Raw genomic sequence first — 54,610 nt, forward strand, 5'->3', positions numbered from 1 at the left:
CGCGCCGGCATGCGGTAATCGCGGATGCCGACCATTTCGTCTCCCGTCCGGCAGGACCCCAAACGTCGATCAGGACATTTGTGTCAATCAATGTCGAGATCTTCACGTGGGCCCCTCAGCCATTCCATATATTCGTCCGTCGTCATGCCTCCCAGATCCAGCGTACCGGCCATACGATCGAGCATCTGGCTGAATCTGCGCGAGGCTTCCTCCTCCGACATGTTTTCGTCGACGGCTATGACACGAGCCCCGTCCTCGGTGGGGACGAACTCCACCTCCGAGCCCGGGCCGATACCCAGATGATCCCGTATTTCCTTCGGGATGGTCACTTGGCCCTTGGTGGTAACGCGCATGGTAATACCTCGTTGGTATTACTTATTGCCCACTGGAGAACAAGTCAAGAACATACTTATCCGGCCAGCGCCGCCATCCTGTAGGCGATGCTCTGCCGGTGATGCGCGTGACAGATGGCGATAGCCAGCGCGTCGGCGGCGTCGTCGCTGTCGAAAGTCGCCTTCGGCATCAGCACCTTGACCATCATGTGGATCTGCTTCTTGTCGCCATGGCCGACGCCGATCACCGCCTTTTTGACGGCGTTTGGCGCATATTCGGCAACGACAAGGCCGGCACGCGCCGGCACCAGCATGGCGATGCCGCGTGCCTGGCCGAGTTTCAGCGTCGCCGCCGCGTCCTTGTTGACGAAAGTTTGCTCGACCGCCGCCTCGTGCGGCATCGCGGCATGCAGGATCTCGGCGAGCCCGTCATGCAACTGGCAAAGACGCACCGCCAGCGCGGCCTTGTCGTCGGACCGCACCGTGCCGGAAGCGACGAAGCGAAGCGAATTGCCGAGGCTTTCGACTATGCCCCAGCCGGTGCGCCTCAGCCCTGGATCGATGCCGATGATGCGAATCGCTTCCCCCATCCGTCAACTTTAACCCCGGCGAGCAGCGATGCCAGCGAAATGTGAACAAACCAGAAACAGCAAGCCGAGTCTGGTTTAGAGAATGTTTGAGAATTCGCTCTGGCGAGACAGATAGCGTGGTTTTCGAGAACCGGAGCGGAGCGTACATAAGTACGCGAGCACCGGAAGCGCAGAAGGCTGCGCTAGTCTAGCCGTTTGAATAACTGTTGGCGCGAGCGACAGACGGTCCTCTGATCCTTTGGCGGATGTGACAGCCATCTCGGTTTCAACCGCGCAATGCTGCCGCAACGACGCTCTCCAGTGGCGTTGTCGGTCGACCGATCAGCCGGCTCATGGCGCCGCCGTCATCGAACAACGCTCCGCGTGAGGCTGCAATGTCGGCATCGGCCAGGATAGCGGCGAGATCGGCGGGCAGCCCGGCGCCTGTCAACACACCCTCATAGGCCGCCCCGGCAAGATCGTTGTAGGCGATCGCTTTGCCCGATTGCCGCGAGACCTTCGCCGCAAGCTCGGCGAGCGTGAAGGCTTGGTCCGCGGCGAGCTCGTAAGTCCTCCCTGCTTGATCCTCGCTCGTCAGCACCACGGCCGCGGCCTCGGCATAATCCTGCCGCGCCGCGGACGAGAAGCGCCCCTCATTTGCGGCGCCGATGAAGGCGCCGTGCTCCAGAGCCGCCGGGAGCGCCATCAGATGGTTCTCGGTGTACCAGCCGTTGCGCAGGATGACGGCGGGTAGGCCGGAGGCCGCGATGACCTCCTCCGTCTGCCGATGTTCGACCGCGAGCCTCGCGGGAGACGTGTCCGCATGCAGCATGCTCGTGTAAGCGATCAGCGAAACCCCACCCGTTGGGCGGCCTTGATCACTGACCGATGCTGCGGCAAGCGGCCGCTGACTTCGGTCGAGGAAATCAGCAGCAGTCTATCGACGCCGGCCAGCGCCATCGGGAGCGTGTCGGGACGATTATAGTCCGCCTCCCGCACGACTACGCCGCGTTGGACAAGATCGCTGGCCTTTGCCGGATCACGAACCGCCGCAACGATCCGGCTGGCCGGAACTGTCTTCAGCAGTGCGTCGATCACGAGACGGCCAAGCTGTCCTGTTGCTCCAGTTATTGCGTACATCGTTCTGTCCATTTCGTGGTTGGATGGATTGAGAGCCTCAGATAGCGGCTCTCGTTACCATCGGAAACCACGTATCTTGTAGTTACCATCATTTTCCGGTAACCAACTGGAAACTCCCATGGAAGATGCGCGATGGTCCTCAGGATGCGAACGAAGGTGAAGGCGCTTCCCGGCTGCCCAATGTCGAGGTGCATGGCGCTGCTTGGCGGGTGCTGGACACCCGAGGTGCTCTGGTCCTTGAGCGACGGCCCGCGCCGGTTCTCCGAATTGCGCCGCGATATCCCAGCCATTTCGGCGAAGGTGCTGACCGGCAGGTTGCGCGATCTCGAGGAGCGTGGCGTCCTCGCACGCCACGTGATGCCGACATCGCCGCCGACCGTGGAGTATGAGCTGACGTCATTGGGGCAGGAGCTGCTCCCAGCGATCAGGTCTATCGTGGAGGTCGGATCGCGCCTGCTGCTGCGTGATTCTCCCCGCCTGATGATCGCGAGCCCATCCCTTCGCGGTTAGTCTAGATGGTCGCCGGAGTAGAATTATGAAACGTTCTCTCAGCCGCGGGCGAAAGCCGTGTTTAGCAGCGTGATCTGGTCTGAGACCGGATTGACGCGACGGCTCGACGGCGGCACCTCGGCGAGGCCGCCATAGATCTCCTCGTCCATCCGGCGCACCAACGCCTGCAGCCGCAGCGAACGGTTGACGAGGTCGATGAAATCCTTCGGCAGCTCGGCCCAGCCGGGCGCCTCCTCATGCGCGGAGGCGGTGTCGAGACGCACCTTGGATTTTTCTGAGGCCACCTGATCGCGGGTCATCTCGCCGGAATTCGCCGCCCGCTGCAAAAGCAGCCACGAGGCGACCTGCATCAGCCTGGTAGTCAGCCGCATCGATTCGGCCGCATAAAGCGTCGCCGCCAGCCTCGACAGCTTCTTGGCCTCGGCGCGGCCCTTGCCGTCGAGATATTCGGCCGCCTGCTCGACCAGGCCCATGCCTTCCTGATAGAGCGGCTTGAAGGATTGGGAGAAAACCCGGCGCTCCGCCAGCTTGATGGTTTTCGCGCTCGCCTTCGAAGGCTCGTTCATCGCTACGCCCCTGCACTTGCCTGACAGCCGGCCGATTCGGCTCTTGGCCGCCATATCCGGCAGCCTAAACGACTGAAGCTTGAAAATGCGCTTCGCTGCCAGCGAAGGCAAGCACATGTTTAACAAACGGTTAACGGCCGCATTTAGCCGGAAGGACGCCCATGCCGGCGCACAAAAAAAGAGCCGCGGATAAGGCGGCTCTCAGGAGTTTAACAGGGAGGCGTCAAACAAAGTGGCTCCAACCACTCGGTAAGAATCCAGATCACTGGATGGACATAGTAAACGCCTGTAAAGCTTAACGAAGCCTTAACGCGGGGCATATTTTTCGATCAAGCGCCCAGCAACTGTGCCGTAACAGCACAGCTGACTGGCCACGGCGCCGTTCACACCACCGCCTGGAAAGTAGGGGCGACGCTTGCGCCATGGTTTCCTCCAAATGGTGACCGGCTTACCGAAACAAAACGGCACTGCGCGCGACATCGTTCCGAAACAGGCGCCGCGCTAAACGCCCGTTCCTCGCAACGAGGCGGAGCAAACCTTGCGCTCCGGCAATCATGACAATCTCTCAAGGAGCGAACAATGGACTGGTACTCGGCCGTTAAATTTCTGCACATCGTCTCGGCGTTCCTCTGGGTCGGCGGCGGCTTCACGCTGATGCTGCTCGCGGTACGCGCCGACCGCGCTGGCAACGTCGAAGGCATGCTGCAGGCGATGCGCGCCACCGGCGAGCTCGGCAACCGGTTCTTCGCGCCGATGTCGATGCTGACATTGCTTTTCGGCCTCATCATGTGCGGCTTCTGGGTCGGCTTTTCCGATCTGTGGGTGCTGATCGGCCTTGCCGGTTATGCGACGACCTTCTGCATCGGCATGTTCATCTTCAAGCCGACTGCCGACCGCATGGCAGGCATGATCGCCAAGGATGGCGTGACGCCGGCAGTGCTTGCCCAGGGCCAGCGCGTCCTCAGCGCCGCGCGCTTCGACTATTCGGTGATGCTGGTGATCATCGCGGACATGGTGCTGAAGCCGACGCTGCACGACATCACCATTCTGGGCTGCATGGCGCTCGTACTCGCAACCGGCATTGCCCTGGCGCTTGGCAGGACGCGGCAGCTGCTGCCGAGTGCCGCCTGAGGTGTAAGGAATCCGGCGGCGGCCGAATGGGGCCGCCGTCTTACAGGAGGCCGGCGATGCCGTCCCACAGAAGCTTGACCGCGACGACCGCCACGGTCGCATAGGTGAAGGGATAGAACAGCTCCGGCCGCATCCGCCGCACCAGCCAGGCGCCGGCGATGGTCGACAGCGGCGCCAGCGGCATCAGCACCGCCGATGCGGTCAAATTGGTGGTGTCGAACTGGCCGAGCGCGAAATAGGGGATGAGCTTCAGCGCATTGGTGACGGCGAAAAAGATCGCCGCGGTGCCCGACAGCACCTTCGGATCGAGCCTGATCGGCAGCGCATAGACCTGAAAAGGCGGGCCGCCGACATGGGCGACGAAGCTGGTGAACCCGGCAACAGTACCCCAGAAGCCCGCGGCGACGCGGTTGGGCTCCGCCGCGTGGCCGGCACCGTGGCGGAGCTGCAAATAGAGCCAGCGCAGCACGAAGATCAGGGCAACCGCGCCGACGATCAGCCGCACCATCTCTTCGGTTACAAGTGCCGCCGTCAGCCAGCCAAGGGCAATGCCGATCACGGCGCCCGGCATCATGTCGGCCAGCATCTTGCGGTCGAAGATACCCCACCACGTCCACACCGAGACAATGTCCATCAGGCACAGAATTGGTAGAAGAATTGCGGCAGCCTGAACCGGCGGCATGGTCAGCGCCATCAACGGCACGCCGACAAAACCGACGGCGCCGCCGAAGCCGCCTTTCGACAGGCCGACGAGGATGACGGCCGGAATGGCCGCGGCATAGAACCAGGGATCGACGAGCAGGCCTGACATGGGAAGGGACGCTGGAGGGAAAGTTGAACTCTGGAATAGACCAGAAATGGTCAGGCCGCGACCGCAAATATGTGGGCCACGCCACCGAAACCCGTCACATGTTTGGCATGTCGAGCGGCGGCGGGCGTCTCCGGATCGGCTGCGCCTTGATGATGGCGGTGCTGGTTTCGGCCTTGTCGGCGATGCGGTCGAGAATCCCGTCGAGCTCGCCGATCGAGCGGACGAACAGCCGGGCAACGAAGCAGTCATCGCCCGTCACCTTGTCGCATTCGCCGAATTCCGGGATTTCCTCGATCAGCTTCTGGACGATGTGCAGCTTGCCCGGCAATGGCCGGATGCGAACGATCGCCTGCAAGGCGTAGCCGAGCGCCTGCGGATCGATGTCGATGGTGAACGCGCGGATGACGCCGCGATCCTCTAGCCGCCGAAGCCGCTCCGAAATGCTTGGTGACGACAGCCCGACCTGCAGCGCCAGTTCCTTCAGCGAGGTCCGTGAATCCTTGACCAGGATATCGAGGAGCTTTCTATCGAGCTCGTCCAGCATTTTACAATTCCAAGAAAAAGCCGATGTTTACCTAATTTAATGAGGTTCGTCCTGCATATCACCGGCTAGAAGTCATGGAAAGACCCGATCCGCTGTGGGATTATAAAATCTCAACGGGTTTCAGGAGCATCCATGGACAACACGGTACGCGGCACGATCGAAATGACGGCGGCGATGGCGATCCTCGGCACGATCGGCTGGTTCGTCGTCCTTTCCGGCCAGCCCATCATGGACGTGGTGTTCTGGCGCTGTGCTTTCGGGGCGGTAACGCTGCTGATCATCTGCGCGGCGCTGGGACTGCTGCGTGGCAGGCTGTCGCTTCGCATCGTCGCGATCGCGGCTCTCGGCGGTGCTGCCATCGTTATCAACTGGCTGTTGCTGTTCAGCGCGTTTTCCCGCGCGTCGATCTCGATCGCCACGGCCGTTTACAACACGCAGCCCTTCATGCTGGTGGGTTTTGGCGCGCTCTTCTTCTCCGAACGGCTGACGGTGACCAAGCTGACCTGGCTCGGCATCGCCTTCGCCGGCATGCTGCTGATCGTGCAGGCCGCGCCCGATGGAGGCGATCATGGTACGGATTACTTTACCGGCATTGCGATGGCGCTGGCCGCGGCTTTCTTCTGGGCCGTTGCGGCTATCGTCACCAAGAAGCTCAAAGGCACGCCGCCGCACCTGATCGCCCTGATCCAGGTCTGCGTCGGCGTTCTCATGCTGGCACCCTTCGCCAATCTCACCCACCTTCCGGTCGATGCGCGGAGCTGGGTCATGCTGGCGACACTCGGCATCGTCCATACCGGCCTGATGTACATCCTCATGTACGGCGCCATCCAGAAGCTGCCGACGCATCTGCAGGGATCGCTGTCCTTCATCTATCCCGTCGTCGCCATCCTCGTCGATGTCGTCGCCTTCGGCCATCGGCTGCATCCGGCGCAGATCGTCGGCGCCGCCGCCATCCTGGTCGCCGCGGCTGGCATGAATCTCGGCTGGTCGCTGTGGAAATCGAAGGTGCCTGCGTAGGGCCGCAAGCGACCAGGCGAGGAGAATTTCGGCCAACGGCAGTCATGCGCCGAGCCCTATTGAATCATTGACGGCAATCGTGATCCCCCTGCCGCCTGTTCAATCCCCGCACTTTGCTCTATGCCGCAATGCAACCATCTTCGCCCGGCATAGGCGATAACCGGGACCGAACACCAATGAATGACGCAACGCCGCCCAACCGCTGCCGTATCGTGCTGATCGCGCCGCCGAACGTGCCGGCCGCGCGCATCGCCGCGGCCTTCGACGGCGGTGACGTCGCCTCGCTCATTCTGCCGGAAAACGGTATGGACGAGGCCTCTTTCCAAGCCTTTGCCGAGCAGATCGTGCCGGTGGCGCAAGCGGCCGGCATTGCCGTCATCATTGCCGGCGACACCCGCATCGCCGGCCGTGTCCAGGCCGACGGCATCCATGTCGAGGTCGGCAAGGACGAGCTCGCCGAAACGATCGAACACTTCCAGGCCAGGATGATGGTCGGCACCGGCGGCGCCAAGACCCGCGACGATGCGCTGGAACTCGGCGAGGTCAGGCCTGATTACATTTTCTTCGGCCGCTTCGGCTACGACAACAAGCCTGAGCCGCACCCGCGCAACCTGTCGCTCGGGCAATGGTGGGCGGACGTGATCCAGATCCCTTGCATCGTCATGGCCGGATCGGATCTTGCCTCGGTGGAAGCGGTCGCCGCCACCGGCGCTGAATTCGTGGCGCTGTCCAGCGCCGTCTTCGCCGAGGACGTCGATCCGAAGATGGCGGTCGCCGCCGCCAACGCGCTGCTCGACGAAACCGCGCCGCGCTTCGAGGACTGACGTGCTCTCGCGGAAAATCCTTTTCAGCGCCTTTCTCGCAACGGCCGTGACGCAGGCGATAGCGGCGGAACCCGTTCCGCTGCCGCAGCCCAGGCCGGATTCCAGCGAACCTGCCGACAAGCCGATCGCCGCACAATTGCCGCAGCCCGCCACTACCACCCCGTTGCCGTCGGCCGACACCATCAACCCCGACCGCTTCGGCGCAAAGCCGTCCGACGCTGCCTACGGCGCCTTTCAGCGCGGGCTCTACAAGACGGCCTACAACCTTGCGCTCTCCCGTGCTCAAAACGGCGATCCGGCGGCACAGACGCTGGTGGCCGAGATACTGTCGCGCGGCCTCGGCGTGCCGGTCGACGCGGCAGGGGCGGCGAAGTGGTATGCGCTTGCCGCCGAGCAGGGCGTGCCGGAATCGCAATTCCAGTATGCGCTGATGCTGCTCGACGGCCGCTACGTCAAAAAGGACGAGAAGGAGGCCTATGCGCTGATGCAGGCCGCCGCCGAGGCCGGCAACCGCCTGGCGCAGTTCAATTTTGCGCAGCTGATGGTCGAACAGGAGCCCGGCGATGCCGGTATTGCCAAAGCCGTATCCTATTACGAGCGCGCTGCCGCGACCGGGCTTGCCGACGCACAATATGCGATGGCACAGGTCTACGCCAATGGCGCCGGCGGCAAGCCGCGCGACGATGTCCGCGCCCGCGGCCTGCTGGCACAGGCCGCGCGGCAGAACTACGACACGGCACAGATCGATCTCGCCACCTGGATGATCGAGGGGCGCGGCGGCGCCCGCGACCTGAAATCCGGCTTCAACTGGATGAAGCAGGCCGCAGAAGGCGGCAATGTCGCCGCCCAGAACCGTCTCGCCAAGCTCTACATGAACGGCATAGGCACCGACCCGGATCTGATCCTCGCCGGCGCCTGGTATGTTGTCGCCCGCCGCGCCGGGCTGATCGACCAAGAGATGGACGATTTCCTGCAGGGCCTGACCGACGAGCAGACGCAGCAGGCGCTGCAACGGGCCAACCGCCTGCCCTGACCGCGATATCGCGATTCATTGCACCAAGCTCGTCAGGCGGGCTCATTGCGTATGATCGAGCACGACCTTGCCGAAGGGAGAGCCGTGTTCAAGGTACCGAAAGGCTTCGGCGGCCCGGCTCCATGGCACGACCCGGTCGATCACCGGTCTCAACCGGCTGACGACAATGGCGCGGTTCATCGCCTCGAAGGATTCGCGTGAGCCCACCGGTATGCCTCGCGCCCGGACCTGCCGGCGGAAGATGTCGAGCGGGTTGATGGCGCCGTCACTGCCGCCGAGATAGCCGATGACGTTGATCTGGGCGCCGCGCGCCGCTGCCCTCAGCGATTGTGCAAAACTCTGCGGTCCGCCAACCTCGATGATATGGTCGGCGCCGCGGCCATCCGTCAATCCCAGCACGGCCGATGCCCAATCGGGGACGCTGCGATAATTCACGCCATCCTGCGCGCCAAGTTGGCTTGCCCGTGCAAGCTTCTCGTCGCTGCTCGACGCCACGATGACGCGCGCCCCGGCAGCGGCGGCGAACTGCACCGCAAACAGCGAAACGCCGCCGGTGCCGAGGCAAAGCACGGTGTCGCCGGGTTTGACGCTGCCCTCCGTAAACAGCGCATGCCATGCCGTCACGCCGGCGCATGGCAGCGTCGCCGCCTCGAGGTCGCTCAGATTGGCCGGCGCCAGCACCGCCGCCTGTTCGTCGAGCCGGGCAAATTCGCTGAGCAGCCCGTCGATCGGGCCGCCACGTTGATCGGATGGCTCGGCCATGGCGAAACTGCCGCCGACCCAGCACTGCCAGAACGTGCCGCAGACCCGGTCGCCGATCTTGAACCGGCTGACCTCGGCGCCGATGGCAACGACTTCGCCGACGCCGTCCGACAGCGGCACCAGCGGCAATGCAAACTTCGTGTGATAGCTGCCGCGAACGATCTCGGCATCGCGGTAGTTCAGCGCCGTCGCCTTGACCTTCACAATCATCTCCTGGCGCCCCGGTTGAGGCATCGGCCGCTCGACCATTCTAAGGTTCTCGAGGCCGCCCGGGCTCTGCAATTCGATCGCCTTCATCGTCGTTCCTTTCCAGCTGGGTCCTGCCAGAGGAAAATCGCTTGCCATCCATCGGATTTCAAATTCATAATGTTCAGGATAATTATGCTTCTCTGACATGTTCGGGTGTGTCGTGCTTGAAGAACTGAAAACACTGGCCCTCTTTGCCGAGGAGGGTTCGATTCAGAAGGTGGCGCAACGCCTGCCATTGACGCAGCCGGCCGTCACCCGCCAGATCCAGCGGCTGGAGGAGATGCTCGGCACGGAATTGCTCGACCGCCGGCTAAAGCCGTCGCGACTGACCCCGGCCGGCGTAGAGGTGCTGGCACGCGGCAAGGAAATTCTCGCCGCCGTCGACGCGCTGAGATCATTCGCCAAGGGCAAGGAGCCGGAGGGCCTGCTGCGGCTCGGCCTCGCGCATGGACTTTGCGACAAAGCCGTGGCCGCCGCTATTGCTGATGCCGTGGCGCGGTTTCCGAAGGTTTCGCTGCGTCTGAAGAGCGGCTGGAGCCTTGAGCTGGCCGACCAGCACAAGCGCGGACAGCTCGACCTCGCCTTCATCCTGGACGGCAGCAATTCCAAAGCTGGCGACGGCGTTGTCGGAACCGAGCCCCTCGGCATCATCGCTGCCGAAAACACCAGCCGGCAAGCCGACGTCAAGACCATGCCCTGGGTCCTCAGCCCTGAACCCTGCGACGCGCGCCGGCGGCTGGCGGCTGCCCTGGCCGAGGGCGGCCACAGGTTGATGGTCGGCGCCGAGATTCAGGACGGCGCGCTGCAGATCGACTGGGTTCGTCGAGGCCAAGGCCTTGGCCTGCTGCCCCGGCGGCTGCTGCGGGAAAAGCTGCCGCAGGGCATTGCCCTGGTCGACGCTCCCGGCCTCGAGCTGTCGCTGCGAATTGTCGTGCTGCGTTCGCCCCACCTGCATCTTTTGAGAGAGGTCGCCGACGCAGTGACCGAGGCCGTCACCGCGACTGTCAGGGCGGACTGAGGCCGCCACGCCGCACTGCCGGGCCAGCTTCGTTCCCGCTTCATCGGAAGGCGCTCCTTGCCTCTGCTGGCGATTTGTGGTCTTGGAGGCGCCAAATTGCCCTTTGCGGCGATCATCTCATTTCCGGATCACCTCACCATGGCCAAGATCAATGGCAACGAAATCCGTCCCGGCAACGTCATCGAGCATGATGGCGGCCTTTGGGTGGCGGTCAGGACCAACACCGTCAAGCCCGGCAAGGGCGGCGCCTACAACCAGGTCGAACTCAAGAACCTGATCAACGGCACCAAGCTCAACGAGCGCTTCCGTTCGGCCGAGACGGTCGAGCAGATCCGGCTCGATCTGAAGGATTTTTCCTTCCTCTACGAGCAGGGCGACGCGCTGGTGTTCATGGACACCGAAAGCTACGAGCAGCTCGAATTGCAAAAGGAGTTCGTCGGCGATCGCGCCGCCTTCCTGCAGGACGGCATGATGGTGACGGTCCAGCTCTATGACGAAAGGCCGATCGGCATTTCGCTGCCCGACCAGGTGACGCTGACCATCACCGAGGCCGACCCGGTGGTGAGGGGCCAGACGGCAGCCTCGTCCTACAAGCCGGCGATACTCGAAAACGGCATCCGCGTGCTGGTGCCGCCGTTCATCGGCTCGGGCGAGCGCATCATCGTCGATACCAACGAAATCACTTACGTGCGCCGCGCCGACTAAGGCGTGATCCCAAAGAGTTGCAGACTTTTTGGATAAGATCATGCGTCAAGGCAAATAGGCGCAGCGACAGGAAGAACAGCAATGGCGCGTTCCGCGATCCTCAATGTCATGGTCCAGGCCGCAATGAAGGCCGGCCGCTCGCTGTCGCGTGACTTCGGCGAAGTGCAGAACCTGCAGGTCTCGATGAAGGGGCCGGGCGACTATGTCAGCCAGGCCGACCGCAAGGCCGAAGACATCGTCTTTGCCGAACTCTCCAAGGCGCGGCCCGGCTACGCCTTCCTGATGGAGGAACGCGGCGTGATCGAGGGCGACGACGGCCAGCACCGCTGGATCGTCGACCCGCTCGACGGCACCACCAATTTCCTGCACGGCATTCCGCTCTTTGCCGTTTCGATCGCGCTGGAGCGCCAGGGCCAGATCGTCGCCGGCGTCGTCTACAATCCGGCGATGGATGAGCTCTATACCGCCGAGCGCGGCGGCGGCGCTTTCATGAACGACCGCCGGCTGCGCGTCGCCGGCCGCACCAAGCTGGTCGATGCGGTGATCGGCTGCGGCATGCCGCATCTCGGGCGTGGCCAGCACGGCAATTTCCTCATCGAGTTGCGCAATGTCATGGCCGAGGTCTCTGGCGTCCGCCGTCTCGGCTCCGCCTCGCTCGATCTCGCCTACGTCGCCGCCGGCCGCATGGACGGGTTCTGGGAAACCGGCCTGTCGGCCTGGGATGTCGCCGCCGGCATTTTGCTGATCCGCGAGGCGGGCGGTTTCGTCTCCGATTTCGCCGGGGGACAGGATGTGCTGAACGCCGGTTCACTGGTCGCCGGCAACGAACTCATCCAGCGCGCGCTGTTGAAGACTATCAAAAGGCCACTCTCAGCCGGCTGATAGAGGCACGCCGCGCTGAACCGCCGCAGTCGCAAAACCGCAACCAAAGCTTGAAATACTGTCCCGCGGCCGCCCAGATAAGGTGGCGCAGGATCATCGATGACGAACAGCCGGCCCCAACCCCAGAGCGAACTCTCCCAGCTCGACATTCCCTTTATGGGGCGCTGGCATTACTCGCGCGCCGAGATCATCGCCGACGGCATTGTCCACGCCGTGGGCATCGTGCTAGCGATCGCTGCCGGCTCGACGCTGCTGGCACTGGCCGCCTATCGAACCGGCCCCGGCGAATACGTCGCCGCCGCCTTCTATGTAGTCTCGCTGCTCACCGTGCTGTCGGTTTCGCTGGCCTACAATGTCTGGCCGGTGTCGTCGCCGGCAAAATGGATATTGCGGCGCTTCGACCATGCCGCGATCTATCTGCTGATCGCTGCCACCTACACGCCTTTCCTGGCGCAGCTCGGCGGCTCGCCGCTGGCCGTTTCCATGATCGTCCTGGTCTGGACCGCCGCGGCGGTCGGCATCGCCATCAAGGTCTTTCTTCCCGGCCGTTTCGACCGGCTGGCGATCGTCTTCTACCTAGCCATCGGCTGGAGCGGTATCGTTCTGGTGGAGCCGCTCGTGCGGACGCTGCCGGCGACATCGATCGCGCTCATCGTTGCCGGCGGCATCGTCTACTCCTGTGGCGTGATCTTCTTCGCCTGGAAGGGCCTGCGCTTCCACAATGCGCTGTGGCATGGCTTTGTCGTCACCGGCGCCGGCCTGCATCTGGCCGCCATGGTCGACTGCCTGGTCATCAACCGGCTTTGACCTCCGGTCGCGGACAGTGGCAATATTGCCAAGCGCCATTCAATTTCGTCACAATTCCGTTTAGAGTCGCAAACACAAATTGATCGGCGGCGACGGCATCGGAAACGGGGCACGGATGACTCTTCTCAGATCCTTCGGCATGGGCAGGCGCTCCGACGTTCTGATCTACGATCCGCACAAATTGTCGAGCCCGCAGGTGTTTCTGCTGACCATGGTGATCTTTCTGTTCATCGTGGCCTTCATCGCCGCCATCCTGACCCGCCAGATCTCGACCGCCTTCGTCACCAATCCCGGCCTCAACGGCCTGATCATCGGCGTGCTGGCGGTCGGCATCCTGCTGGCCTTCGTCCAGGTCGGCCGGCTGTTCCGCGAGGTGCGCTGGGTCAACTCGTTCCGCGCCGGTTCCGAAACCACCGAACCGGTGTTGCTGGCGCCGATGAAGGCGATGATCGGCCGCTCCTCGACGATTGCTTTCTCGACCAGTTCGATGCGCACCATGCTGGATTCGATCGCCACCCGCCTCGACGAAAGCCGCGACACGTCGCGCTACCTTGTCGGACTGCTGGTGTTCCTCGGCCTGCTCGGCACCTTCTGGGGCCTGCTCAACACGATCGGCTCGATCCGCGAAACCATCGAGTCGCTCGATCCCGGCACCGGCGATGCCGCGGCCGTGCTCGAATCCCTGAAGCAGGGGCTTTCCGCTCCGTTGGCCGGCATGGGCACCGCCTTCTCGTCCTCGCTGTTCGGCCTCTCCGGCTCGCTGGTGCTCGGCTTCCTCGACCTGCAGGCCGGCCGCGCCCAGACGCGCTTCTATACCGAACTCGAAAACTGGCTGTCCTCGGTCACCGACCTGTCCTCCGACATCGTCGTTGCCGACGCGGCCAAGACCGAACCTTCCGAGGAAATCCGGCTGTTGTCGGAAAAGCTGCGCACCCTGCAGGAGAATGGCGGCGGCTCCAATCCGCGCGTCGCCACCGCCATGGCCAATCTCGCCGACGGCATTTCCGGCCTGGTCAAGAACATGCGCTCGGAGCAGCAGATCATGCGCGACTGGGTCGAGGCCCAGTCCGACGAGCAGAAGGCGATGCGCAACACCCTGGAGAAGATCGCCGACGCCTTGAAGAAGCCTGGGGTGCATTGACGTGGCGTTGGCACGAGGCCGGCGCTCCGACCGCCGCATCGATTACTGGCCGGGCTTCGTCGATGCGCTGTCGACGCTGCTGTTGGCGATCATGTTCCTGCTGACTGTTTTCGTGCTGGCGCAGTTCCTGCTCGGCCGCGAGATCTCCGGCAAGGACACGGTGCTCAACCGCCTCAACTCGCAGATCAACGAGTTGACCCAGCTTCTGGCGCTGGAGCGCTCGACGACGCAGGACAAGGAGGACACCCTTGCCAATTTGCAGGCGTCGCTGTCCGCGTCGGAGGCGGAAAAGAGCCGGCTCGAGCAATTGCTGGCGCAAGGCGCCGGTGCCGGCGATGCCGCCAACCAGCGCGCGACGGCACTTTCCGGCGAGCTCGACAGCCAGCGCCAGATCAGCCAGCAGGCGCTGAGCCAGGTCGAGATCCTCAACCAGCAGATTTCGGCGCTGCGCAGGCAGATCGCAGCGCTCGAACAAGCGCTCGACGTGTCCGAAACGCGCGACCGCGAATCCAACACCAAGATCGCCGATCTCGGCCGCCGCCTCAACGTCGCACTGGCGCAACGCGTGCAGGAGCTAAACCGCTACCGCTCCGATTTCTTCGGCCGCTTACGTGAAATTCTTGCCGACCGCGAGAACATCCGCATCGTCGGCGACCGCTTCGTCTTCCAGTCGGAAGTGCTTTTCCCGACCGGCTCCGAGGTGATCAACGATGCCGGCAAGGTCGAGATGAAGAAGCTCGCCGATGCCATCATCGAATTGCAAAAGGAAATCCCGCCGGAGATCAACTGGGTGCTGCGCGTCGACGGCCACACCGACAACAAGCCGCTCTCCGGCACCGGCCGCTACCGCGACAATTGGGAATTGTCGACGGCGCGCTCGACATCGGTAGTCAAGTTCCTGATCGAGAACGGCGTGCCGGCCAACCGGCTGGTCGCGGCCGGCTTCGGCGAATTCCAGCCGCTGGACCCCGCCGATACCGAAGAGGCGCGCAACAAGAACCGCCGCATCGAGTTGAAGCTGACCGAGCGGTGATCTGCAAGCCTTTGGCTTGTATCATGCGCCAGGTCGAGCCGGCTCAAGTCGGCGGCATTTAGGGCACTGGTGCGGCAGCGGCAAGAGCTGAAAAAATTACCTTTTTTTAATTACACTTTGCCGCCATGGCCTTTTAGCCTTGGTCATGGGCCGAGAACCGCCGGCGGTGGAACCGCTCATCGCGACGCGACGGAACCTGACGGCCCGCGGCCGGAAGGCAGGACCCTCCCAACCACCGCCTTCCCCAGTAAAGGAGACGCAACCATGCGCTTCTTCGCTCCCAGGAATCTGAGGACTGCTACGCTCGCCACACTGCTCCTCGCCGTTCCGTTTGCTGGCACTTACGCCGGCCCGCGTGCGACGGCCTTGATCAATCAGATCCAGAGTGTGGAGACGGGTATCCAGGGCGCCATCCGGGCGAACAAGCTCGAGCCGGGCGAGGCACGTGACTTGCGCACGCAGGTCGCTCAACTCGATCGGGCCGCCCAGAGGGCCGCACGCGATGGAACGATGCCGAGCACGCAATATCAGCAGTTGCTGGCGCAGCTCGACGATGTCAGCCAAAAGCTGCGCGCTGACACCGGCAGTGCCTTCCTCATCGGCAACGGCGCCGATGGCGGATACTATCCCAACGGCTACGGCCCAACTTATCCAGGCGGCTGAAATCGGCCGCAGTGCCCGGCACTGTGGCAATGGATTTTGCGCATGATCCTTTTCCAGCTTTCGGTTCGGGGATCATGCGCTAGCCCAACGCCAGCGCAATCAGCGCCAGCACTGCCGGCACTGTCTCGATGAACAGGATTTTACGGCCCGCCGTCGCTGCGCCGTAAAGACCGGCGACGGCGACGCAGAGCAGGAAGAAGACTTTGAACTGGAAACCGGCTTCGCCGAGGTAAAGCCCCCAGATCAGGCCGGCTGCGAGAAAGCCCCTGATTGGCCGCGAGCACTTTCGAGGCACTGGCAAATTCCGGCGTCAGCCTGAATACCATATGGCCGCGCGGCGTGTCCTACAGCACCATCTCAAGATAGACGATGCAGAGGTGGATCACGGCCACCAGCCCGACCAGCACATTGGCGATCATGTTTCGTCTCCGCATCGCGGTCTGCCGCCGCCGGACGACATTGATCACGCACGCCACCGCTTCCACAAGATGCTTTTCGGCCGTTGCAGCCGGCAGTCGATGCGTCGATCGCGGACGGCTTCGGGGTTGCCAACAGTTTTGCATTGGTATCTTTTCCCGCCGTCAAATCAGCGGAACCCACAATGTCCTTTCAAAAACTCGACGACCTCGGCCACAAGCTCGAAGCGCTGGAACACGCCCTCGCCATCCTCGGCGCCGACGAGGCGACCCATATGGCGGTCGGCGGCGGCGAGAAGCGCGCAGAGGCAATGTCGGCGCTTGCCGGCATGCACCATGCCCGGGCGACTGCGCCGGAGATTGCCGACTGGATCGCGGCGGCCGAGCAGGAGGCGCTGAACGAAGAGCAGCAGGCCGCGGTCAGGGAATTCCGCCGGCAATACACCAACCTGACCTGCCTGCCGGTCGAGTTCGTCGAGCGCCAGACGACCGCGCGCATGCGCTCCGAGCAGCTCTGGCGCGACCTGCGCGCCAAGAACGACTGGGCGGGTTTCCTACCGGCGCTCGAAGGCGTCGTGGCGCTGGTCCGCGAGGAGGCGGCCCTTCGCGCCGAGGTGCTCGGGCTCGAGCCTTACGACGCGCTGATGGAGCAATATGACCCGGGCAATCGCGCCGCCGACATCACGCCTGTGTTTGTCGAGTTGAAGACCTTCCTGAAAGGCTTCGTGCCGGAGGCACTGGCCGTGCAGGAAGAGCGGCTGGCGAAACATCCGCTGAAGCCGCTTTCCGGCAGATACCCCTTGGACAAGCAGCGCGAGCTTGGCCTCGCCATGATGGCGGCGGTCGGCTTCGACCTCACCCACGGCTCGCTGTCGGTTTCGCACCATCCCTTCTGCGGCGGCGTGCCGAGCGACGTGCGCATCACCACCCGCTACAAGACCTCGGATTTCCTGTCGGCGCTGATGGGCGTGCTGCACGAGACCGGCCATGCGCTGTACGAGCAGAACCTGCCGAAGGCGTGGGCGCACTGGCCTCTGGGCAGAGCGCGCGGCATGGCGGTGCATGAAAGCCAGAGCCTGTTCGTCGAAAAGCAGATCGGCCGCAATCCAGAATTCTGGCGCTGGGCGCTGCCGGTGGTCGAAAGACACCTCGGCGAGAGCTGGACGATCGACGACATCCTGCCGCATGTACACCGCGTCGAGCGCGGCCTGATCCGCGTCGATGCCGACGAGGTCACCTATCCGCTGCACGTCATCCTGCGCTACGAGCTGGAGCAGGAGCTTGTCTCGGGACGGCTGGAAGCAGCCGACCTGCCCGAAGCCTGGGATGCCAAGATGCGCGATTATCTCGGCCTGTCGACATCAGACAATCCGGCTGACGGTCCGATGCAGGACGTCCACTGGCCGGGTGCCGCCTTCGGCTATTTCCCTTCCTACACGCTGGGCGCCATGATGGCGGCGCAGCAATGGGCGGCGCTGACCAGGGATCATCCTTCAGCCGACGAAGACCTCGCCAAGGGAGATTTCGCCGCGATCAATGACTGGCGCCGCAAAAGGATCTGGTCGCAAGGCTCGCGCTGGTCGACACCGGAACTGCTCGAACGCGCTACCGGCGAAAAGCTCGATGCCGCACATTTCACTAACCATCTGAAGAAGCGGTACGGGAACTGAGCCGCTTCGTCTATTCCAGGTTCTTGCCGCGGTGACTGCAGAAATCCGCGAAACTGGCCTTTACTTTGGTGGAAAAGCCTCTGAAAAAGGAGTTCTTCCAAGTTGGGCGAGCGTAGATGTCTGTCTGTTACAGTTTTCATAGGATGAAGTCTTTCTGGCCCCGCTTGGTATTTTTCATCTTATTGATCGGCCTGAGTTCTCCGGCCATGTCCGACGACATGGTTCTCAAGGGTCCGGCAGAAAGCTGGGTAAAGCAGCTTGATATTCCGGCTGCCGATCCCACCCGATCGGATCAAATCAAGAATGGCGTTTCATGGCTGCTCTCGGACGACCAGATCAAGCATCGCGCCGGCGGCTATGTCGAGTACTCGCGCACCGTCTATAAAATTGTCGACCGTCCCGGCCTCGATCGTGGCGCGAGTATCGATCTGCAGTTCGATCCGTCCCGGCACAAGGTCACGCTCAACCATCTTCACATCATCCGCGATGGCGCCGTTCTGGACCGGCTGGAAGGCGTCAAATTCGACATCTTCCGCAGGGAAAGAGACGCCGAGAAGGGCGTCTTCGACGGCTGGCTGACTGCACATGTCAACATCGATGATGTGCGCACCGGCGACATCGTCGATTACGGGTCGACCTACGAAGTAACACCGCTGGTCGGCAAGGACCTTTTCTTCAAGAATTTCTCCACCGAATGGGAAGAGCCGGTAGCGCTTATCCGCACAAGCATCATTTGGCCTTCGGGCCAGCCGCTCCAGATCAAGACAAGGGGAACCCGACTTAAGCCCTCAATCTCCCCGACTGGGCCGGACACCACCTATCTATGGGAAATTCCAAACCCGAAACCGGTCAATGTCGAGGACAACCTGCCCGTGACCTATCCAGGCTGGGGCTCCATCGATGTCGCGTCTACCGCGAATTGGCAAAGTGTGGTCGATGCCGTTGCGCCCTATTACAAGCCAGCGACCGTTTTTCCCCCGGCTTTTGCCGCAAAGCTCGACGACATCGCTCTGCGGCATCCGGTGCCCGAAGACCGGATGGTCGAGGCAATGCGGTTGGTGCAGGACCAGATCCGCTATGTAAGCCTGTCGATGGGTGCCGGTTCCTACGTTCCGCGTGATCCCGCGACGGTTATCCTGAGCGGGTTCGGTGACTGCAAGGACAAGGCCCTGCTGCTGGTTTCGTCGCTTGTGCGGCTTGGCATTGCTGCCGAGGTCGCCTTGGCCGATCTCGACGAGGGACGGGCCCTGGACCAGCATCTGCCGGCGCTCCGCGATTTCGACCATGCCATCGTCAAGGCAAGGATCGGAGCAAAGACATATTGGCTGGACGCCACGAACTATCTTCAGGGCGGCAGGGCGCACAATCTCGCACAGCCGGACTACGGCTTCGCGCTGCCGCTTTCCAGCACCGGCGGGTTGGAGAAGATGCCGAGCCCTGTGCTTGCCAGCCCATCGATCCAGATCGCCGAGGAATTCGACTTTCCGCGGAAACCGGGCGATCCCCTCGTGCTGACGGTCTTCTCGACATATGAGGACGCCGATGCCGATTGGATGCGCGGCAATTTCGCCAGCAGGTCGCTGAGCGAGGTGTCGGACGCCTACCTGAAATACTACAACAAGCAATATCCGGGCATCCAAACCATCGCCAAGCCGGAAATCGTGGATCGGCGCGACGGCAACATAGTGAGCGTGAAGGAAAGTTATCGCTTGCCGGCGGAGGCGCTGACGGCCAACGATCTGGCAAAGAATTTCCCGATCCGCGCGGCCGATCTCGGCAACAACTCTCTTCCAACCCCGACAATCGTCGACCGAACCGGGCCCGTCTCCCTCGGCCCCCAGTTCTACCGCCGCCACAAGGTGACCGTGCGCAACCTCAAGGCGAGGTTTTCCGGCGAGTCGATGAAAAACGTCGTGACGCCCTATCTGTCTCTCAAGGCATCCTGGTCCAACACGCCCACCGAATTTCAAGTTGAATGGAACTTTCAGACGCTGGCGACTGAAGTACCGGCCAAGGCGATTGCCGATTATCTGAAAACCGTCGATGACGTCGCAGACCAGGTTCGCTGGCAGTACGATTTTACCTATGAAGAGCCGCCTGCCGATGTGCAGCTCAGCGATCCGGCAAAGGAGCAGCGACAGACCGTCGCCAGCATGCTTTTGTTGTCGTTGCTTGTCGGCGTTCCCCTGTTCATAGCCTATCGACGCGGCAAACGCCGAGCTTTCGGTAGCTGAAGAAACTCGGCGGCCGCCGGGGACCATGATCCCGAAAAGTGGATGCCGGTTTTCGGAAAAGACCATGGTCAAACAAGAAGATGGAGCCTCATCCCGATTTCATCGGGATGGAGCGATGCTACTCGGCCGCGCCCCTGAAAGCATTCGCCCCGGTGTCGAACTGCAGCTTGGCAAGCCGCGCATAGATGCCGCCCTTGGCGACCAGGCTCTGATGCGTGCCTTCCTCGACGATGCGGCCGCCATCCATGACCAGGATGCGATCGGCCTTCAGCACGGTTGCCAGCCGATGGGCGATGACGATCGTGGTGCGGCCCTTCATCAGCCGGTCCAGCGCCGTCTGCACCAGCGTCTCGCTTTCGGCATCTAGCGCCGAGGTCGCCTCGTCGAGCAGCAGGATGGGCGCATCGCGCAAAATGGCGCGGGCGATCGCCACGCGCTGGCGCTGGCCGCCCGACAGCGTCACGCCGCGCTCGCCGACCTGGCTGTCATAGCCCTTTTCGAGTTTCAGGATGAACTCGTCGGCAAGCGCGTCCTTCGCCGCCGCCTCGATCTCGGCCTGGCTGGCGCCAGGCCGGCCAAAGCCGATATTGTCGCGCGCGCTTGCGGCAAAGATGGTGACGTCCTGCGGCACGATGGCGATCCGCGCGCGGATCGCGGCCGGATCGGCCTCGCGCAGATCGACCCCGTCGATGACGATCCTGCCGGCCTCCGGATCGTAAAAGCGCAGAAGCAGCGAAAACACCGTGCTCTTGCCGGCGCCGGATGGCCCGACGATTGCCACCGTCTCACCGGGTTTGACCTGAAAGCTCAGGCCATGGACGGCGGCGCGGTCGGGCCGGGCCGGATAGGAGAAGGAGACATCGTCGAAGCTGATCGCGCCTCTCGCCTTTGCCGGCAGCGGCTTCGGATCGGCGGGCGCCTGGATCGCGGGTTTCTCGGCCAGGATCTCGGTCAGCCGTTCGGCAGCGCCCGCTGCCTGGGACAGTTCGCCCCAGACTTCCGACAGGGCGCCGAGCGCGCCGGCGGCGAACACCGAATAGAGCAGGAATTGGCCAAGCGTGCCTGGCGACAGCGTGCCGTCGAGCACGTCGCGCGAACCGAACCACAGCACCGCCACGACCGAGGAAAAGATCATGAAGATGGCGAAGAAGGTGAGAAAGGAGCGGGCAAAGATCGAGGCCCGCGCCGCTTCGAACGCTGCTTCCACGGCGGATGAAAAATACCCGGTTACAAGCTTCTCGTTGGTGAAGGCCTGCAGGGTGCGCACCGCGCCGATCTGCTCGCTGGCGTAGGCGGTGGCATTGGCCAGAGTATCCTGCGCCAGCCGTGACTTGCGCCGCACCGAGCGGCCGAAGGCGACCAGCGGCAGCACGATTAGCGGAATGGCCGCGATGACCAGGCCGGACAGTTTTGGGCTGGTGAAGACCATCATCGCCACGGCGCCAAGGCCGAGGATGACGTTGCGCAAAGCCACCGAGGCGGTGGCACCGACGGCCGATTTAACCTGTGTCGTGTCGGCGGCGAGCCGCGAGACGACCTCGCCCGACTGGGCCGTGTCGAAAAAGGATGGCGACAGCGTTGTGACGTGGGCAAAGACATCGCGGCGGATATCGGCAACGACGCGCTCGCCGAGCGTGATGACGAAATAGTAGCGGCTGGCCGACGCCGCCGCCAGCACGGCGGCCATTACCACCAGCATAGCGAAATATTCGGCAATGAAGCTGGAATCGGAAGCGGAAAAGCCGTGGTCTATCATCCGCCGCACGGCCAGCGGCAGCGCCAGCGTCGTCGCCGCCGCGACGGCCAGTGAGACGATCGCGCCGATGACCATTTTGCGGTAATGCGTGATGTAGGGAAACAGGCGCTGCAGCGGCTTCAGCGAGCGCCTGCGCTCGTCTGCATCGCCGCTGATGTTCGCCATGACCGTTTCCTTTGGCCCTTTGAGGCTTGCGCCATCAATATGCGCTTGCCGCGGCCTTGTGATTCAATTCCGGCTGATGTATAGGCTCGCCGACCGTTTTAGAAGCCGTGGCTCCTCAATAGCTGCGGCTTCGAGTTTTAAAAAGGGGCGCATCGACGCAGGCTTTAGCCCGTCGGCAGCACCCGGCAAGCCAGGAACAGACCCATGAAGACCGATATTCATCCCGACTACCACACCATCAAGGTCGTCATGACCGACGGCACCGAATACATGACCCGTTCGACCTGGGGCAAGGAAGGCGATACGATGAACCTCGATATCGACCCCACCACCCATCCGGCCTGGACTGGCGGCCAGCAGACCCTGCTCGACCGCGGTGGCCGCCTGTCGAAGTTCAAGAAGCGTTTCGAAGGCTTCGGCCTCTAAGCCGCATTGGCGTTTCGCAGATCGAGAAACCCGCCTTCGTGGCGGGTTTTTTATTGCGAAAATACGGCCCTATTCGCCGACCAGCTCGCGCAGCGCCATCCGCTTGTAGGCGGCAACCAGCCTGTCGCCCTCTTGCCGCCCGACCGAGATCGCCAGCCGCATTGCGGCCTCGCCCATCTGCCAGATGAGAAACGCCGTCGTTTCCAGCGCTTCCGGATCGGCGGATGGCCGCAGCCGTTTCAGCACGGCTGTAAGGAATTCGGCGTTGGCCCGGCTATCGGCAAGCTCGAGTTCGCGTAGCGCCTTGTCGGCCTGCGTGCCCGACCAGATGTCGCGCATCACCGGCTCCGCCAGGAACATTCCGTAGTAGATATTCACCAGTTCCGAAAATGCCCGACGCAGGCCGTCGGCGTCATTGACCTCGGCTAGCGCTGCCGCAATGCAGGCCTGGCTTTCGGCGGTGTAGCGTTCGGCCAGCGCCCAGATGAGCGCCCTCTTGTCGGGGAAGAACTGGTAGAGCGAGCCGATCGACACGCCGGCCCTCTCGGCCACCTCGCCCATGCGCATGGCGTCGCTGCCTTGCTCGGCGATCAGCGCCGAGGCGGCGGCCAGCATCCGCTCGACCCGCTCGCGGCTGCGCTGCTGGCTCGGCGCCCGGCGCGGCGATGCGGCCTGCTCGTTGGGGGAACCCGGTGCAGCGGTGCCTTCCATGACTGTCTCCAGAAAAATGGCTTGACTGACAAAATACGAGGATTTATCACGTTTTGCAAATGTGAGGATCGCTCACATTTTCTAAACGCCACGCCAATCAAATTGCTCGAACCCCGAAACCGGAGCAACTGACATGATCATGAAACTGCTTCCCACCCTCACCTTCGTCGCTGCCATTGGCTCAGGCGTTGTCGGCGGCGTTTTCTTCGCCTTCTCCAACTTTATCATGCCGGCGCTCGCCCGCTTGCCTGCCGCAGGCGGCATCGCCGCCATGAATTCGATCAACATCACCGTGATCACGCCGGCATTCATGACCGCACTTTTCGGCACCGGGCTGGTCTGTCTTGTCCTTGCCGCCGGCGCTCTTATCGGCTGGAGCCAACCGGGTGCATTCTGGCTCCTCGCCGGCGCCCTGATCTATGTCGTCGGCAATCCGATCGTGACGATGATGTTCAACGTGCCGCTCAACAACGCCCTGGCTGCGGTCGATCCGGCAAGCGCCAACAGCGCCGCGGTATGGGCCACCTACCTCAGGGACTGGGTGATGTGGAACCACGTCCGCACCATCACCGCCATCGTGGCGCTGGGCTGCTTCATCTTCGCATGGCGGTGAATGCAGGACGGAAGTCAAAAAGGCCCTCAGGCAGGGTCTTTTGACTTATGGCCCTTGCGGTCGGCATGGCCGAGATCGCGATCCGGATCGATGACGTCGCGAACCAGCTGCTTGAGCTTTGCGGCGTCGGGAAAACCGCCGTCACGCTTGCGGTCCCAGACCAGCGTGTCATTGCAGGAAATGGTGAAGATGCCGCCGGTGCCGGGCACCAGCGTCACCTCGCCGAGATCGGTACCGAAGGTGGACAGCAGCTCCTGCGCCATCCAGCCGGCCCTGAGCAGCCACAGGCACTGCGTGCAATAGGTGATGCGGACTGTGGGCAGCGCGTGTTGGGTCATGCCGCGCTGAGCTTTGCCAAGGTCTCCTCGTCGACCTCGAAATTGGCGTAGACGCTCTGCACGTCGTCGTCGTCCTCGAGCGTCGCAACCAGCTTCATCAGCGATTGTGCCCGCTCCTCGTCGACCGCGACATTGGTCTGCGGCTTCCAGATCGGCTTCACCGATTCAGCCTCGCCGAGTGCGCCTTCCAGCGCCTTCGACACTTCGCCGAGATTCTCGAAAGCGCAGTAGATCGTGTGGCCTTCCTCGTCCGACTGGACGTCGTCGGCACCGGCCTCGATCGCCGCGTCCATCACCTTCTCGGCGCTGCCGGCCGATGCCGGATAGTAGATCTCGCCGACGCGGTCCCACATGAACGATACCGAGCCGGTCTCGCCCATCGCCCCGCCCGCCTTGGTGAAGGCAGCGCGCACGTTCGACGCCGAGCGGTTGCGGTTGTCGGTCAGCGCCTCGACGATCAGCGCGACGCCGCCTGGCCCGTAACCCTCGTAGCGCACGGCTTCGTAGGTCTCGGCATCGCCCATCGACGCCTTGTTGATGGCGCGCTGGATATTGTCCTTCGGCATCGACACCGCCTTGGCGTTCTGCACCGCAAGGCGCAGGCGCGGGTTCATCGATGGATCGGGCGTGCCGCTCTTGGCGGCGACGGTGATTTCGCGCGCCAGCTTGGAAAACATTTTCGACCGCACTGCATCCTGGCGGCCCTTGCGGTGCATGATGTTCTTGAACTGTGAATGGCCAGCCATGGCACCCCTGTCATCTTCTCGGCTAGAGCATCTGCCGCCTGGTGAACCACCCGGCATCTTGCAAAATGCTCGAATTCAAAATTTCAGAACGTCCTGCTGCGTCCCTGACGGACGGACGGCGCTCGCTGTCGGAATGGCCGGCTTATAGATAAATCGGCTCAATTCGTCCAGCCGCGCCATTGCTGCCGGCACGCAAGGCTTTCAAGATCCGAAATCGGCAGGCTTCGGCAAACTTTTCATCCCTCAAGATCGGATTTCAGCCGGTCGAGGATGCTGATCGCGTGCGTGGCATATTGACTGATCCAGCGGTCGTGGATGTGCTTGATCGGCAGCGCGTTGAGATGGTTCCAGCGTTCGCGCCCCTCGCGCCGAGCCACGACCAGGTCGGCCTCCTCCAGCACCTTCAGGTGCAGCATGACCGTGCAGCGGTCCATGTCGGGGAAGGCATCGCACAACATACCGGTGGTCTGCGGCGCATCCTTCAGCCGGTCCAGCAACGCACGCCGGCGCGGATGCGCCAGCGCCTTGAAAACATTGTCGTCTCGCGATTGGCTTGACATGTTATATTTCTATAACATATCCTTGAGCCATTCAAGGAAGGAGCTGTGGATATGTCTCTTGGATTCAGGGTTTCTGGCCGCATCGGCAAACCCGTCGCCGAAGTCTTCGATGCGGTCGTCAATCCGAAGAAACTCAGCGGCTACTTCACCACGATCGGCGGCGCCAGCGCACTGCTGGAGGCGGGCGCCACCGTCATCTGGTGGGGCAAGGTTCCGGTCGAGGTCGACGAGGTGAAGAAAGACAGCCGCATCGTGCTGCGCTGGGATGCCACCGACGCCGACGGCAAGCCGACCTACAAGACCCGCATCGAAATGAATTTCGAACCGCTCGACGATGGCGGCACCTTTGTCACCATCGCCGAAACCGGCTGGCACGAGGACGCGGTCGGCCTGAAGAAGTCCTACCTCAATTGCGAGGGCTGGTCGCAGATGCTGGCCTGCATGAAGGCCTATGTCGAATACGGCATCAATCTGCGCGACGGCTATTACCGCAGCGAGATGAAGGGCGAGCCGGCCAACGAGAACAACATCTGAGAGCAAATGGAGTAAGAATGACCGCGAAGATCACCGGCGGCATCAACATCGCCATGAAAGTCCCGCCGCATCAATACCAGGCAACGATCGCCTTCTATCGCGACGTCATCGGCCTGAAGCCATTCACGGCCAAACCGCCGGCCGTCGGCTTCGAACTCGGTCCCAATCGACTGTGGATCGACGAGGCGCCGATGATGAGCCAGGCCGAGATCTGGCTGGAACTGTTCACCGATGATTTTCCGGCCGCTGCGGAGCATCTCGCCAAGGCCGGTGTCGTGCGCTGCGACGCCACCGAGGCACTGGGTGAAGGCTTTCGCGGCGGCTGGATCACCAACCCGGCCGACATCATTCACCTGGTGCGCGAACCCGATGCCTGGTGAACAGGCGACGCCGTGGAAAGGAGGACGAAATGGAAATCCGCGAAACACCGACCGCCGAAGCCGGCATGCTGATAAGGAGGCCGGTCGACGACGTATTCGAAGCCTTCGTCGATCCGGCGATCACGACGAAGTTCTGGTTCACCCATGGCAGCGACAGGCTGGACAGCGGCAACAAAGTTCGCTGGGAATGGCGCATGTATGGCGTCTCGACGACGGTCAATGTCAGTGAGATCGTCGATAACAAGAAGATCGTCATGCAATGGAGCGATCCGCCGACCACGGTAGTGTGGACTTTCGCCGAGATGCCGGGCAACACGACCTTTGTCGAGGTCCGCAATTTCGGCTTTGCCGGCAGCCCCGACGAGCAGGTCAAGCAGGCGATCGACTCGACCGGCGGTTTTGCGCTGGTGCTCGCCGGCGCCAAGGCGTGGCTGGAGCAAGGCCTGACGCTTGGCCTGATCGGCGACCGTCATCCGAGGGGCGTGCCGGCGACTTAAAAAACGCGCCGGCCTGCCCAGACCGGTGCGCGGCGTCAGTGGCCGCCGGATTTTGCCTTCTTCCGCCGCCGCGCCAGCATGTTGAGCCCTTCGACCAGTGCCGAAAAGCCCATGGCGGCGTAGATGTAGCCTTTCGGCACGTGGTAACCCATGCCGTCGGCGATCAGCGTCATGCCGATCATCAGCAGGAAGCCGAGGGCCAGCATGACGATGCTGGGGTTCCTGGCGATAAAGTCGGCCAGCGGCCCGGCCGCCAGCATCATCACGCTCACCGCCACGATCACCGCGATGTACATGATCGCGATTTCGTCGGTCATGCCGACGGCGGTGATGATCGAGTCGATCGAGAAGACGAGGTCGAGCAGCAATATCTGGAAAATCGCGCCGGCCAGCGAAAGCTGCAGCGTCTCGCCCATCATGGTGTCCTGGTGATCATCGAGATCGACCGTGTGGTGGATTTCCTTGGTCGCCTTCCAGACGAGAAACAGGCCGCCGGCGATCAGGATCAGGTCGCGCCATGAAAAGCCGTGGCCGAAGGCGGTGAATATCGGCGTCGTCAGTTGGACGATGATCGAGATGGTGGCCAGCAGGATCAGCCGCATCACCAGCGCGGCGGATATGCCGAGCCGCCGGGCGCGGGCCCGCTGCGCTACCGGCAATTTGTTGGTCAAAATCGAGATGAAGATCAGATTGTCGATGCCGAGCACGACCTCCAGCACGATCAGCGTCAGCAGCGCGACCCATGCCGTCGGGTCGGAGACAAAGGCGAAATGCGGCGCCAGGAATTCGACTAGCTGCATGGAGGTCGTCCCCTCTACGATCTAGAGCAGTTTCGCCGGCAATTGGGTATTGCAAGCGTCTATATCAATGTCACGACCAGAAGGATGGAGCCGTTTCCTCCAGCCGCGGGCCGCGGCGAAACGGCGCGATCCGTTCGGTCAGGCCGCTACGGTCGGAAATGTCGACGCCGACGCCGCACAATGTCGCCGGTCCGGTCGAGGCCTCGAAGCGGCCTTTCGGCACCTTGGACAAGAACCGGTTGAGCGGCTCCTCCTTATCCATGCCGAGCGAGGAATCGTAATCGCCGCACATGCCGGCATCGGAAATATAACCGGTGCCGCCATTGAGGATCTGGTGATCGCCGGTCGGCTGATGCGTGTGGGTGCCGACAACAAGGCTGGCACGGCCGTCGACGAAGTGAGCGAAACACATTTTTTCCGAGGTCGCCTCGGCATGGAAATCGATGACGATCGCATCGGCCTGCTCACCAAGCGGACAAGCGGCAAGTTCGCGCTCGCCGGCCTGGAACGGATCGTCGAGCTCGGGATGCATGAACACCCGGCCCATGATGTTGGCGACCAGCACGCGCGCGCCGTTCCTGGCGATGTAGACGCCTGAGCCGCGCCCCGGCGTACCCTTGGGGAAATTGGACGGACGCAGGAAGCGCTCTTCGCGCGGCGCGAAAATCAGCGCATCGCGCTGGTCCCAGACATGGTTGCCGGTGGTGACGACATCGGCGCCGGCCGAGATCGTCTCGCGAAAAATCTCCTCGGTGATGCCGAAGCCGCCGGCGGCGTTCTCGCCATTGACGATGACGAAGTCGAGCTTGAAATCCGAGATCAGGCCAGGCAGTTGTTCCCACACCGCCGTACGTCCTGTCTTGCCGACCATGTCGCCGAGGAAGAGAAGTCTCATATAAGCGTGATCCCGAACCGAAGGTCAGCGAAGCAAAAAGCTGCATGACTTTCGGAAAAGACCATGCGTCCAGGAACTTATCTACAATTTCGGCGCGAAGCGACGCAACCCGCTCTCGGTGAGTATTTCCGGAATGATCACGTCATGCGGCTCGTCAGGCACCACGGCCACCTCCTGGCAGTCGAAGGCAATGCCGATCAGCCGCGGCTGCTGCCCCTTGTCGGCCAGCCGCGCGATCGCCCGGTCGTAATAGCCGGCGCCGTAGCCGATGCGGTGGCCGCGCGCGTCGAAGGCGGCGAGCGGCACCAGCATGAGCTGGGGGTCGAGTACCTCGGCTTCCTCGTGCGGCCCGACGGTGCCGAAGCCCATGTCGACCATCGGCGCGCCGCGCACCAGTTCGCGAAAGACGATGGTGGTTTTGTCGAGAATGGCCGGCAGGCAGAGCCTTGCCCCCTTTTCGCGCAAGGCAAACATCAGCGGCCGGACGTCGACTTCCGAGCGCATCGGCCAGAAGCCTGAGACGATCTGGCCCGGCGCGACGGTGATCCGGTCTCGCGCCGTCTCGGCCATTTCGAGCGCTGCCTCCACCCGCCAGAACGGATCGAGCGCATCGCGGCGGCCGAGGGCTTGGTTGCGGAGATTCTTTTTCAGGTCTTTTGGGGAGTTCATGCGCCGACGGTAGAAAAGATCAGATTTGGATGGAGTTTTACGAGCGACGTTTTGGAGGAGCGGGGCGAACTTTTCGTTCGTGAGAGCACCGCACAAAGCGGCGCGACGACAAGATCCGCCAGACATGGCCTTTTCGACAGGTGACGATCCACACAACCGGTGGAGAGAGCGATCCCGGGAACCTACAAAGTAGGTGGGCGCCGTATGAGAAAACCCACGGGTCTTCCCAGGGACAGCTCCCTAGGGATCATTAAGGCCCCGGGGAAAATGTTCTCCTGCCGGGAAGCGCAGACCGTCTCCGCCAATATAGGCTGACGGCAGACCAAGCGCCAGAGAGACGACATGTTTCGAGTCTTAAATCGACGCAGAACCGCTCGACGAGGGTCGCGCCGGCAAGATCCCCGCTTTGCCAGCAGCGCCTTGCACAGCGAAGGCCGCGTCCTTAGGGTCGCGCGATGAACCCGGGAGCAAAAATGCGTTTCGAAGGCACGGCAGCCTATGTTGCCGACAAGGATCTGATGGTGGCGGTCAACGCGGCGATCGCGCTGGAGCGGCCGTTGCTGGTCAAGGGCGAGCCCGGTACCGGCAAGACCGAACTTGCCCGCCAGGTGGCGGCGGCGCTCGGCCTGGATCTGATCGAATGGCACGTCAAATCGACCACGCGGGCGCAGCAGGGCCTCTATGAATATGATGCCGTCTCGCGGCTGCGCGACAGCCAGCTCGGCGACGAGCGCTTCAACGATATCCGCAATTACATCAAGCGCGGCAAGCTGTGGGACGCCTTTGCTGCCGGCAAGAAAGTCGTGCTTCTGATCGACGAGATCGACAAGGCCGATATCGAGTTCCCCAACGATCTGTTGCAGGAACTGGATCGGATGGAGTTCTTCGTCTACGAGACCGGCGAGACCATCCGTGCCACCGTCCGGCCGATCGTCATCATCAGCTCCAACAACGAAAAAGAGCTGCCGGACGCCTTCCTGCGCCGCTGCTTCTTCCACTACATCCGCTTTCCCGACGTCGAGACGCTGCACAAAATCGTCGACGTGCACTATCCCGGCATCAAGCAGAACCTGGTGCGCGCCGCACTCACGCAATTCTATGAAATCCGTGACGTGCCGGGCCTCAGGAAGAAGCCGTCGACCTCCGAGGCACTCGACTGGATCCGCCTGCTGGTCGCCGACGACATCGCGCCCGAAGACCTGCGCGCCGACCCGAAGAACGCGCTGCCGAAACTGCACGGCGCCCTGCTGAAGAACGAACAGGACGTGCATCTGTTCGAGCGCCTGGCTTTCATGGCGAGACGGCAGGGGTGAGGGGCCGGTCGGCCGGAAGCCCACGAAGTCACCGGACAGCGCTTTCCCGGTGCTGGACCGTTGCCTCTAGCCGGGCACGGAGGCAGCTTCAGGTTGCCGACTTCAGAGGGAAAACGAAATGACCGAGATCACCGTCCGCCCATTGGCGCAATCTGACCATACCAACTGGCGGCGTCTGTGGACCGCCTATCTCACCTTCTACGAAACCAAGCTGCCGGAAGAGGTTTACGCCGTCACCTGGAAGCGGCTGTTCACGGCGGGCGAGTTCGAGCCAAAGGGTTTCATCGCCACCCTCGACGGCAAGGCCGTCGGCCTGACGCACTATCTCTATCATCGCTCCTGCTGGTCAGAGATAAACAACTGTTATCTGCAGGACCTGTTCGCCGACCCCGATGTGCGCGGCAAGGGCGTCGGCGCCGCCCTGATCGAAGCGGTCAAGCAGGAAGCCGGCAAGATCGGCGTCAAGAACGTCTACTGGATGACGCACGAGACCAACACCACCGCACGCAAGCTCTACGACCACGTGGCGCGCAGGACCGGCTTCATCGAATATGATCTGCTGTGATGAGAGCGGTTGAAATACCTGAGGACGAGCTGAATGATCTGCTATTTCGGAATTCTGGATAGCGCCAATGACGTCTGGGGAGTGCGGGTGCCCGATCTTCCCGGCTGCCACGGCGGCGGCGCAAGCCCCGAGGAAGCAATCGCCGACGCGACGTCCGCCACGCGCGAATGGGTCGAAGCACGTATTGCAAAGCACTTACCCATGCCCAACCCAAGTAGGGTAGCGGATTTGCTGCGATCCGGCGAAATCGACAGTTCCGGGGGTGAATCCGCCGTGATTGTGAGGCACAGATAGCAATTGTTCATCCCCTTCTTCCTCGAATTGAAGGCAGCGCGGGTTCCGGTCTCGCTCCGCGAATATCTGTCGCTGCTGGAGGGGCTGGAGGCCGGGCTGGTCGACTATGATGTCGAGGGCTTTTACTATCTCGCCCGCGCCGCTCTGGTGAAGGACGAGCGCCACATCGACCGCTTCGACCAGGTCTTTTCGCACATCTTCAAAGGTGTCGAGGCGCTGGCCGGCGAAAACGCGGTCGATGTCGCAAACATCCCGGAGGAATGGCTGCGGAGGCTCGCTGAAAAGCACCTCTCCGACGAGGAGAAGAAGCTGATCGAGGCGCTGGGGGGCTTCGGAAAGCTGATGGAGACGCTGAAGAAGCGGTTGGAGGAGCAGAAGGGCCGGCATCAGGGCGGTTCGAAATGGATCGGCACCGGCGGCACCTCGCCCTTCGGCGCCTATGGCTACAATCCCGAAGGCGTGCGCATCGGCCAGCACGAGAGCCGCAACCGCCGCGCGGTAAAAATCTGGGACAGGCGCGAGTTCAGGAATTTCGACGATGCCGTCGAACTCGGCACCCGCAACATCAAGGTCGCGCTGAAGCGCTTGCGCCGCTGGATGCGCGAAGGCGCCGAAGAGGAGTTCGACCTGCCCGGCACAATCCACGCCACCGCCGAGCACGGTTATCTTGACGTTAAGACACAACCCGAACGTCGCAACGCCGTGAAGCTGCTGATGTTCTTCGATGTCGGCGGCTCGATGGACGACCATGTCAGGAGCGTCGAGGAGCTGTTTTCGGCCGCCCGCGCCGAGTTCCGCCAGCTCGAATATTTCTATTTCCACAACTGCCTCTACGAAGGCGTGTGGAAGGACAATCGCCGCCGCCATGCCGAGGTGATTCCGACCTTCGATCTCCTCCATAAATATGGCCCCGACTACAAGATGATCGTCGTCGGCGACGCCTCGATGAGCCCCTATGAGATCGCCCAACCCGGCGGCTCGGTCGAGCATTGGAACAAGGAGGCCGGTGCCGTCTGGCTCGGCAGGCTGCTGCAGCAATGGCCGAACGCCATTTGGCTCAATCCGGAAGACGCGAAGAACTGGGGCTATACCCATTCGATTGCCATCATCCGCGATATCTTTGGCGGCCGCATGTTTCCGCTGACGCTCGCCGGCCTCGAAGCCGCGACGAAGCAACTTTCAAGGAAGCACTGAATGGATCCACGCAAAACAGGACGGTCGACCTGTTTCCTTTGCCTGCAATGCGGTGTCCAGTTCGCGGCGACAGCGACGCCGCCGCGACATTGCCCGATCTGCGAGGACGAGCGGCAATATGTGCGCTGGGAGGGCCAGGCCTGGACCACGCCGGAAGAGCTCGCGGCCGGCCATCGGCTCGTGATCAAGGATGATGCCGGCGTGCTCGCCTTCGGCATCGAGCCGCGCTTCGCTATCGGCCAGCGCGCATTGCTGGCGCAAACGCCGCACGGCAATGTGCTGTGGGACTGCATCTCGATGGTCGGCGACGAGGCGGTGGCGGAGATCAACCGCCGGGGCGGCCTGGCCGCCATCGCCATTTCGCACTGCCATTATTATTCGGCAATGGTCGAATGGAGCGCGGCGTTTGGCGGCGTGCCGATTTATCTGCACGCCGATGACCGTCAGTGGATCATGCGGCCGCATCCGGCAATCATCAGCTGGGAAGGCGAGATGCGCGCCATAAACCCATCGCTGACGCTCATCCGCTGCGGCGGCCACTTTGCCGGTGGCCAGGTGCTGCACTGGAACCGCGACGGCGGCAATGCCATCCTGGCCGGCGACATCCTGCAGGTGACGCCGACCCGCCGTCATGTCAGCTTCATGTACAGCTATCCGAACTATATCCCGCTCAACGCGACGAAAGTGCACGGCATCAAGGCCGCGCTGGAGCCTTTCGCGTTCGACCATATCTACGGCGCATGGTGGAACCAGAACGTCATCGGAGACGCAAAGGCGGCATTTTCAGCATCGGTTGCGCGCTATCTCGCCGCCATCGCCTGAGGAATTCTTCGCGGCAGAATAGGAAATACGGGCAAACGCCGTAACAAATGCCTATTTCAGGCGAAGTTGGGAAGGCAACCCAAATAGCGACATAAGCTAAGAGGAAAAAATGGACAGCCACACCTACCCCGTTACCCGCACCGATGCCGAATGGCGCGCCCGGCTGACGCCCGAGCAATATGCGGTGATGCGCAACCACGGCACCGAGCGGCCGGGAAGCTGCGCCCTGCTGCACGAGAAGCGCGCCGGCACCTTTTCCTGTGTCGGCTGCGACCAGCCCTTGTTTGAATCCAAGCTGAAATTCGAGAGCGGCACCGGTTGGCCAAGCTTCAACGATCCGGTGCCGGGCTCGGTCCAGACCACCGTCGACCGCAGCTACGGCATGGTCCGTACCGAGTGCCATTGCGCCCGCTGCGGCAGCCATCTCGGCCATGTCTTCGACGACGGCCCGCCGCCGACCGGCCTGCGCTATTGCATCAACGGCGTGGCGCTCAAATTCGAGCCGGGCGCCTGATCGTCAGGCCACGACCACCAGGATCAGCCACAACGTGGCGCCAAGCGTCATCAGCGAGGCCATGACGCCATTCGATTTTTCGGCAGTTCGCCAAACGGCAAAGGTCAGGAAGATATTGTAGGGCACCGGCGCGAAATGCACCGCCAGGACGAGCGCAAGCGGCAGCTTCAGCCCGAGCAGAATGAGTGCCGCCACCGACGACGCGACGTTGATCGCTGTGCCAACAACGACCAGGTCGCGCCAGAACAGCCGATCGAGCGGCACGCCGCCGAACCAGCGTGAGCGGAAGAAGGCGGCAACGCGCGACATGATCGTCATCGATCGACCGGCTCCCTCGCTCTGCTCACCAGAGCGATTCTAAGGATTGCGTCTGGAAACCCTGCTTTATTCCTGACCCAGAACTTCGGCAATCGCGCGCTCGAAACGCGAGGCTTCCGTCACCAGCCAGTCGGTCATCGCCGGCCAATTGTCCTCGGCAAAACAATTCACCCGCCACATCGAATTGATGCCGAGGCCGTCGCAACTTTGTTCTGGCCTGAGCTTCAGCCTGTCTTCGATGGCCGGCTGGAACGGCTTCAACCGCGACCAGGCTTGCGTGGCACCGAACTTCTCGTTGCGGCCGAAGAAGACGCCGACATGATTCTGCGCAGGCGCGACATACATGGAAAGGACCAATGCGAAATCGGGCAGCCCACGCTGCCAGAACCACGGTCCGCGCCTCGCCAGCAGAGCCCTTTCATCCGGATGCCGTGCCGCGAACAGCGTCCAGAAGCTGCGTTGGCGGAATTCAGAGGCGCGGCGGGCGCCAAAATCGAATTCGCTCATGGCTGGAATCCGTGGCTAAAACCGCTTCTCCCGCGATCGTCTCCTGCGCCGAGGCCGGCCTTTACACCATGCCGAGCGCGGCCTTGTACAGATCGAGAATGGATTCCTCTTCCTGCCGCTCGGCCTGGTCCTTCTTGCGCAGCCGGATGATCGACCGCATCGCCTTGGTGTCGAAGCCGGTGCCCTTGGCCTCTGCGAACACTTCCTTGATGTCGTCGGCAATCGTCTTCTTCTCTTCCTCGAGCCGCTCGATGCGTTCGATGAAGGCCCGCAGCTGGCCGGCGGCAACAGTCTGGCTGGTCTCGGTGATGTCGTCGGCCATAGTCTTCTCTCCGCGTCGTTTCTCGCCGCGACTCGGGGTGACCCGAGCGGCGAATTGCAGCGGTTCGATGCCCGACCGGGCGCGGCGGGTCAAGGTACTATCGATGCGGCATGAAGGGCTGCTGCCAGGCGCCGACAAGTCTCTCTGACGCCGGCCTATTTCACCCGAACGCGATCAGCAGATCCTTGGCATCGATCTGGTCGCCGGCCTTGACCAGCACCTCGGCTATGGTGCCGTCGCGTTCGGCATGCAACGCCGTTTCCATCTTCATCGCTTCGATCGACAGCAGCACGTCGCCGGCCTTCACCGGCTGGCCGGCAGCGACCGCAAGCGCCGAGACGACGCCAGGCATCGGCGCGCCGACATGCGCCTCATTGCCCGGCTCCGCCTTGCGCCGTGCCTTGGCGGCGGACGCGCCATGCGCCCGGTCCGGCACCTTCACCCGGCGCGGCTGCCCGTTGAGCTCGAAGAACACGGTGACCATGCCCTTTTCGTCGACATCGCCGATGGCAAGGCAGCGCACCACCAGCGTCTTGCCTTTTTCGATGTCGACGAAAATCTCGTCTTCCGGCTTCATGCCGTAGAAATAGGTCGGCGTCGGCAGCACGCTGACCGGCCCGTAGGTCTCCTGCGCGGCGGCAAAATCGGAAAACACCTTCGGATACATCAGCCACGACGCGAACTCGAACTCGCTGAGCTTGCGCTCGAGCTTTTCCTCGACCTCCGCGCGACTGGCCTTGAGGTCCGCCGGTTTGAGCAGCGAACCCGGCCGCACCGTGATCGGCTTTTCGCCCTTCAGCACCTTCTTCTGCAATGGCTTTGGCCAGCCGCCCGGCGACTGGCCGAGATCGCCGCGCAACATCGACACCACCGAATCCGGGAAGGCGATGTCCCTCGCCGGATTCTCGACGTCGGCGACGGTCAGGTCCTGGCTCACCATCATCAGCGCCATGTCGCCGACGACCTTGGACGACGGCGTCACCTTGACGATGTCGCCGAACATCAGATTGACGTCGTGATAGGTCTGTGCCACTTCATGCCAGCGTGTCTCCAGCCCGAGCGAGCGCGCCTGTTCCTTGAGGTTGGTGAACTGACCGCCCGGCATTTCGTGCAGATAGACCTCCGATGCCGGCCCCTTCAGGTCGCTTTCGAAGGCTGAATACTGGTTGCGCACCGCCTCCCAGTAGAACGAGATGTTCCTGATCCACTGCGGGTCGAGGCCCGGATCGCGCTCGGTGCCCTTCAGCGCCTCCACGATCGAACCGAGGCACGGCTGCGAGGTGTTGCCGGATAGCGAATCCATCGCCGCGTCGATGGCGTCGACGCCGCTCTCCGCCGCCGCCAGCACGGTTGCCGCCGACAGGCCGGATGTGTCGTGGGTGTGGAAGTGGATCGGCAGGTCCGTCGCCTCGCGCAGCGCCTTGAACAGCACGCGGGCAGCGCTCGGCTTTAGAAGCCCAGCCATGTCCTTGACGGCGATGATATGGGCGCCTGCCGCCTGCAATTCCCTGGCCAGGCCGACATAGTATTTCAGATCGTATTTGGCCCGCGCCGGGTCCAGTATGTCGCCGGTATAGCAGATCGCCGCTTCGATCAGTCTGCCCTCGGCGCCGACCGCATCCATGGCGACGCGCATGTTCTCGACCCAGTTCAGGCAGTCGAAGACGCGGAACAGGTCGATGCCGCCGGCGGCGGCCTGGCGGACGAAATGCTGGACGACATTGTCGGGATAGTTGGTATAGCCAACGCCGTTGGCACCGCGCAGGAGCATCTGCAGCACAAGGTTGGGTGCTGCCTCGCGCACCAGCGACAGCCGCTCCCATGGGTCTTCCGTGAGAAAGCGCATGGCGACGTCGAATGTGGCGCCGCCCCAGCATTCGAGCGACAAAAGCTGCGGCAGAGCACGCGCATAGGTGCCGGCAATTCCGGCAATGTCATAGGTGCGCACACGCGTCGCGAGCAGGGATTGATGCCCGTCGCGCATTGTCGTGTCGGTGACCAGCACCTCTTTTTGCTCGCGCATCCACGCGGCGAATTTCTCCGGCCCGAGCACGTCGAGCTTCTGCTTGCTGCCTTGAGGCACATTGCCGTTGAGATATGGCACCACCGGTGGCGCCGCATCGGCCTTTGGCTGCGGCCGGCCGCGCGTCTCGGGATGACCATTGACCGAAACGTCGGCAAGGTAGTTGAGCAGCTTGGTCGCGCGGTCCTGCCGCTTCACACTGGCGAACAGTTCCGGCGTCGTGTCGATGAACTTGGTGGTGTAGGAATTGTCGGCGAAGCTCGGGTGATTGATGATCGCCTCGAGGAAGGTGAGGTTGGTCGCCACGCCGCGGATGCGGAATTCGCGCAGCGCCCGGTTCATGCGGGCGATGGTCTCGGCCGGCGTCGGCGCCCACGCCGTCACCTTTTCCAGCAGCGGATCGTAGAAGCGGGTGATGACCGCGCCCGAATAGGCAGTGCCGCCATCAAGGCGGATACCGAAGCCGGTGGCACCGCGATAGGCGGTGATGCGGCCATAGTCGGGGATGAAATTATGCTCGGGATCTTCCGTGGTGATGCGGCACTGCAGCGCGTGGCCGTTGAGCCTGATGTCCTTCTGCGCCGGCACGCCCGATTCCGCTGTGCCGATGGCAAAGCCGTCGAGGATGTGGATCTGCGCCTTGACGATGTCGATGCCGGTCACCTGTTCGGTGACGGTGTGCTCGACCTGGATGCGCGGATTGACCTCGATGAAATAGAATTTTCCGGTGTCGGCATCCTGCAAGAACTCGACCGTGCCGGCGCCGATATAGCTGGTCTCGCGCGCGATCCTCAGCGCGTAGCCGCAAAGCTCCTCGCGCTGCGGCATTTCGAGGTAGGGCGCCGGCGCCCGCTCGACCACTTTCTGGTTGCGACGCTGGATCGAACAATCGCGCTCGAACAGGTGCACGGCGTTGCCATGTGTGTCGCCCAGCACCTGCACCTCGACATGGCGCGCGCGCTCGATCAGCTTTTCGAGATAGACCTCGTCCTTGCCGAAAGCGGCCTTCGCCTCACGCTTGCCTTCCATCACCTCGCGGGCGAGATCGGCCTCGGACCGGATGGCGCGCATGCCCCGGCCGCCGCCGCCCCAGGACGCCTTGAGCATCACCGGGTAGCCGATCGTCTTGGCGAGTTCCTTTACCGCCGCCATGTCGTCCGGCAAGGGATCGGTAGCGGGAATTACCGGCACACCGACTTCGATTGCGAGATTGCGGGCGGCGACCTTGTTGCCCAGCCTGCGCATCGTATCCGGCTTTGGCCCGATGAAGATGATGCCGGCCTTGGCGCAGGCTTCGGCGAATTCCGGGCTTTCCGACAGCAGGCCGTACCCTGGATGGATGGCATCGGCGCCCGATAGCCTGGCGACGCGGATAACCTCCTCGATCGACAGATAGCTTTCGATCGGCCCCATATCCCTGGCCAAATGCGGCCCGCGCCCGACCTGGTAGCTTTCGTCGGCCTTGAAGCGATGCAGGGAGTATTTGTCCTCCTCTGCCCAGATCGCCACGGTTTTGAGGCCGAGCTCGTTTGCCGCGCGGAAGACGCGGATGGCTATTTCGGAGCGGTTGGCGACAAGGATCTTCGAGATTGCCAAGGACAGGGCTCCGGACGCGGGGAAGGGAACTGCCGGACATGATTAGCGCGAAAATGCTGCAGTGCAAACAAAATCGAAAAGAGGATTAAACCGATTTAATTTTATCTATCGCGCTGACACATTGCGTGTCGATCCGAAGAACGCCTGGGCAGTTCCGATCCAGGCTTTCGGGAACTCTCATAAAAAATGCCCGGCGCGAGGCGCCGGGCATTCTCATGTAGCAACGTCCGGTTATTTGCCGGGTGCGTTCTCGACATAGGTGTACTTGCCGTCGTCACCCTTCTTCCAGGTGTACATGACGTAGTCAGGACGGGTGATATCGCCCTTCGCGTCGTAGCCGATCTCGCCGATCGCGGTCTTCCAGGGGCCGGCCGACTTGATGGTCTCGGCTACCTTCTGAGCGTCATCGGCTGAACCGGTCTTGGTGATGGCGGCCGCGATGATTTCCATCGCTGCGTAGGAATAGAGGGTATAGGCCTCGGGCTCGAAGCCGGCCGCACGGAACTTCTCGACGAGTTCCTTGGCGTTCGGATTCTTGCGCGGATCCGGAGCGAACGTCATCAGCGTGCCCTCGACGGCGTCGCCGGCGATGGAGGCCAATTCGTTCGACACGATGCCGTCGCCGGACATGAAGGTTGCCTTGAGGCCCTGGTCAGCGAGCTGGCGTATGATCAGGCCGGCTTCGGTGTGCAGGCCGCCATAGTATACGACCGAGACGCCCGCGTCCTTCATCTTGGCGATGAGGGCCGAGAAATCCTTGTCGCCGACATTGATGCCTTCATACATGGCCTCAGTCACGCCGTTGGCTGCGAGCGCCTTCTTGGTTTCGTCGGCGAGGCCCTGGCCATAAGGCGTCTTGTCATGGATGACAGCGATCTTGGCATCCTTGAAGTTCGCGGCGAGATAGTCGCCAGCGACCTTGCCCTGCTGATCGTCGCGTCCGCAGGTGCGGAAGGTGTTCCACATGCCACGTTCCGTCAACTTCGGATTGGTCGCGGCCGGCGTGATCTCAAGGATGCCGTTCTCGGCGTAGACTTCCGACGCCGGGATCGAGACGCCGGAGTTGAAGTGGCCATCGACGTACTTGACGCCGTCGGCGACGAACTTGTTGGCGACCGAGATGCCTTGCTTGGGATCGGAGACGTCGTCGCCGACTTCAAGCTTGAGCTGCTGGCCAAGAACGCCGCCCGCCGCATTGATATCGGCGACTGCCTGTTCGGCACCCTTCTGAAGCTGGGCGCCGAACGCTGCGTTCGGGCCGGTGATCGGACCGGCAACGCCGATCAGGATGTCAGCCCACGCGTTGCCGCTGAACGCGACAAGCGCGGTCAGGGCGACGGCGGACAAAAGTGACTTTTTCATTGAAACGCTCCCATTTACCGAGTGGGCGTGGATGTTGCTTTCATGCGATGCCCACTCTTGCTCGCAGAAAGAGTACTTTGCCGATTTTCAGGCACTTGTCACGCCGATTCATCCCTGAAACGCCGTTAATGATAAATGTCAACCTTTTGGTTTCCAGCTCAAAAGAGAGGCTCTTTCGTAAAGCCAATTATACTGCGTTACCATCTGGTTGGTGCGCGTGTATTGGTAGCCGATGAAGCCCAAGATCATCAGCACAATGGTATCGACGATGTAGTAATGCAGCGAGAACATCGTTCCGCCGAACAGCGCGTGATGAATGAACCTTATGCCGATGCCGAGCCCCAGCATGAAGGCGAACAACTGGGCGAAGCTGCGCCACGTCTGCGCACACGCCTTCCCCGTCATCCACGCCGCCCAGCCGCCGAGCAGGCAGGTGACGAAGAAGAACTGCCAGATCGAGGGTTCCTCATAGAGAATGCCCTGCATGATTGATGTCTCCTGAAACTCAGTGATGGCCGCCTTCGAGATAGGCGGCGCGCACTTCCGGATTGGCGAGCAACTCCTTGCCGGTGCCGCTCATCGTCACATTGCCGTTGACCATGACATAGCCGCGCGTGGCGAGCTTCAGCGCGCCGAAGGCGTTCTGCTCGACCAGGAACACGGTCAGTCCCTGCGTGCGGTTCAACTCGCGGATTGCGTCGAAGATCTGCTTGACGATCAGCGGCGCCAGGCCGAGCGACGGCTCGTCGAGCAGGAGCAGCTTCGGCCGTGCCATCAGCGCGCGCCCGATCGACAGCATCTGCTGCTCGCCGCCGGACAGCGTGCCGCCACGCTGGGCAATGCGTTCCTTCAGGCGTGGAAACAGCGTGAACACCTTCTCGACGTCCTCGTCATAATGCTCGAGGTTGTCGAGGCTGGCGCCCATTTGCAGGTTTTCCATCACCGTCATGCGCGGGAAAATGCGGCGCCCTTCCGGCGACTGGGCGATGCGCATGCGCGCGATCTCGTGGGTCGGCAGTTGGGTGATGTCGGTACCGGCGAATGTGATGGTACCCGCGCGGGCGCGGGGAGCACCGAAGATGGTCATCATCAGCGTCGACTTGCCGGCGCCGTTGGCACCGATCAGCGCTACGATCTCACCTTGCCTGACGGTGACGTCGACACCGTTCAGCGCCCTGATGTTGCCGTAGTAGGTCTGAACGCCCTTGATATCGAGCAGCGTTGTACCGGCCATCATTTACGTCCTCCGCGCCGATTGGAGACGCGCGGCGTCTTCGGCTTCACCGGAGCCTTGGTGGCCGGCTTTGCTGCAGAGGATTTCGCGGCAGAAGATTTCGCCGTCGGTTTGGCTTTGGCCTGCGCTGCCGCCTTGCTTGCTGCGGCACTCGACCTCGCATCGAACTGCCCGGCTTTCGAGGCACCTTTCGACACGGTGACGCGCTCGCCCTCGCTGTGGCCGACCGTGTCGGCAACCGGTCCGGCGAGATACGAAGCCGATGTGCCTGGGCCGTGGGCGGCATCCGGGCCCGTATCCAATTGCTCGATGACATCTTCGTCGCCGACTTCGGTGAGCACCGTCTCGACCTCCTCGTCGTCGACGCCAAGATAAGCGGCGATGACGCGCGGGTCGGTTCGCACCGATTGCGGGTTGCCGTCCGAGATTTTGCGCCCGTATTCGAGCACCACGACGTGATCGGAAATCTGCATCACCACCGCCATGTCGTGCTCGATCAAAAGGATCGACGTGCCGGTGTTGTCCTTGATGTCCATCAGCAGCGCATTGAGCCCCGCCGATTCTTTCGGATTGAGACCAGCGGCCGGCTCGTCGAGGCACAGAAGCTCAGGCCCGGTGCACATGGCGCGAGCGATTTCAAGCCGCCGCTGCGCGCCATAGGGCAGATCGCCGGCCGGATCGTCGGCGCGGTCGACAAGATCGGCCTTCTCCAGCCAGTGCTCGGCCAGTTCAACCGATTCCGCCGAGGCCTGTCTGTAGCCGCTAAAGCCGAACAGGCCGAGAATGGTGTAACCGGAGGCCTTCATCAGCTTGTTGTGCTGGGCGACGAGAAGGTTCTCCAGCAGCGTCATGCCCGAGAACAGGCGGATGTTCTGGAAGGTGCGCGCCACCTTGGCGCGCGCCGGGATCTCGTGGTTGGGCAAGCGTTCGAGCAGGAACGTCGAGCCGTCGCGCCGGTTGAGCGTGATCATGCCTTCCGACGGTTTGTAGAAACCGGTGATGCAATTGAACACGGTGGTCTTGCCGGCGCCGTTCGGACCGATCAGCGCGGTGATCTCGCCGCGCTTGGCCTGGAAGGAAAGGTCGCCGATGGCGACGAGACCGCCGAACTTCATCGACAGATGCTCGACCTGCAGGATGGCATTGTTCACGGAGGGGCTCGCGTTCATCAGCCGTGTCCCTCCTTGGTGAAGGACCCAGACACCGCCCTGCGCACCTTGAGGAAAGCTGTCGGCTCGCGGCTGCCGACGAAGCCGCGCGGCTTCCACAGCATGACGATGACCATCGCCATGCCGAACAGCAGCATGCGATACAGTTCCGGCGTGAAGCCGGACCCGAAACCGGGTATGACCGTAGTGTTGCCCCACCTGAGGCCGGTCTTGAGGAAATCCAGTTCGCGCAGGACTTCGGTGCCGCCGATCATCACCATGGCGGCGACGGCAATGCCGACCAGCGAGCCCATGCCGCCAAGCACGACGATGGCGAGGATGATCGCCGATTCCAGGAAGACGAAGGATTCCGGGCTGACGAAGCCTTGCCGCGCGGCAAAGAACGAGCCGGCGAAGCCGCCGAACATCGCGCCCGTGGCAAAGGCGGTGAGCTTGGTGGTGGTGGTGTTGATGCCGAGCGAACGGCAGGCGATCTCGTCCTCGCGCAGCGCTTCCCAGGCACGGCCGACCGGCATCCGCCTGAGCCTAACGGTGACGAAGGCCGTCAGCAGGCAGAGCCCGAGGATCAAATAGTAGAGGAATATCTTGTAGTAGGCACCCGATTGGGCGATGCCGAGCACCTTCGAGATGTAGTTCGGGTCGGAGACGTTGAACGACATCAGGCCGAAGAAAGACACCTTCGGGATGCCGGAAATGCCGGCCGAGCCGTTGGTCACCTCGCGCCAGTTGATGATCACCAGCCTTATGATTTCGCCGAAGGCGAGCGTCACGATCGCCAGATAGTCACCGCGCAAGCGCAGCACCGGGAAGCCTAGCATCACCCCCCAAAACGCAGCCATCAGGCCGGCGGCGGGCAGCAGGATCCAGAAGGAGAGGCCGAAATGCGTGCCGAGCAGCGCATAGGCGTAGGCACCGACGGCGTAGAAGGCGACATAGCCGAGATCGAGCAGGCCGGCCAAGCCGATAACGATATTCAGCCCCCAGGCCAGCATCACGTAGATCAGGATCTGGATGCCGTAATTGTCGACATATTTCAGCGAGCCCTGGAAACCGGCGGCCATCGACCCGGCATATAGCGCCAGCACCAACACCACCACGATCGGGTAGAGCGCCAGTGCAGTTATGCCCAATGCCGAGAAATGAGCATGAATGAAGGCCCGGAAATGATAAATCAGCCAGGCCAGCGCATAGATGATTGCAAGCGCCCGCACGAACCGCACGAAATCGGAAAGTTCCGGCCCTAAGGCCTCGGTCAGAAAGCCGCTGAGCGCGAGCAGAATAACGGCGACGGCGAGCGCCACGATGAACGCGGGAAAGCGGAAGAATCGCGAAGCCAGGCTGACCGGCAGCAGGCCGGTGGCGACGTCGACGATCTTCTGGTTCGCCAGGAAGGGTTGGCCATAGGCGACGTAAAGGAAGCGTCCCGCCATGGTGGCGATCACGACGCCGGCGAGCAAGCCCCAGCGCTGCACCAGGATCAGTTCGTTGGAGATGTTCTGGTCGGTCTTCAGGCCGATGAACAGCACGAACAGGCCAAGCGAGATGGCGCCGGCATAGAGCGCTTCGCGAAAAGCGCGCTGGACCGGGGTGGCGACGACGGTGCTTTCCGGAGACACGGTAACCGCCATGATCTCAGACCTTTTCGACTTCTGGCCGGCCGAGAATGCCGGAAGGCAGGAAGATCAGCACGATCGCCAGGATGGAGAAGGCGGCGACGTCCTTGTAATCGATCGAGAAATAAGCCGACCACATGCTTTCGATGAAGCCGATCATCAGCCCGCCGAGCACGGCGCCGGGCAGTGAGCCGATGCCGCCGAGCACCGCGGCAGTAAATGCCTTCACACCGGGCGTAAAGCCGTCGGAAAACACCACCACGCCGTAATACATCAGGAACAACGTGCCGGCGACGGCGGCAAGGGCGGCGCCCATGATGAAGGTGATCGAGATGGTGCGGTCGACGTCGATGCCAAGCAGTGCGGCCATCTTGCGGTCCTGCTCGCAGGCGCGCTGCGCCCGGCCGAGCGAGGTCTTGTTGACCAGGTACCAGAACAGCGCCAGCAGGACTATGGTGACCAGGACGATGATGATCTGCTTCAGCGAGACGCTGATGCCTTCGATGTTGTAGACCTTGGACACCATTGGCGGGACCGGCTTGTTGCGCGGCCCTTGGGTCACCTGGACGAAATTGGACAGCGCAATCGACATGCCAATCGCGGTGATCAGCGGCGCCAGCCGGAATGAACCGCGCAAAGGCCGGTAGGCCACCTTCTCGATCGTCCAATTATACAGGCTGGTCAGCAGCATCGCGACGATCATCATGATCAGCAGCGCAACGACGATCGGCAGCGAATAGAACAACGCACCGAGGATAAGGAAAACGATGAGCGCGGTGAAAGCGCCGATCATGAAAATGTCGCCATGGGCGAAATTGATCATGCCGATGATGCCGTAGACCATCGTATAGCCGATCGCGATCAGCCCATAGATCGATCCCAGCGTCAGCCCATTGATAAGCTGCTGGACAAAATACTGCATGCTGTCGTGGCTCCCCTGGAATGTCGCCCATGCAGACGCATTCCTTTTCGTATTTCCCCTAGTCGTAAAGTTTCGAGCCCGGATTGCAACGTGATTTTTCGATCATTATGCGTGTTTTCGCCGCACGCCGTTCGATTGCCCGTTTTGTTCCCGTCCGCCCCCTGGACCATCGCGGACCCTACCATTGGCCTAACGCAAAGTCTTTGACGATTCAATCGCAGCATGCGCTCCATTTCGAAGAAATCGCCGTCAAAATAAGTTGATGGGCGGGATCGTTGCGCCGTTGACGTCAATCCGCTTGCGCTCTCTCTCTTTCCCTTGCGTCAGTGTTTTTTCTATTTGACGACGAAGCCGTGCGCGAACGGGTCGCGGTCGTCGATGAAGATCGTGTTCAATCCGGTCATTCGTGCCCAGCCGCCGATCGAGGGAATGATTGCCGGCTTGCCGGCGACGGTGACCTCTTCCTCGACCCTGCCCTTGAACAGCGAACCAATGATCGATTCGTGGACGAAGTCGTCGCCAACCCCAAGCTTGCCCTTGGCGTGAAGCTGCGCCATACGCGCCGAGGTGCCGGTGCCGCAGGGCGACCGGTCGATTGCCTTGTCGCCGTAGAAGACGGCGTTGCGGGCATCGGCTTGCGGGTTGGTCGGCGCGCCGGTCCACAATATGTGCGACAGCGTATTGATGCCGGGATTCTCCGGATGCACGAAGGTATATTTTTCGTTGAGCCGCTGCCGCACCACCGGGCTCCAGGCGATCAGTTCGCCGGCCGAATGGTCGGCCATGTCGCGATAGGTCTTTTGCGGTTCGACGATGGCGTAGAAATTGCCGCCATAGGCGACATCGACGCTGATCTCGCCGAGCCCGGGGCATTCGACGGTCAGTGCCTCGGCATAGAGGAAGGAAGGCACATTGGTGATGCGCACCTCCTCGACATAGTCGCCGACTTGGCTGTACTCCGCTACGACCACGCCCGCCGGCGTATCCAGCCTGAGCACGCCCGGTGTCTTCGGCTTGATCAGCCCATGCTCGACGGCAAAAGTTACCGTGCCGATGGTGCCGTGGCCGCACATCGGCAAGCAGCCCGAGGTTTCGATGAACAGGATGGCGATGTCGCAATCTTCACGCGTCGGCGGATAGAGGATCGAGCCGGACATCACGTCATGGCCGCGCGGCTCGAACATCAGCCCGGTGCGGATCCAGTCATATTCGGCCAGGAAATGCGCTCGCCGCTCCATCATCGTTGAGCCCTTGAGCAAAGGCCCACCGCCGGCGACCAGCCGCACCGGATTGCCGCAGGTGTGGCCGTCTATGCAGAAGAAGGAATTCTTGGCCATACCGGCTCCCAACTGAATGTCTTCGAACTCAAAACCGTTGCGGGCTGAACGGGCCGAGATCGAGCGATGGATTCTGCCCGAGAACGAGCTCGCGGATCAAGCGCCCGGTCGCCGCAGCCTGGGTCAGGCCGAGGTGACCGTGGCCGAAACCATACACCACCGACGGCGTTTGTTGCGACCGCCCGATCACCGGCAGCGAATCCGGCAGCGACGGCCGGAACCCCATCCATTCGCGTCCATTGGCCGGATCCAGTCCCGGCAGGAATTTCTGCGCCTTTTCGAGCAGCGCTTTCGAGCGCGCATAATTGGGCGGCCTCTCAAGGCCGCCGAGTTCGACCGCGCCGCCGACGCGCAGGCCCGTCTCGAGCGGCGTGATGACGAAGCCATGCCCGGAGAAGATCAATTGCCGCTTTACGTCGAAGGCAGTCTTCGGCAACGTCGTGTTGTAGCCACGCTCGGTCTCCAGCGGGATTCCGTCGCCGAGATGTCTCGCCAGCAGATGCGACCAGGCCCCGGCAGCGATGACGACGTGCTTCGCCCGTCGCCGCGTGCCGTCGGCCGTGGTCAAGATCGCGCCGTCCTGTCCCGCCTTGACACGCTCGATCCGGGCCCTTTCGAACCCGGCGCCCAACCTCTCGGCATAGGCCCACAAGGCCTTTCCAAGCAGCTTGGGATCGGCAATGGTTTTCCACCCCGGCACGAACGTTCCCTTGACGAAGCGCGGCGACAGACCGGGCTGCAGGGCTGTGAGAGCGCTCCCGTCGACATGGCTGAAGCCGATGCCGAAGCGCTGCCTTGCCGCCCAGCCGGTCAGCGAGGCCTTGAACTCGGCCTCGCTGTCGTAGAGTTCGAGCGAGCCGTCCTCATGCAGCATCGGCCGTGTGCCGGAACGGTCGAGCAAGCCCATCCATTCCGCCTCGGCGAGCTTCATCATCGCGGCCTGCGCGGCAAGGCCGGCTTCATAGCGGTCGCTTCGGCCGGCGCGCCAGAAGCGGACCAGCCAGGGCAGCAGCTTCGGCAGATACGCGGGTGGGATGCTGAGCGGGCCGAGCGGGTCGGCGAGCCATTTCGGCAACTGCTTGATCATGCCCTTGTGGGCGAGCGGCAGCACATCGGAGAAGGCAAAGGCAGCGGCATTGCCGGAGCTGGTTTCCTCACAGATCCCCGTCCGATCGAAGATCGTGACATTTTGGCCCGCCTCTGCCAGAAAGGCGGCGGCGCAGATGCCGATGATGCCGCCACCAATGATGGCGACATCGAGCGTAGCATTATCATTCATTGCCATGCGCCGCGCTGCACATCTGCAAATGCCTTCAAAGCGACCGGATCAGAATGTCGGCAGCTCTGGCCGCACCGCCAGCGCATCCCTGACGATCTTTTCGACTGCCTTGCGCCGCTCGCCCGACAATGGCTGGCGCGGCATGCGCACGCGGTCGTTGGTGTTGATCGCCAACACTTCGGCGAGCTTGATGTTCTGCACCAGATAGGTCGAGACGTCGAGGTCGAGCAGCGGCCGGAACCAGCGGTAGATCTTCAGCGCCTCCTCGCGGCGGCCCTGTCTCATCAGTTGGTAGATGGCGACGGTCTCGCGCGGGAACGCGGTGACCAGGCCCGCCACCCAGCCGATGGCGCCGACCGACAGCGCCTCGAAGGCGAGATTGTCTACGCCGGTGAACAGGTCGTAGCGGTCGCCGAGGCGGTTGATGATCTCGGTCGAGCGGCGGATGTCGTCGGAGGACTCTTTTATGGCGACGAAGCGTTGGTCCTTCGCCAGCTCCTCCATCTGGTCGACGGTGACGTCGACGCGGTAGGCAAGCCGGTTGGAGTAGATCATCACCGGCAGGTCGCCGGCCGCGGCGACAGCGCTGAGTGCCGCGACCGTCTCCTCGGCATTGGTATGGTAGATCGGGCTCGGCACCACCATCAAACCGTTGGCGCCTGCCTTGGCAGCGCGGCGCGCAATCGCCGCCGCCTCGCGTGTACCGGCCTCGTTGACCGTCAACAGCACCGGTTTCTTGCCGGCGATCTTCTGCGCGGTCTTCAGCACCGCGATCTTCTCGTCGTGCGACAGCATCGGGCCTTCGCCGAGCGACCCGCAGACGATGATGCCGTCACAGCCGGCCTCCATCTGCAGCGCAAAGCAGCGCTCCATCTCGGCATGGTCGAGGCCGTCGTCCTCGGTGAATTTGGTCGTAACGGCGGGGAAGACTCCGGCCCACATGTCGATCGCTCCATCTGATATATCAGTCGTATATTTCTTAAGGCGCCGGCTGTCAACATTGAATCTGATATGATATATCAATAATATATCAGGAGACGCGGCATTGGTATATGACAACCCAGGCTCCGAGCCGGCGACTGCGAAGGCCTACCGCAGGCTTGAGCATATGATCGTAACGCTCGAACTGGCGCCCGCGAGCTTCATCACCGAGGGGGCGCTGATCGACAGGCTCGGCCTCGGCCGCACCCCGGTTCGCGAAGCAATCCAGCGGCTGGCCTGGGAGGGGCTGCTCGAGGTCCGGCCGCGCGCCGGCATCGCCATCGCGCCGCTTCACCCTGGCGACTGGCTGCGTGTCCTCGACGCCCGCCGTGGCGTCGAGGTGGTGCTTGCCCGCTCGGCCGCCCGCTTCGTCACCCGCGAGGCCGCCGACCTGTTCCATGACGCTGCCCTTGCCATGCAAAAGGCGGTGATTTCAGAAAATGTGTTTTACTTCATCCAGGCCGACAAGGCGCTTGATGAGGCGCTGGCGCTGGCTGCCGACAACCCGTTCGCCGCGCGCCTGGCGGCGCCCTTGCAAACCCACAGCCGCCGCTTCTGGTTTCGCTACAAGGCCGATACCGGCTTGGCCGAATCGGCCGAGCATCATGTCGCGCTGATCCGTTCGATCCTCGCCGGCGACGAAGATGCCGCGGCCAAGGACGCCAAGCGGCTGATGGCGCTTTTGCGCGGCCATGCCGAGGCGGCTGCTACGCGCTGAGCCTGCCATTTCGTCATGCGCCCTGGCCGGGCAGGGCCATCACGTTTTCCCAATTGTCGCCGGCCGCGACGATGCAGCTTCTGCCGGCGATATCGGTGACGACGATGGTCCAGGTTCCGGTCTCGGCGACAAAGACTTCCATGACCGCCTCATGACCGATCAGCCCCAAAGCAAACTGCCTTTCCTGGAACTTCTCGCTCAAATGGGCGACGATCTCGCCATGTTCAACGCAGTATTGATATTGCGCGCCTGCGGTGTTCGTACCCACCGCCAATGCGCCAGCAAGAACCAGGGTTTTCACCCATCTCAACAGCGATTTGCGTGCCATAGGGCACCTCCTTTGCCATCACGTTCCGGCAAAGGAGGGGTTTGATTGCCTCATTTTGCCGGAGCGATCCAGGCCGGTTCCGACGTCATCATCATCGCGTCGTTCCTTTCTGTGTTCCGGTCTGCCATTGGTGGGAACGATTCCAGATGTTCCCATTATGTTCTCGATATATGGTATCGGCAATGGAAAAGCGCAAGCAGGCGCCCAAGCGGGCGCCTGCAGATCCGTTTTACGGTTGTCGCTGAAAGAATGGGCCACAGGCTGCGCGGCCATGCCGAGGCGCGCAGACCCGTGATAAATCGTTCAGGTGCCTGGCAGCGCCGCTGTCGTCATCGCGCTTTCCCAGCCTTCGCCGACTGAAATTACGCAGCTTTGACCTTTTGTGTCGCTGGCGAGGATGGTCCAGGTGCCCTTGTCGGAAACGAAGACTTCAAGCACCACATTCGGATTGACGACGCCGACCGCGCTTGGGTTTTCATGAAACTTCTCGCCGAGCGCCTTGACCATATCGGCGCGAGCCGCGCATTGCTCGGCAGCCATTGCCGGGATGGCGGAAAGCGCCATCGCAGCGCAAGCTACAGTCGCCATGAGACGTGTCATCTGACACCTCCTTTGCGCCGAACGATATCCCCCGGAGCCGTCACCAGCGCCGTTGGTTGATCTGCCAGCGTCTCCTTCGCGGCAGGACTGCAACCTAAGAAGATTGCTGCCTTCTTGGTTCCATCACATTAGTGTTCATGCCGATGAAGACCGCGACAAAAAGGCCCGAGCTTGGTGCCCGGGCCTTTTCTTGCTTTCTGCGATTTGGATCAGTTCATCGTCGGAATGCCGAATTCGGCGCCCTCCTTCACGCCGGCCCGCGCGCCCCAAGCCGAAGGCGAGGACGCGCAGACAGAAAACCGTCCGGCTAATTCATCGTCGGGATGACGAACTCGGCACCATCCTTCACGCCGGACGGCCAGCGCGACGTCACCGTCTTGGTCTTGGTGTAGAAGCGGAACGCGTCCGGCCCGTGCTGGTTGAGGTCGCCGAAGGAGGACGCCTTCCAGCCGCCAAAGGTGTAGTAGGCGATCGGCACCGGGATCGGCACGTTGATGCCGACCATGCCGACCTGAACCCGCGAGGCGAAGTCGCGCGCCGCGTCGCCGTCGCGGGTGAAGATGGCGACGCCATTGCCCATCTCGTGCTCGTTGGCGAGCTTGATGGCGTTCTCGTAGGTCGGTGCGCGAACGACCGAGAGCACCGGCCCGAAGATCTCTTCCTTGTAGATGCGCATGTCGGCGGTCACATTGTCGAACAGGCAGCCGCCCATATAGTAGCCGTTCTCGTAGCCCTGCATGGAAAAGCCGCGGCCGTCGACGACCAGCTTGGCGCCTTCCTTGACGCCGGTGTCGACATAGGATTTGACCCGTTCCAGCGCCTGCGCCGTCACCAGCGGGCCGAAATCGGCGGAAGAATCCGTCGACGGACCGACCTTCAGGCTCTCGACGCGCGGCACCAGTCTTTCCATCAGCCGGTTGGCGGTGTCGTTGCCGACCGGGACGGCGACCGAGATCGCCATGCAGCGCTCGCCGGCCGAGCCGTAGCCGGCGCCGATCAGCGCGTCGACGGTCTGGTCCATGTCGGCATCCGGCATGATGATCATGTGGTTCTTGGCGCCGCCGAAGCACTGCACGCGCTTGCCGGCCGCGCAGCCGCGCGAGTAGATGTACTGGGCGATCGGTGTCGAGCCTACGAAACCGATAGCCTTGATGTCGGGATCGTCGAGGATGGCATCGACCACTTCCTTGTCGCCGTTGACGACATTAAGGATGCCCGCCGGCAGACCGGCCTCGATGAACAGTTCGGCAATGCGCATCGGCACGCCCGGATCGCGCTCCGACGGCTTGAGGATGTAGGCATTGCCGCAGGCGATGGCCGGCGCGATCTTCCACAGCGGGATCATCGCCGGAAAATTGAACGGCGTGATGCCGGCGACCACGCCGAGCGGCTGGCGCATCGAATAGACGTCGATGCCGGGGCCGGCGCCATCGGTGAACTCGCCCTTCATCATATGCGGCGCACCGATGCAGACCTCGACCACTTCGAGGCCGCGCTGGATGTCGCCCTTGGCGTCGGCGATGGTCTTGCCGTGTTCGCGCGCCAATATCTCGGCCAGCGCGTCATACTCCTTGGCGACCAGCTCGAGGAACCGCATCAGGACGCGTACGCGTCGCTGCGGATTGGTCGCCGCCCAGCCGGGCTGTGCGGCCTTGGCGTTTTCGACCGCCGCGCGCAATTCCGCCTGCGAAGCCAGCGCCACCGTGCCGCGCACCGTGCCGTCCATCGGCTGCATGACGTCCTGCTTGCGGCCGCTGGTTCCGGCGACGCGCTTGCCGCCGATGAAATGACCGTATTCGATCATGGTCTCTCTCCCTGGTTCGTGATGAGGCATTGTCCGCCTTTGCGGGAGCGATGGCAACGCGAGTGAAAACGCAACCGTTGTGCGGAGAATAGATAGCGGTTGACGGCAGAGCATCAATTCTTGCAAATAGGAAGAATGCAGGTCCCCAGCAGCAAGGATTGAGATTGAGTTCCTTCACCGCCCCCCTCTGTCCTGCCGGACATCTCCCCCTCAAGGGGGGAGATTGGCTGTCACGCCCGCCTTCGGAAATCTTCACCGCGGCAAGAAAGACGCCTGCGGCGAAACTGCCAATCTCCCCCCTTGAGGGGGAGATGTCCGGCAGGACAGAGGGGGGCGCGAAGGAACGCGGTTTTGATCGTTATCGCCAGGACCACCCTCATGAACTGGGATGATGCCCGTATCTTCCTTGCCGTAGCGCGGGCCGGCCAGATCCTCGGCGCCGCCAGGCGGCTGGAGCTTAATCACGCGACCGTCTCGCGCCGCATTGCCGCCCTCGAGGATGCGCTCAGGACAAAACTGTTTCGCCGGCTTACCACCGGCAGCGAGCTGACGCCGGCGGGCGAGCGTTTCCTCGAGATTGCCGAACGCATGGAGGGCGACATGATCGCCGCGCGCTCGACCGTTTCAGGCGAAGGCGACGACGTCTCGGGCACTGTGCGCATCGGCGCGCCGGACGGCTTTGGCGTCGCCTTCCTGGCCAGGCGCCTCGGCGCGCTGACCGCTCTGCACCGTGAGCTCACCATCCAGCTGGTGCCGGTGCCACGCTCCTTCTCTTTGTCCCGGCGCGAGGCCGACATTGCCATCACCGTCGAACGGCCGACGGAAGGCCGCCTGGTGGCGGGAAAGCTGGTCGACTACACGCTCGGCCTGTTCGCGTCGCGGGCCTACGCCGACACCCATGGCCTGCCCGGAACCGCCGCCGAGCTAGGCCAGCATACGCTGATCGGCTACGTGCCGGACCTGATCGTCAGTCGCTCGCTCGACTACGCGGCCGAATTCAGCCCCGACTGGCGCACCAGCTTCGCCATTTCCTCGGCGCTCGGCCAAGCCGAAGCGGTGCGTTCCGGCGCCGGCATCGGCATCCTGCACACCTTCGTTGCCCGCTCGATGCCGGAGCTGGTGCCTCTCGATATCGTTGCGCCCATCCGCCGCGCCTACTGGCTGGTCTACCACGAATCGGTCAGGCCGCTGCGCCGCGTCCAGGTCGTCGCGAGCTTCATTACCAAGGCCGTCGAACGGGACAGGGGTTTGTTCGCGTGAGCCCTGCCGGCCGCTGGCTGTCTTAGCTGGTGGGCGTCTTACTTGGCGTACCGTCCGGGCCCGAGATCGCCGACGTCGATGTCGGGCACCCGGCTGGAGATGATGTCGGCCAGAACTTTGGCCGAGCCGCAGGCCATGGTCCAGCCGAGTGTGCCATGGCCGGTGTTGAGATAGAGATTGGAGAAATCGGTGCGGCCGATCAGCGGCGGCCCGTCCGGTGTCATCGGCCGCAGCCCGCACCAGAAGGTCGCCGATCGCATGTCGCCGCTGCCCGGAAACAGGTCGCCGACCGAATGTTCGAGCGTGCGCCGCCGCGATTCGTGCAGCCGCAGGTCGAAGCCGGAAATCTTCGCCGTGCCGCCGACCCGGATACGGTCGCCGAGCCGGGTGATCGCTACTTTGTAGCTCTCGTCCATCACGGTCGAGACCGGTGCGGCGGCGGCGTCCTTGATCGGCAGGGTGATCGAATAGCCCTTGACCGGGTAAACCGGGATGGGCCGCTTCAGCATGCGCATGAACCGTGCCGAATAGCTGCCCATCGCCATCACATAGGCATCAGCGACCATCCAGCCCTTGCTGGTGCTGACGTTGGTGATGCGATCGCGCTTCTTGACGACGCGCCGTATCTCCGTGTCGTATTCGAAGGTGACGCCGCGTGCCGCGCAAAGCTCGGCAAGCCTGTCGGTGAACATCTTGCAGTCGCCGGTTTCGTCGCCGGGCAACCGCAGGCCACCGATGAATTTTTCGCGCACGCCGGCCAGCCCAGGCTCGGCCGCAATGCAGCCGTCGGGGTCGAGGACCTCGTAGGGGACGCCATAGGCCTTCAGCACCTCGACATCGCCGCCGACGCCGTCGAGCTGCTTTTGCGTTCGGAAGAGCTGCAGCGTGCCCTTGGCGCGCTCGTCATAGGCGATGCCCGTCGCCTCGCGCAGCGCCTTCAGCGTGTCGCGGCTGTACTCGGCCAGCGGCACCATGCGCGCCTTGTTCAGCGCGTAGCGTTCAGCCGTGCAATTGCGCAGCATCTTGACCAGCCATATCCACATATGCGGATCGAGGGCCGGTCGCACCACCAGTGGACCGTGCTTCATCAAAAGCCATTTGATGGCCTTCAGCGGAACGCCGGGCCCGGCCCAGGGCGAGGCATAGCCGGGCGAGATCTCGCCGGCATTGGCAAAGCTGGTTTCCAGCGCCGGGCCTTTCTGGCGATCGATCACCGTCACCTGATGACCGGCCTCGGCAAGAAAATAGGCGGTGGTGACCCCGATCACGCCGCCGCCCAGCACGAAGATCTTCATCGTTTGGTTCTCCGCGGCGGCATCTCGTCGGGATTCGAGACCGGGATCATCGCCGCCTCATGTCTGCCGGATTCTGTGGCGTCAGCCAAGTGC

The 54,610-nt window shown here is 62.7% G+C and carries 58 protein-coding genes, 1 other RNA gene and 3 pseudogenes (1 of these 62 only partly in view); 27 read left to right on the top strand and 35 right to left on the bottom strand.

The genetic code is table 11. The features are described 5' to 3' along the window. From NKJ23_RS02570 to NKJ23_RS02585, 4 genes and pseudogenes are all read right to left on the bottom strand, one after another. Positions 1 to 106, bottom strand: partial view of a type II toxin-antitoxin system VapC family toxin gene (locus NKJ23_RS02570; RefSeq protein ID WP_023678002.1) — the 5' portion only. Its footprint begins 317 nt before the window's first position; 106 of the gene's 423 nt are visible here — the first part of the coding sequence; its start codon is at positions 104 to 106; its stop codon lies off the left edge, out of view. Beyond that, positions 84 to 353, bottom strand: a complete 270-nt coding sequence (locus NKJ23_RS02575; RefSeq protein ID WP_023678003.1) for an AbrB/MazE/SpoVT family DNA-binding domain-containing protein — start codon at positions 351 to 353, stop codon at positions 84 to 86. Before NKJ23_RS02575 ends, NKJ23_RS02570 begins: the two co-directional genes overlap by 23 nt. A 56-nt stretch (positions 354 to 409) precedes the next feature. After that, complete coding sequence (ruvC, locus tag NKJ23_RS02580) at positions 410 to 922, bottom strand: crossover junction endodeoxyribonuclease RuvC (RefSeq protein ID WP_023678004.1); 513 nt, start codon at positions 920 to 922, stop codon at positions 410 to 412. A gap of 265 nt (positions 923 to 1,187) precedes the next feature. Then, a pseudogene (locus NKJ23_RS02585) lies at positions 1,188 to 2,053 on the bottom strand (SDR family oxidoreductase). Positions 2,054 to 2,233: 180 nt separating this feature from the next. Here NKJ23_RS02585 and NKJ23_RS02590 point away from each other — a divergent pair. Beyond that, complete coding sequence (locus tag NKJ23_RS02590; protein ID WP_245274745.1) at positions 2,234 to 2,551, top strand: winged helix-turn-helix transcriptional regulator; 318 nt, start codon at positions 2,234 to 2,236, stop codon at positions 2,549 to 2,551. A 38-nt stretch (positions 2,552 to 2,589) separates the two neighbouring features. On the opposite strand, the gene rcdA is transcribed toward NKJ23_RS02590, so the two are convergent. Next, complete coding sequence (gene rcdA / locus NKJ23_RS02595) at positions 2,590 to 3,117, bottom strand: protease adaptor protein RcdA (protein WP_352569592.1); 528 nt, start codon at positions 3,115 to 3,117, stop codon at positions 2,590 to 2,592. A gap of 579 nt (positions 3,118 to 3,696) precedes the next feature. Between rcdA and NKJ23_RS02600 the strand changes: the two genes are divergently transcribed. Beyond that, positions 3,697 to 4,248: a DUF2269 family protein gene (locus NKJ23_RS02600; protein ID WP_352677951.1), complete on the top strand. Its 552-nt coding sequence runs from the start codon at positions 3,697 to 3,699 to the stop codon at positions 4,246 to 4,248. Between the two features lie 40 nt (positions 4,249 to 4,288). On the opposite strand, the gene NKJ23_RS02605 is transcribed toward NKJ23_RS02600, so the two are convergent. Next, a complete protein-coding gene (locus tag NKJ23_RS02605) occupies positions 4,289 to 5,059 on the bottom strand; it encodes a sulfite exporter TauE/SafE family protein (RefSeq protein WP_352450835.1) in 771 nt (256 codons plus the stop codon). Positions 5,060 to 5,153: 94 nt separating this feature from the next. Further along, positions 5,154 to 5,603, bottom strand: a complete 450-nt coding sequence (locus tag NKJ23_RS02610) for an Lrp/AsnC family transcriptional regulator (RefSeq protein WP_352677954.1) — start codon at positions 5,601 to 5,603, stop codon at positions 5,154 to 5,156. Positions 5,604 to 5,735: 132 nt separating this feature from the next. On the opposite strand from NKJ23_RS02610, the gene NKJ23_RS02615 reads away from it, so the two are divergent. From NKJ23_RS02615 to NKJ23_RS02625, 3 genes are all read left to right on the top strand, one after another. Beyond that, positions 5,736 to 6,620: a DMT family transporter gene (locus tag NKJ23_RS02615; protein ID WP_352644564.1), complete on the top strand. Its 885-nt coding sequence runs from the start codon at positions 5,736 to 5,738 to the stop codon at positions 6,618 to 6,620. 176 nt (positions 6,621 to 6,796) lie between these two features. After that, a complete protein-coding gene (locus NKJ23_RS02620; RefSeq protein ID WP_352677957.1) occupies positions 6,797 to 7,444 on the top strand; it encodes a thiamine phosphate synthase in 648 nt (215 codons plus the stop codon). Position 7,445: 1 nt separating this feature from the next. Then, a complete protein-coding gene (locus NKJ23_RS02625; protein WP_352450838.1) occupies positions 7,446 to 8,477 on the top strand; it encodes a tetratricopeptide repeat protein in 1,032 nt (343 codons plus the stop codon). Between the two features lie 42 nt (positions 8,478 to 8,519). Here the strand turns inward: NKJ23_RS02625 and NKJ23_RS02630 are convergent, their stop codons facing one another. Continuing rightward, positions 8,520 to 9,536: a zinc-dependent alcohol dehydrogenase family protein gene (locus tag NKJ23_RS02630; RefSeq protein WP_352677959.1), complete on the bottom strand. Its 1,017-nt coding sequence runs from the start codon at positions 9,534 to 9,536 to the stop codon at positions 8,520 to 8,522. A 112-nt stretch (positions 9,537 to 9,648) separates the two neighbouring features. On the opposite strand from NKJ23_RS02630, the gene NKJ23_RS02635 reads away from it, so the two are divergent. The 7 genes from NKJ23_RS02635 to NKJ23_RS02665 all read left to right on the top strand — a co-directional run bounded on the left by NKJ23_RS02635 (position 9,649) and on the right by NKJ23_RS02665 (position 15,737). Beyond that, positions 9,649 to 10,506 (top strand): LysR family transcriptional regulator, encoded by an 858-nt coding sequence (locus NKJ23_RS02635; protein WP_352677962.1) that lies wholly within the window; start codon positions 9,649 to 9,651, stop codon positions 10,504 to 10,506. Positions 10,507 to 10,644: 138 nt separating this feature from the next. After that, complete coding sequence (gene efp / locus NKJ23_RS02640) at positions 10,645 to 11,211, top strand: elongation factor P (RefSeq protein ID WP_023678016.1); 567 nt, start codon at positions 10,645 to 10,647, stop codon at positions 11,209 to 11,211. Between the two features lie 81 nt (positions 11,212 to 11,292). Then, positions 11,293 to 12,093, top strand: a complete 801-nt coding sequence (locus NKJ23_RS02645) for an inositol monophosphatase family protein (RefSeq protein ID WP_023678017.1) — start codon at positions 11,293 to 11,295, stop codon at positions 12,091 to 12,093. A gap of 99 nt (positions 12,094 to 12,192) precedes the next feature. After that, a complete protein-coding gene (gene trhA, locus NKJ23_RS02650; protein ID WP_023678018.1) occupies positions 12,193 to 12,900 on the top strand; it encodes a PAQR family membrane homeostasis protein TrhA in 708 nt (235 codons plus the stop codon). Positions 12,901 to 13,015: 115 nt separating this feature from the next. Further along, positions 13,016 to 14,041, top strand: coding sequence for a MotA/TolQ/ExbB proton channel family protein (locus NKJ23_RS02655; RefSeq protein WP_023678019.1), 1,026 nt, complete (start codon positions 13,016 to 13,018; stop codon positions 14,039 to 14,041). A gap of 1 nt (position 14,042) precedes the next feature. Beyond that, a complete protein-coding gene (locus NKJ23_RS02660) occupies positions 14,043 to 15,074 on the top strand; it encodes a peptidoglycan -binding protein (RefSeq protein ID WP_023678020.1) in 1,032 nt (343 codons plus the stop codon). Between the two features lie 264 nt (positions 15,075 to 15,338). Then, positions 15,339 to 15,737 (top strand): hypothetical protein, encoded by a 399-nt coding sequence (locus NKJ23_RS02665; protein WP_352677964.1) that lies wholly within the window; start codon positions 15,339 to 15,341, stop codon positions 15,735 to 15,737. Between the two features lie 79 nt (positions 15,738 to 15,816). On the opposite strand, the pseudogene NKJ23_RS02670 reads toward NKJ23_RS02665, so the two are convergent. After that, positions 15,817 to 16,156, bottom strand: a pseudogene (locus NKJ23_RS02670) (DUF1304 domain-containing protein). A 182-nt stretch (positions 16,157 to 16,338) separates the two neighbouring features. On the opposite strand from NKJ23_RS02670, the gene NKJ23_RS02675 reads away from it, so the two are divergent. Continuing rightward, the gene (locus NKJ23_RS02675) at positions 16,339 to 17,823 is read left to right on the top strand and encodes a carboxypeptidase M32 (RefSeq protein ID WP_352677967.1); all 1,485 of its coding nucleotides are present in this window, start codon (positions 16,339 to 16,341) and stop codon (positions 17,821 to 17,823) included. Between the two features lie 206 nt (positions 17,824 to 18,029). Continuing rightward, a complete protein-coding gene (locus tag NKJ23_RS02680; RefSeq protein ID WP_352677969.1) occupies positions 18,030 to 20,057 on the top strand; it encodes a DUF3857 domain-containing protein in 2,028 nt (675 codons plus the stop codon). Between the two features lie 118 nt (positions 20,058 to 20,175). On the opposite strand, the gene NKJ23_RS02685 is transcribed toward NKJ23_RS02680, so the two are convergent. After that, a complete protein-coding gene (locus NKJ23_RS02685) occupies positions 20,176 to 21,978 on the bottom strand; it encodes an ABC transporter transmembrane domain-containing protein (protein WP_352677972.1) in 1,803 nt (600 codons plus the stop codon). 204 nt (positions 21,979 to 22,182) lie between these two features. Between NKJ23_RS02685 and rpmE the strand changes: the two genes are divergently transcribed. Continuing rightward, a complete protein-coding gene (gene rpmE / locus NKJ23_RS02690) occupies positions 22,183 to 22,404 on the top strand; it encodes a 50S ribosomal protein L31 (protein ID WP_006327661.1) in 222 nt (73 codons plus the stop codon). Positions 22,405 to 22,473: 69 nt separating this feature from the next. On the opposite strand, the gene NKJ23_RS02695 is transcribed toward rpmE, so the two are convergent. Then, positions 22,474 to 23,115, bottom strand: coding sequence for a TetR/AcrR family transcriptional regulator (locus NKJ23_RS02695; protein ID WP_352677975.1), 642 nt, complete (start codon positions 23,113 to 23,115; stop codon positions 22,474 to 22,476). Positions 23,116 to 23,248: 133 nt separating this feature from the next. Between NKJ23_RS02695 and NKJ23_RS02700 the strand changes: the two genes are divergently transcribed. Continuing rightward, a complete protein-coding gene (locus NKJ23_RS02700; RefSeq protein WP_352677978.1) occupies positions 23,249 to 23,728 on the top strand; it encodes an anthrone oxygenase family protein in 480 nt (159 codons plus the stop codon). Positions 23,729 to 23,754: 26 nt separating this feature from the next. Here NKJ23_RS02700 and NKJ23_RS02705 read toward each other — a convergent pair whose 3' ends face one another. The 3 genes from NKJ23_RS02705 to NKJ23_RS02715 all read right to left on the bottom strand — a co-directional run bounded on the left by NKJ23_RS02705 (position 23,755) and on the right by NKJ23_RS02715 (position 25,372). Beyond that, a complete protein-coding gene (locus NKJ23_RS02705) occupies positions 23,755 to 24,066 on the bottom strand; it encodes an Rdx family protein (RefSeq protein ID WP_023719638.1) in 312 nt (103 codons plus the stop codon). Continuing rightward, the gene (locus NKJ23_RS02710) at positions 24,063 to 24,812 is read right to left on the bottom strand and encodes a YebC/PmpR family DNA-binding transcriptional regulator (RefSeq protein WP_352677980.1); all 750 of its coding nucleotides are present in this window, start codon (positions 24,810 to 24,812) and stop codon (positions 24,063 to 24,065) included. The genes NKJ23_RS02705 and NKJ23_RS02710 overlap by 4 nt, the downstream gene beginning before the upstream one ends. Positions 24,813 to 25,048: 236 nt before the next feature. Beyond that, positions 25,049 to 25,372: an ArsR/SmtB family transcription factor gene (locus NKJ23_RS02715; RefSeq protein WP_023678030.1), complete on the bottom strand. Its 324-nt coding sequence runs from the start codon at positions 25,370 to 25,372 to the stop codon at positions 25,049 to 25,051. Between the two features lie 51 nt (positions 25,373 to 25,423). Here NKJ23_RS02715 and NKJ23_RS02720 point away from each other — a divergent pair, with 51 nt between their 5' ends. From NKJ23_RS02720 to NKJ23_RS02730, 3 genes are read left to right on the top strand one after another with little or no spacing between them, the layout of a single operon-like run. After that, positions 25,424 to 25,906 (top strand): SRPBCC domain-containing protein, encoded by a 483-nt coding sequence (locus NKJ23_RS02720; RefSeq protein WP_352450849.1) that lies wholly within the window; start codon positions 25,424 to 25,426, stop codon positions 25,904 to 25,906. A gap of 17 nt (positions 25,907 to 25,923) precedes the next feature. Beyond that, positions 25,924 to 26,286: a VOC family protein gene (locus tag NKJ23_RS02725; protein ID WP_352677983.1), complete on the top strand. Its 363-nt coding sequence runs from the start codon at positions 25,924 to 25,926 to the stop codon at positions 26,284 to 26,286. Positions 26,287 to 26,315: 29 nt separating this feature from the next. Beyond that, a complete protein-coding gene (locus NKJ23_RS02730) occupies positions 26,316 to 26,783 on the top strand; it encodes an SRPBCC family protein (RefSeq protein WP_352677985.1) in 468 nt (155 codons plus the stop codon). A 35-nt stretch (positions 26,784 to 26,818) separates the two neighbouring features. Here the strand turns inward: NKJ23_RS02730 and NKJ23_RS02735 are convergent, their stop codons facing one another. From NKJ23_RS02735 to ssrS, 4 genes are all read right to left on the bottom strand, one after another. Next, positions 26,819 to 27,583, bottom strand: a complete 765-nt coding sequence (locus NKJ23_RS02735) for a TerC family protein (RefSeq protein WP_352677987.1) — start codon at positions 27,581 to 27,583, stop codon at positions 26,819 to 26,821. 70 nt (positions 27,584 to 27,653) lie between these two features. Further along, on the bottom strand, positions 27,654 to 28,478 hold the full coding sequence (locus NKJ23_RS02740; protein WP_023678036.1) for a TIGR00282 family metallophosphoesterase: 825 nt from the start codon (positions 28,476 to 28,478) through the stop codon (positions 27,654 to 27,656). Positions 28,479 to 28,559: 81 nt separating this feature from the next. Continuing rightward, positions 28,560 to 29,147 (bottom strand): 5-formyltetrahydrofolate cyclo-ligase, encoded by a 588-nt coding sequence (locus tag NKJ23_RS02745; protein WP_352677990.1) that lies wholly within the window; start codon positions 29,145 to 29,147, stop codon positions 28,560 to 28,562. 141 nt (positions 29,148 to 29,288) lie between these two features. Then, positions 29,289 to 29,444, bottom strand: a non-coding RNA gene (ssrS, locus tag NKJ23_RS02750) — 6S RNA. 176 nt (positions 29,445 to 29,620) lie between these two features. Here ssrS and NKJ23_RS02755 point away from each other — a divergent pair. The 6 genes from NKJ23_RS02755 (at position 29,621) to msrB (ending at position 33,849) form a co-directional block, all read left to right on the top strand. After that, a complete protein-coding gene (locus NKJ23_RS02755; protein WP_352677992.1) occupies positions 29,621 to 30,460 on the top strand; it encodes an AAA family ATPase in 840 nt (279 codons plus the stop codon). Positions 30,461 to 30,578: 118 nt separating this feature from the next. Then, positions 30,579 to 31,025, top strand: coding sequence for a GNAT family N-acetyltransferase (locus tag NKJ23_RS02760; protein ID WP_352677995.1), 447 nt, complete (start codon positions 30,579 to 30,581; stop codon positions 31,023 to 31,025). A 33-nt stretch (positions 31,026 to 31,058) separates the two neighbouring features. Beyond that, positions 31,059 to 31,319, top strand: coding sequence for a type II toxin-antitoxin system HicB family antitoxin (locus tag NKJ23_RS02765; RefSeq protein ID WP_352677997.1), 261 nt, complete (start codon positions 31,059 to 31,061; stop codon positions 31,317 to 31,319). Positions 31,320 to 31,322: 3 nt separating this feature from the next. Then, positions 31,323 to 32,513 carry a vWA domain-containing protein gene (locus NKJ23_RS02770; RefSeq protein WP_352677999.1) on the top strand — a complete coding sequence of 397 codons (1,191 nt, stop codon included), beginning with the start codon at positions 31,323 to 31,325 and terminating at the stop codon, positions 32,511 to 32,513. Continuing rightward, positions 32,514 to 33,335, top strand: coding sequence for an MBL fold metallo-hydrolase (locus tag NKJ23_RS02775; RefSeq protein WP_352678002.1), 822 nt, complete (start codon positions 32,514 to 32,516; stop codon positions 33,333 to 33,335). 109 nt (positions 33,336 to 33,444) lie between these two features. Further along, a complete protein-coding gene (msrB, locus tag NKJ23_RS02780) occupies positions 33,445 to 33,849 on the top strand; it encodes a peptide-methionine (R)-S-oxide reductase MsrB (protein WP_352678004.1) in 405 nt (134 codons plus the stop codon). A 3-nt stretch (positions 33,850 to 33,852) separates the two neighbouring features. Here the strand turns inward: msrB and NKJ23_RS02785 are convergent, their stop codons facing one another. The 13 genes and pseudogenes from NKJ23_RS02785 to NKJ23_RS02845 all read right to left on the bottom strand — a co-directional run bounded on the left by NKJ23_RS02785 (position 33,853) and on the right by NKJ23_RS02845 (position 48,473). Continuing rightward, positions 33,853 to 34,167 carry a hypothetical protein gene (locus tag NKJ23_RS02785; RefSeq protein ID WP_352678006.1) on the bottom strand — a complete coding sequence of 105 codons (315 nt, stop codon included), beginning with the start codon at positions 34,165 to 34,167 and terminating at the stop codon, positions 33,853 to 33,855. 66 nt (positions 34,168 to 34,233) lie between these two features. Beyond that, the gene (locus tag NKJ23_RS02790; RefSeq protein WP_352678008.1) at positions 34,234 to 34,674 is read right to left on the bottom strand and encodes a hypothetical protein; all 441 of its coding nucleotides are present in this window, start codon (positions 34,672 to 34,674) and stop codon (positions 34,234 to 34,236) included. A gap of 61 nt (positions 34,675 to 34,735) precedes the next feature. Beyond that, on the bottom strand, positions 34,736 to 34,996 hold the full coding sequence (locus tag NKJ23_RS02795; protein WP_023719653.1) for a DUF2312 domain-containing protein: 261 nt from the start codon (positions 34,994 to 34,996) through the stop codon (positions 34,736 to 34,738). Between the two features lie 160 nt (positions 34,997 to 35,156). Beyond that, positions 35,157 to 38,615, bottom strand: a complete 3,459-nt coding sequence (gene pyc / locus NKJ23_RS02800) for a pyruvate carboxylase (protein WP_352678010.1) — start codon at positions 38,613 to 38,615, stop codon at positions 35,157 to 35,159. 231 nt (positions 38,616 to 38,846) lie between these two features. Further along, a complete protein-coding gene (locus tag NKJ23_RS02805) occupies positions 38,847 to 39,977 on the bottom strand; it encodes a branched-chain amino acid ABC transporter substrate-binding protein (protein WP_023678047.1) in 1,131 nt (376 codons plus the stop codon). Between the two features lie 138 nt (positions 39,978 to 40,115). Next, positions 40,116 to 40,463 (bottom strand): DUF6867 family protein, encoded by a 348-nt coding sequence (locus NKJ23_RS02810; protein ID WP_023678048.1) that lies wholly within the window; start codon positions 40,461 to 40,463, stop codon positions 40,116 to 40,118. Between the two features lie 19 nt (positions 40,464 to 40,482). After that, positions 40,483 to 41,211, bottom strand: coding sequence for an ABC transporter ATP-binding protein (locus tag NKJ23_RS02815; RefSeq protein WP_352455032.1), 729 nt, complete (start codon positions 41,209 to 41,211; stop codon positions 40,483 to 40,485). An 8-nt stretch (positions 41,212 to 41,219) separates the two neighbouring features. After that, positions 41,220 to 42,380 (bottom strand): annotated as a pseudogene (locus NKJ23_RS02820) (ABC transporter ATP-binding protein); the annotation flags it as partial. Further along, the gene (gene livM / locus NKJ23_RS02825; protein ID WP_352574662.1) at positions 42,380 to 44,008 is read right to left on the bottom strand and encodes a high-affinity branched-chain amino acid ABC transporter permease LivM; all 1,629 of its coding nucleotides are present in this window, start codon (positions 44,006 to 44,008) and stop codon (positions 42,380 to 42,382) included. The gene livM and the pseudogene NKJ23_RS02820, both read right to left, overlap by 1 nt. 4 nt (positions 44,009 to 44,012) lie before the next feature. Beyond that, on the bottom strand, positions 44,013 to 44,915 hold the full coding sequence (locus tag NKJ23_RS02830) for a branched-chain amino acid ABC transporter permease (protein ID WP_023678052.1): 903 nt from the start codon (positions 44,913 to 44,915) through the stop codon (positions 44,013 to 44,015). Between the two features lie 335 nt (positions 44,916 to 45,250). Further along, positions 45,251 to 46,252, bottom strand: coding sequence for a 4-hydroxyproline epimerase (locus NKJ23_RS02835; RefSeq protein ID WP_023678053.1), 1,002 nt, complete (start codon positions 46,250 to 46,252; stop codon positions 45,251 to 45,253). A 28-nt stretch (positions 46,253 to 46,280) separates the two neighbouring features. Further along, positions 46,281 to 47,531: an NAD(P)/FAD-dependent oxidoreductase gene (locus NKJ23_RS02840; RefSeq protein ID WP_352678012.1), complete on the bottom strand. Its 1,251-nt coding sequence runs from the start codon at positions 47,529 to 47,531 to the stop codon at positions 46,281 to 46,283. Between the two features lie 48 nt (positions 47,532 to 47,579). Further along, complete coding sequence (locus NKJ23_RS02845) at positions 47,580 to 48,473, bottom strand: dihydrodipicolinate synthase family protein (RefSeq protein WP_352678014.1); 894 nt, start codon at positions 48,471 to 48,473, stop codon at positions 47,580 to 47,582. A 103-nt stretch (positions 48,474 to 48,576) separates the two neighbouring features. Between NKJ23_RS02845 and NKJ23_RS02850 the strand changes: the two genes are divergently transcribed. Beyond that, a complete protein-coding gene (locus tag NKJ23_RS02850) occupies positions 48,577 to 49,230 on the top strand; it encodes a GntR family transcriptional regulator (RefSeq protein ID WP_352678016.1) in 654 nt (217 codons plus the stop codon). A gap of 13 nt (positions 49,231 to 49,243) precedes the next feature. Here NKJ23_RS02850 and NKJ23_RS02855 read toward each other — a convergent pair whose 3' ends face one another. The 3 genes from NKJ23_RS02855 to NKJ23_RS02865 all read right to left on the bottom strand — a co-directional run bounded on the left by NKJ23_RS02855 (position 49,244) and on the right by NKJ23_RS02865 (position 51,962). Further along, positions 49,244 to 49,558, bottom strand: a complete 315-nt coding sequence (locus tag NKJ23_RS02855; RefSeq protein WP_023678057.1) for a hypothetical protein — start codon at positions 49,556 to 49,558, stop codon at positions 49,244 to 49,246. A gap of 303 nt (positions 49,559 to 49,861) precedes the next feature. Continuing rightward, positions 49,862 to 50,158, bottom strand: a complete 297-nt coding sequence (locus NKJ23_RS02860) for a hypothetical protein (RefSeq protein ID WP_352454934.1) — start codon at positions 50,156 to 50,158, stop codon at positions 49,862 to 49,864. Positions 50,159 to 50,465: 307 nt separating this feature from the next. Further along, positions 50,466 to 51,962, bottom strand: a complete 1,497-nt coding sequence (locus NKJ23_RS02865) for a CoA-acylating methylmalonate-semialdehyde dehydrogenase (protein ID WP_023678059.1) — start codon at positions 51,960 to 51,962, stop codon at positions 50,466 to 50,468. Positions 51,963 to 52,340: 378 nt separating this feature from the next. Between NKJ23_RS02865 and NKJ23_RS02870 the strand changes: the two genes are divergently transcribed. Continuing rightward, positions 52,341 to 53,222, top strand: coding sequence for a LysR family transcriptional regulator (locus NKJ23_RS02870; RefSeq protein ID WP_023678060.1), 882 nt, complete (start codon positions 52,341 to 52,343; stop codon positions 53,220 to 53,222). Positions 53,223 to 53,260: 38 nt separating this feature from the next. Here the strand turns inward: NKJ23_RS02870 and NKJ23_RS02875 are convergent, their stop codons facing one another. Further along, on the bottom strand, positions 53,261 to 54,517 hold the full coding sequence (locus NKJ23_RS02875; protein ID WP_502902480.1) for a D-amino acid dehydrogenase: 1,257 nt from the start codon (positions 54,515 to 54,517) through the stop codon (positions 53,261 to 53,263). Positions 54,518 to 54,610: the final 93 nt, after the last annotated feature.

The sequence above is a fragment of the Mesorhizobium sp. M0184 genome (assembly GCF_040322215.1).
Lineage (GTDB): Bacteria > Pseudomonadota > Alphaproteobacteria > Rhizobiales > Rhizobiaceae > Mesorhizobium.

Excerpts from the sequence above, each read along its gene's own strand:
- NKJ23_RS02575 (WP_023678003.1), bottom strand. The coding sequence starts at position 353 with ATGCGCGTTACCACCAAGGGCCAAGTGACCATCCCGAAGGAAATACGG.
- ruvC (WP_023678004.1), bottom strand. The coding sequence starts at position 922 with ATGGGGGAAGCGATTCGCATCATCGGCATCGATCCAGGGCTGAGGCGC.
- NKJ23_RS02590 (WP_245274745.1), top strand. The coding sequence starts at position 2,234 with ATGGCGCTGCTTGGCGGGTGCTGGACACCCGAGGTGCTCTGGTCCTTG.
- rcdA (WP_352569592.1), bottom strand. The coding sequence starts at position 3,117 with ATGAACGAGCCTTCGAAGGCGAGCGCGAAAACCATCAAGCTGGCGGAG.
- NKJ23_RS02600 (WP_352677951.1), top strand. The coding sequence starts at position 3,697 with ATGGACTGGTACTCGGCCGTTAAATTTCTGCACATCGTCTCGGCGTTC.
- NKJ23_RS02605 (WP_352450835.1), bottom strand. The coding sequence starts at position 5,059 with ATGTCAGGCCTGCTCGTCGATCCCTGGTTCTATGCCGCGGCCATTCCG.
- NKJ23_RS02610 (WP_352677954.1), bottom strand. The coding sequence starts at position 5,603 with ATGCTGGACGAGCTCGATAGAAAGCTCCTCGATATCCTGGTCAAGGAT.
- NKJ23_RS02615 (WP_352644564.1), top strand. The coding sequence starts at position 5,736 with ATGGACAACACGGTACGCGGCACGATCGAAATGACGGCGGCGATGGCG.
- NKJ23_RS02620 (WP_352677957.1), top strand. The coding sequence starts at position 6,797 with ATGAATGACGCAACGCCGCCCAACCGCTGCCGTATCGTGCTGATCGCG.
- NKJ23_RS02630 (WP_352677959.1), bottom strand. The coding sequence starts at position 9,536 with ATGAAGGCGATCGAATTGCAGAGCCCGGGCGGCCTCGAGAACCTTAGA.
- efp (WP_023678016.1), top strand. The coding sequence starts at position 10,645 with ATGGCCAAGATCAATGGCAACGAAATCCGTCCCGGCAACGTCATCGAG.
- NKJ23_RS02645 (WP_023678017.1), top strand. The coding sequence starts at position 11,293 with ATGGCGCGTTCCGCGATCCTCAATGTCATGGTCCAGGCCGCAATGAAG.
- trhA (WP_023678018.1), top strand. The coding sequence starts at position 12,193 with ATGACGAACAGCCGGCCCCAACCCCAGAGCGAACTCTCCCAGCTCGAC.
- NKJ23_RS02655 (WP_023678019.1), top strand. The coding sequence starts at position 13,016 with ATGACTCTTCTCAGATCCTTCGGCATGGGCAGGCGCTCCGACGTTCTG.
- NKJ23_RS02665 (WP_352677964.1), top strand. The coding sequence starts at position 15,339 with ATGCGCTTCTTCGCTCCCAGGAATCTGAGGACTGCTACGCTCGCCACA.
- NKJ23_RS02675 (WP_352677967.1), top strand. The coding sequence starts at position 16,339 with ATGTCCTTTCAAAAACTCGACGACCTCGGCCACAAGCTCGAAGCGCTG.
- NKJ23_RS02680 (WP_352677969.1), top strand. The coding sequence starts at position 18,030 with ATGTCCGACGACATGGTTCTCAAGGGTCCGGCAGAAAGCTGGGTAAAG.
- NKJ23_RS02685 (WP_352677972.1), bottom strand. The coding sequence starts at position 21,978 with ATGGCGAACATCAGCGGCGATGCAGACGAGCGCAGGCGCTCGCTGAAG.
- rpmE (WP_006327661.1), top strand. The coding sequence starts at position 22,183 with ATGAAGACCGATATTCATCCCGACTACCACACCATCAAGGTCGTCATG.
- NKJ23_RS02695 (WP_352677975.1), bottom strand. The coding sequence starts at position 23,115 with ATGGAAGGCACCGCTGCACCGGGTTCCCCCAACGAGCAGGCCGCATCG.
- NKJ23_RS02700 (WP_352677978.1), top strand. The coding sequence starts at position 23,249 with ATGATCATGAAACTGCTTCCCACCCTCACCTTCGTCGCTGCCATTGGC.
- NKJ23_RS02705 (WP_023719638.1), bottom strand. The coding sequence starts at position 24,066 with ATGACCCAACACGCGCTGCCCACAGTCCGCATCACCTATTGCACGCAG.
- NKJ23_RS02710 (WP_352677980.1), bottom strand. The coding sequence starts at position 24,812 with ATGGCTGGCCATTCACAGTTCAAGAACATCATGCACCGCAAGGGCCGC.
- NKJ23_RS02715 (WP_023678030.1), bottom strand. The coding sequence starts at position 25,372 with ATGTCAAGCCAATCGCGAGACGACAATGTTTTCAAGGCGCTGGCGCAT.
- NKJ23_RS02720 (WP_352450849.1), top strand. The coding sequence starts at position 25,424 with ATGTCTCTTGGATTCAGGGTTTCTGGCCGCATCGGCAAACCCGTCGCC.
- NKJ23_RS02725 (WP_352677983.1), top strand. The coding sequence starts at position 25,924 with ATGACCGCGAAGATCACCGGCGGCATCAACATCGCCATGAAAGTCCCG.
- NKJ23_RS02730 (WP_352677985.1), top strand. The coding sequence starts at position 26,316 with ATGGAAATCCGCGAAACACCGACCGCCGAAGCCGGCATGCTGATAAGG.
- NKJ23_RS02735 (WP_352677987.1), bottom strand. The coding sequence starts at position 27,583 with ATGCAGCTAGTCGAATTCCTGGCGCCGCATTTCGCCTTTGTCTCCGAC.
- NKJ23_RS02740 (WP_023678036.1), bottom strand. The coding sequence starts at position 28,478 with ATGAGACTTCTCTTCCTCGGCGACATGGTCGGCAAGACAGGACGTACG.
- NKJ23_RS02745 (WP_352677990.1), bottom strand. The coding sequence starts at position 29,147 with ATGAACTCCCCAAAAGACCTGAAAAAGAATCTCCGCAACCAAGCCCTC.
- NKJ23_RS02755 (WP_352677992.1), top strand. The coding sequence starts at position 29,621 with ATGCGTTTCGAAGGCACGGCAGCCTATGTTGCCGACAAGGATCTGATG.
- NKJ23_RS02760 (WP_352677995.1), top strand. The coding sequence starts at position 30,579 with ATGACCGAGATCACCGTCCGCCCATTGGCGCAATCTGACCATACCAAC.
- NKJ23_RS02765 (WP_352677997.1), top strand. The coding sequence starts at position 31,059 with ATGATCTGCTATTTCGGAATTCTGGATAGCGCCAATGACGTCTGGGGA.
- NKJ23_RS02775 (WP_352678002.1), top strand. The coding sequence starts at position 32,514 with ATGGATCCACGCAAAACAGGACGGTCGACCTGTTTCCTTTGCCTGCAA.
- msrB (WP_352678004.1), top strand. The coding sequence starts at position 33,445 with ATGGACAGCCACACCTACCCCGTTACCCGCACCGATGCCGAATGGCGC.
- NKJ23_RS02785 (WP_352678006.1), bottom strand. The coding sequence starts at position 34,167 with ATGACGATCATGTCGCGCGTTGCCGCCTTCTTCCGCTCACGCTGGTTC.
- NKJ23_RS02790 (WP_352678008.1), bottom strand. The coding sequence starts at position 34,674 with ATGAGCGAATTCGATTTTGGCGCCCGCCGCGCCTCTGAATTCCGCCAA.
- NKJ23_RS02795 (WP_023719653.1), bottom strand. The coding sequence starts at position 34,996 with ATGGCCGACGACATCACCGAGACCAGCCAGACTGTTGCCGCCGGCCAG.
- NKJ23_RS02805 (WP_023678047.1), bottom strand. The coding sequence starts at position 39,977 with ATGAAAAAGTCACTTTTGTCCGCCGTCGCCCTGACCGCGCTTGTCGCG.
- NKJ23_RS02810 (WP_023678048.1), bottom strand. The coding sequence starts at position 40,463 with ATGCAGGGCATTCTCTATGAGGAACCCTCGATCTGGCAGTTCTTCTTC.
- NKJ23_RS02815 (WP_352455032.1), bottom strand. The coding sequence starts at position 41,211 with ATGGCCGGTACAACGCTGCTCGATATCAAGGGCGTTCAGACCTACTAC.
- livM (WP_352574662.1), bottom strand. The coding sequence starts at position 44,008 with ATGGCGGTTACCGTGTCTCCGGAAAGCACCGTCGTCGCCACCCCGGTC.
- NKJ23_RS02830 (WP_023678052.1), bottom strand. The coding sequence starts at position 44,915 with ATGCAGTATTTTGTCCAGCAGCTTATCAATGGGCTGACGCTGGGATCG.
- NKJ23_RS02835 (WP_023678053.1), bottom strand. The coding sequence starts at position 46,252 with ATGGCCAAGAATTCCTTCTTCTGCATAGACGGCCACACCTGCGGCAAT.
- NKJ23_RS02840 (WP_352678012.1), bottom strand. The coding sequence starts at position 47,531 with ATGAATGATAATGCTACGCTCGATGTCGCCATCATTGGTGGCGGCATC.
- NKJ23_RS02845 (WP_352678014.1), bottom strand. The coding sequence starts at position 48,473 with ATGTGGGCCGGAGTCTTCCCCGCCGTTACGACCAAATTCACCGAGGAC.
- NKJ23_RS02855 (WP_023678057.1), bottom strand. The coding sequence starts at position 49,558 with ATGGCACGCAAATCGCTGTTGAGATGGGTGAAAACCCTGGTTCTTGCT.
- NKJ23_RS02860 (WP_352454934.1), bottom strand. The coding sequence starts at position 50,158 with ATGACACGTCTCATGGCGACTGTAGCTTGCGCTGCGATGGCGCTTTCC.
- NKJ23_RS02865 (WP_023678059.1), bottom strand. The coding sequence starts at position 51,962 with ATGATCGAATACGGTCATTTCATCGGCGGCAAGCGCGTCGCCGGAACC.
- NKJ23_RS02870 (WP_023678060.1), top strand. The coding sequence starts at position 52,341 with ATGAACTGGGATGATGCCCGTATCTTCCTTGCCGTAGCGCGGGCCGGC.
- NKJ23_RS02875 (WP_502902480.1), bottom strand. The coding sequence starts at position 54,517 with ATGAAGATCTTCGTGCTGGGCGGCGGCGTGATCGGGGTCACCACCGCC.